Here is a 55525-nt window from a genome sequence, read left to right as displayed (position 1 = left end):
GGCGTGACCGTCCACATCCCGCTCCACGTGCTGAACCAGGTCACGGACGAGGGCTTCGACTGGCAGATCCCGGGCCTGCGCGAGGAGGTCGTCACCGAGCTGATCCGCTCGCTGCCGAAGCCGATCCGCCGGCACTACGTGCCCGCGCCGAACTTCGCGACGCGCTTCCTCGACACGGCGGTGCCCCTGCAGGAGCCGCTGCCCGTCACGCTGGCGCGCGAGCTCCAGCGGATGGTCGGGGTCCCGGTCTCCGCCGAGGACTTCGACCTCGGCAGGATCCCGGACCACCTGAAGATCACATTCCGGATCATCGACGAGCGCCGCAAGAACCTCGCCGAGGACAAGGACCTGGAGACCCTGAGGCTCGCTCTGAAGCCCAAGGCCCGCCAGGCCCTCTCCAAGGCCGCTGCGGCCACCGCCGAGCGGGCGGGCGGGGAGTCGGTGGAGCGGACCGGGCTGACGGACTGGACGATCGGCACGCTGACCAAGGTCTTCGAGACCCGCCGGGCCGGGCAGCCGGTGAAGGCGTACCCGGCGCTGGTGGACGAGGGCGCGACCGTCTCCGTACGGCTCTTCGACACCGAGGCCGAGCAACAGCAGGCGATGTGGCTGGGCACCCGGCGGCTCATCCTGCTGAACATCCCGGTGAACCCGGCGAAGTTCGCCTCGGACCACCTGACCAACCAGCAGAAGCTGGCCCTGTCCAGGAACCCGCACGGCTCCATCCAGGCGCTGTTCGACGACTGCGCCACCGCGGCGACCGACAAGCTGATCGCGGACCGCGGCGGCCCCGCGTGGGACGAGGCGGGCTTCCGCGCGCTCTACGAGGCCGTCCGCGCCGACCTCGTGGACACGACCGTGCGGACGGTGAGCCAGGTCCAGCAGGTACTGGCCGCCTGGCAGGCCTGTGAGCGCCGTCTGAAGGCCACGGGCAGCCTCGCCCTGGTCGCCAACATCCAGGACGTCAAGACGCAGCTGGCGGCCCTCATGCCGGCCGGCTTCGTCACGCTCACCGGGCTGCGCCGGCTGCCGGACCTGATGCGCTACCTGGTGGCGGTGGACCGGCGGCTCCAGCAGATGCCCACGGGCGTCCAGCGCGACACCACGCGCATGGAGAAGGTCCACGAGATGCAGGACGAGTACGCCTGGCTGCTGGAGCAGCTGCCGAAGGGGAGGCCGGTGCCGGCGACGGTCACCGACATCCGCTGGATGATCGAGGAACTGCGGGTCAGTTACTTCGCGCACGCCCTCGGAACGGCGTATCCGATCTCCGACAAGAGGATCGTGAAGGCGGTGGACGCGGCGGCCCCGCCGTCGGCCCGGTGATCCGGTTCGACTGCACCCCCTGAGCTGCGGTACAGTCTGATTCGCAGCCGCCGAGCGGCCGCAAATCAAGGACCTGTGGAGCAGTTGGTTAGCTCGCCACCCTGTCAAGGTGGAGGTCGCGGGTTCAAGTCCCGTCAGGTTCGCAGAAACGTCAGGGCCCGTATCCCCCAGGGGATGCGGGCCCTGACGCGTTGGCGGGCCAACACCCGGGCACCCAGGGGCTTCGAGGGCCCGGGAGCCGGCCCGAGGCCTCCGGAGGCCGCCCGCCTCACCCGCCGGAGCCCCTGCCGCGCCGCTGAGGCATTCCCGGGGCATCCCTGCGGCGCCTGCGGACCTCCGGTGGACGTCCCGCGGGTCGCCCGCCGGTGCCCGCCGCCCGGAATCCCCCGTTCGCGTGATGCGCCCTGCGAGGCACATCCCCTTTACGGGGTGCATTACCGGATATACAAGAGTGATCATCTGTGACGGGTGTCACCGCACGAGTTTTTGAGACTCCTACTTTTATCGCATCCCTACGCCCGCTCGATTTAATATGTGCAATGGCACCCACCCCCGTCGAGCCCCGCGCAGCGATCCGCACCGCCCTGACCTGGGCATAAAAAAAGATCGCGCTGGACCCGGCGGAGTCCAGCGCGATCGAACGACAGGGCCTGTTGGGGCAGGCTCCGTCGTATGAAGCCATGTGGGTTTCATCGGATTGGGGGACCCGATATAGACCCGTTAAAGCGGGGTGTTTACGCGACCTCAGGCCTCGCTGCGCTGCTGCGGAATTCCCGCGAGCAGTGCGCGAACCTCGGCCTCGCGGTATCGGCGGTGTCCACCCAGGGTGCGGATGGACGTGAGCTTGCCAGCCTTGGCCCAGCGGGTGACCGTCTTCGGGTCCACGCGGAACATCGTGGCAACCTCAGCCGGGGTCAGCAGCGGCTCGGCATCAGGGGTGCGAGCGGTCATGAGCGGCCTCCTCGGGAGAACCGAACCATCTCGGTTCTTTCCTCTAAATTCTGCACCTTGGCCCGCGTTGCCCGAAATGGACATACGCGGGCCGAGTCGGTTATAGGACGAACGGCTTGTCCTCGGCACTACAACTACACCATCCGTCCAGCCTCGACGGCCAAACCGACGGAATTGCCCTCCGAGGTGTTCATCAGCGGCGGAAGCCGATGGACCGTCCCATAACGGACAGTCACCCCACTGTGACGATCAGTCACAGAGCGATCAGGAGTCGTCAGACCCCCCGTAGAGCGCAATGCCGAGCATTCCGCCCTTAGTTGGGCGGAAGGAACCCTCCCCGGACTCCTTGTCCTATTTTGGCACGAGGGTAGGGGAAGGGCGCAAGGGTGTAGTTAGTGCGGTCCGTCACGCTTGGGCCAATGGCCCGTATCGGGACGTAGGTCCTGGCACTACGTCCCAAATCTTACGATCAGGGCTCTGATCAGCCATTATTGGCCGAACGACCGATACGCCACAGTACGTACGCGGGCCATGGGGGAGAAAAAAGCCACACAGGCCACTTTCGGCCTAATTCGCGAAAAGTCGCTCCCGGACCGCCCGCCACCGCTCCGCCAGCTCCCCGTAGACCTCGGACGCCCCCTCCCCGTCCCCGGCCCGCAGCGCCGCGATCCCCGCCGCCAGGTCCCCGGCCGAGCGGTCGGCCGCCAGCCGGTCCGCCGGCAGTGCGTGCAGCAGCCCCCCGTAGTCCAGCTCGACCATCGACCTCGGGTGGAACTCCTCCAGCCAGCTCCCGACCTCCACCAGCCCCTCGGCGAGCATCCCGTACCCCTCCGCGGCGCGCAGGGTCCGCAGGGCCCGGGCGAGCCGCCGGCGGGCCTGCACCATCGGCGTCCGGTAGCGCAGCCGCTCGCCCGGCACGTACTCCCGCTCCTCGTCGGCCACCAGGACGAACCAGCGCAGCGGGATCTGCCACACGCCCGTCCGGATCCAGGGGCGCGCGTCCGGGTTCCGCTCGCGCCAGCGCTCGTACTCCTCGGCCGCCCGCCGCCGCGTCCCCGGCGGGAGCGCGGCGTCCAGTACGGGCAGCGGGAACGACGCGACCAGCTCCTCCAGCGCCAGCCAGCCGCGGAGCCGGGTGCGCCACGGGCAGACCAGCAGCACCCCGTCCACCTCCGCCGTGAAGGCGTCCGCGCTCTCGTGCGCCGGCACCCCCACCACGGGGACCCGAACCAAGTCCGCGAGCGACTTGCGCAGTTCGTCCTGGGCGGTCGGGATCACCCCGCGCCGGGCGTACGCGGCCCAGTGCGTGCGCTCCGGCTCCGCGAAGGCGACCAGCGGCTCGTAGACGCGCAGGTAGGAGGCGTACGGGACGGTCGGCGCCGAGCGCGCGGACGGCAGCAGGGGTTCGGAGGATTCGCTCACGCTCTCGTACTCCCCTCTTTGAGGGCCCGGTTCACCTCCGGGTGCTCCCGGCCCGGTCCGGGGGGCCTCGTGCTCCGAGTGTGTTCCGATCCCCGGACAGGTCGCCTACGCGGGGCCCGCAGGTCTTACTCTGCTCCCAGCACGCCCTCCCCCACCCGCAGGGCGGGCGTCTTTCCGCCGCATCTCTTCCATGGGAGTCACCACCGTGACCGAAATGACCGACGGCGTCCTGCACACCCTGTTCCGTACGGAGCAGGGCGGCCACGAGCAAGTCGTGCTGTGCCAGGACCGAGCCTCCGGCCTGAAGGCCGTCATCGCGATCCACTCCACCGCCCTGGGCCCGGCCCTCGGCGGTACGCGCTTCCACGCGTACGCCTCGGACGAGGAGGCCGTCCTCGACGCGCTGAACCTCTCGCGCGGCATGTCGTACAAGAACGCCCTCGCCGGTCTCGACCTCGGCGGCGGCAAGGCCGTCATCATCGGCGACCCGGACGTGATCAAGAGCGAGGAACTGCTCCAGGCCTACGGCCGGTTCGTGGAGTCCCTAGGCGGCCGCTACGTGACCGCCTGTGACGTCGGCACCTACGTGGCCGACATGGACGTCGTGGCCCGAGAGACCCGCTGGGCGACCGGCCGCTCCCCCGAGAACGGCGGCGCGGGTGACTCCTCGGTCCTCACCGCCTTCGGCGTCTTCCAGGGCATGCGCGCCAGCGCCCAGCACCAGTGGGGCGACCCGACGCTGCGCGACCGCAAGGTCGCCGTGGCCGGTGTCGGCAAGGTCGGCCACTACCTGGTCGAGCACCTGCTGGCGGACGGCGCCCAGGTCGTGATCACGGACGTGCGCGAGGAGTCGGTGCGCCGGATCCTCGACAAGCACCCGGGCAAGGTCACCGCGGTCGCCGACACGGCCGCGCTGATCCGCGTCGAGGGCCTCGACATCTACGCCCCCTGCGCGCTCGGCGGCGCCCTGGACGACGACACGGTCCCCGCCCTCACCGCCAAGATCGTCTGCGGTGCGGCGAACAACCAGCTCGCGCACCCGGGCATCGAGAAGGACCTCGCGGACCGCGGCATCCTCTACGCGCCCGACTACGTGGTCAACGCCGGCGGCGTCATCCAGGTCGCCGACGAGCTGCACGGCTTCGACTTCGACCGCTGCAAGGCCAAGGCCACCAAGATCTTCGACACCACGCTGGAGATCTTTGCTCGCGCGAAGGCGGATGGCATCCCGCCGGCCGCCGCGGCCGACCGGATCGCCGAGCAGCGGATGGCGGACGCCCGCGCCGCCCGCGCGCTCTAGGCCCCTACCGGGCCCCCCGGGTGCGCCCGCCGGGGTGCGGCGAGACGGAACTCACTGCACTTCGGCGGGTCGCCCGCCAGGAAAAGGTTAAAATCGCAGCTGACCAGCGAGGACGGGGCGCCTCGTTGGTTCTGCACCGGGGCGCGTCATGCGGGCGGCGTACCGTATGGCCGCGGAAGCAGGTACCGTTAAACCCCTACGGACGGTCTCTCCACGGAGAGCCCGCTCCGAACCATGAACGCGTGTCAGACTCTGGGGCCGTCGAGCCCCGTCACCGAGGGGGTCGAGCCATGGGGCGCGGCCGGGCAAAGGCCAAGCAGACGAAGGTCGCCCGCCAGCTGAAGTACAGCAGCGGCGGGACTGACTTGTCGCGTCTGGCCAACGAGCTGGGCGCATCGACCGCGGAACCGCTGCCAGTCAGCGAGCCGGTCGAGGTAGACGACGACGAGCTGGACGAGGACGACCCGTACGCTCGGTACGCGGAGCTCTACAACCGCGATGACGACGACGAGGACGAAGAGTCCGGTCCGTCGGCTCACCGCCGTGGGGCTTGACGCGCGGATCCTTCTGCACGGCAGCATCTGCGTCTGACAAAACATCGAAACCCGGTCCAGGGCCTCCGCCCCGGACCGGGTTTCCGTGCTGCTCAGCCCTCGTAGGACCCGGTCAGGGTCGCGCCCTCGGCGTGGTCGCCACGGTCCAGGATCTCGCCGGCGACCCAGGCGTCGACGCCCCGGTCGGCCAGCGCGGTCAGGGCCACGTCCACCGACTCCTGCGGGACCACGGCCATCATGCCGACGCCCATGTTCAGGGTCTTCTCCAGCTCCAGCTGCTCCACCTGCCCGGCCTTGCCGACCAGGTCGAAGATCGCGCCGGGGGTCCAGGTCGAACGGTCGACCGTGGCGTGCAGGTGGTCCGGGATGACCCGGGCCAGGTTGGCCGCGAGGCCGCCGCCGGTGATGTGCGAGTAGGCGTGCACCTCGGCCGTACGGGTGAGCGCCATGCAGTCCAGCGAGTAGATCTTGGTGGGCTCCAGGAGCTCCTCGCCGAGGGTGCGGCCGAGCTCCTCGACGTGCTGGTCCAGGGACATCCCGGCCCGGTCGAAGAGGACGTGCCGGACGAGCGAGTACCCGTTCGAGTGAAGGCCGGACGATGCCATCGCGATGACGGCGTCACCCGTACGGATGCGATCCGGGCCGAGCAGGCGGTCGTACTCGACGACACCGGTGCCGGCGCCCGCCACGTCGAAGTCGTCCGGGCCCAGAAGGCCGGGGTGTTCGGCGGTCTCGCCGCCCACCAGGGCGCAGCCGGCGAGGACACAGCCCTCGGCGATGCCCTTCACGATCTGCGCGACGCGCTCGGGGTGGACCTTGCCCACGCAGATGTAGTCGGTCATGAAGAGCGGCTCGGCGCCGCAGACGACGATGTCGTCCATGACCATCGCGACCAGGTCGTGGCCGATGGTGTCGTACACGCCGAGCTGACGGGCGATGTCCACCTTGGTGCCGACGCCGTCGGTGGCCGAGGCGAGCAGGGGGCGCTCGTAGCGCTTGAGGGCGGAGGCGTCGAAGAGGCCGGCGAAGCCGCCGAGGCCGCCGAGGACCTCGGGGCGCTGCGTCTTCTTCACCCACTCCTTCATCAGTTCGACGGCGCGGTCGCCCGCTTCGATGTCCACGCCTGCGGCTGCGTAGCTGGCACCGGTGGTCTTCTCTGTCATGACAGGAGAGAGCTTTCGTGTCGTTACTGCGTGTGGTGCTGGGCCCCCGGAGAAGCCTCAAAGAGAGGGCCCAGCGCAGGTTGAGCAGGGCGAACCGAGAATCGCCTACGGACGGCGGAGCGCGTCGGCGGCGTCGGTACCGCCCGCGAGCTCGCTCTCCAGGAGCTGCTTGCCCAGGAGCTGCGGGTCGGGCAGCTCCATCGGGTACTCGCCGTCGAAGCAGGCACGGCAGAGGTTGGGCTTCTGGATGGTGGTCGCCTCGATCATCGCGTCGAGCGAGATGTACGAGAGCGAGTCCGCGCCGAGCGACGTGGCGATCTCGTCGACCGACATGCCGTTGGCGATCAGCTCGGCCCGCGTGGCGAAGTCGATGCCGAAGAAGCACGGCCACTTCACCGGCGGCGAGGAGATCCGGATGTGGACCTCCGCCGCGCCGGCCTCGCGGAGCATCTTGACCAGCGCGCGCTGGGTGTTGCCGCGGACGATCGAGTCGTCGACGACCACGAGGCGCTTGCCGCGGATGACTTCCTTGAGCGGGTTGAGCTTCAGGCGGATGCCGAGCTGGCGGATCGTCTGCGAGGGCTGGATGAAGGTCCGGCCCACGTAGGCGTTCTTGACCAGGCCGGAGCCGTACGGGATCCCGCTGGCCTCGGCGTATCCGACGGCGGCCGGCGTACCGGACTCCGGCGTCGCTATCACCAGATCGGCGTCGACCGGGGCTTCCTTGGCCAGGCGCCGGCCCATCTCGACACGCGAGAGGTAGACGTTCCGGCCGGCGATGTCGGTGTCCGGGCGCGCCAGGTAGACGTACTCGAAGACACAGCCCTTGGGCTTCGCTTCCGCGAATCGCGAGGTGCGCAGGCCGTTCTCGTCGATCGCGATGAGCTCGCCCGGCTCGACCTCGCGGACGAAGCTGGCGCCGCAGATGTCGAGGGCGGCGGTCTCGCTCGCGACCACCCAGCCGCGCTCCAGGCGGCCGAGGACCAGCGGGCGGATGCCCTGCGGGTCACGGGCGGTGTAGAGGGTCCCCTCGTCCATGAAGACGAGGGAGAAGGCGCCCTTGACCTTCGGGAGGACCTTGGTGGCCGACTCCTCGATCGTCAGGGGTTTGCCGTCCTCGTCGGTCTGCCCCGCGAGCAGGGCGGTGACCAGGTCGGTGTCATTGGTGGCGGCCACCTGAGTGGCACGCCCGTCCTGACGGGGGAGGTCGGCGACCATCTCGGCGAGCTCGGCGGTGTTCACCAGGTTGCCGTTGTGACCCAGGGCGATCGAGCCGTGGGCGGTCGCGCGGAAAGTGGGCTGCGCGTTCTCCCAGACGGAGGCCCCGGTGGTCGAATAGCGGGCGTGACCGACCGCGATATGACCTTGGAGCGAGCCGAGAGAGGTTTCGTCGAAGACTTGGGAAACGAGGCCCATGTCCTTGAAGACGAGGATCTGGGAACCGTTGCTCACAGCGATTCCCGCGGACTCTTGTCCGCGGTGCTGTAGTGCATACAGTCCGAAGTAGGTGAGCTTGGCGACCTCTTCACCCGGAGCCCAGACACCGAAGACGCCGCAAGCGTCCTGGGGGCCCTTTTCGCCGGGGAGCAGGTCGTGGTTGAGTCGTCCATCACCACGAGGCACGCTTCCGAGTGTAGGCGAGATCGACCACTGGTCCGAATTGGGGATGGCCGGGAAATGTCACAGCACAGAGGGTGACCGGACGCCTCCGTCTCGGTATTCGGATCACCTTGTTGACATGCACGAAGGCATTCGTACAGGCTCTCGGTCCATGCAGCCTCTCGGTGACCGCACCGTCACCCTCGTCGAGCGCCGGCACGTGGACCTGGTCCGTGTCGCGAGCGCCATCTGTCGCTGTTCCGCGTAGCCGCAACTCGTCCTCCCCCTTTCTCATTTCCGCTCCGCCCCGCCCTGCTCCGCCCTGCCGCGCGCCGTCCCGCGCCCCGCCCGGAGCCGGCCGGCGGACCGTGCCTTGGAGTACCTGTGTCTTCGTACGAGAACAAGCTGTCCCGTCGTGCCTTCGGAGGCGCCGTCGGAGTGAGCGCGGCCGCCGCCGCCGTGGGGCTGGGCGCCGCCCCCGCCGAGGCCGCCGAAGGCCCTGATGCCCGGGCCGCCGGCCCCCAGGAGCGGGAGTTCCGGGCCGACCGCGGCCGGCGCGCCCGCAGGCCCAACATCCTGTTCATCCTGGGTGACGACCTGGGCTGGGCCGACCTCTCCGCGTACGGCTCCCCGCACATCAAGACCCCGAACCTGGACCGCCTCGCCCGCCAGGGCGTCCGGTTCACCGACGCCTACTCGGGCTCCGCGACCTGCTCGCCGACCCGGTTCAGCCTGTACACCGGGCGCTACCCGGGCCGTACCAAGGGCGGGCTGGCCGAGCCGATCGCCGACAAGTCCGTGGGGCTCGACCCCACGCACCCGACGCTGGCCTCCCTGCTGAAGGGGGCCGGCTACGCCACCGCGCTGATCGGCAAGTGGCACGCGGGCTACCTGCCCGACTACAGCCCGACCCGGTCCGGCTGGGACGAGTTCTTCGGCAACTTCGGCGGGGCCCTGGAGTACTACTCCAAGCTGGGCCTGGCCGGCGAGTACGACCTCTACGAGGGCGACGCCGAGTACAAGGACCTGCGGTACTACACGCGGATCATCACGGAGCGGGCGAGCGAGTACGTCTCCCGCGACCACCACGGCAAGCCGTGGCTGCTGAACCTCAACTTCACCACCCCGCACTGGCCTTGGATCGCCGACGGGGACACCGAGGAGAGCGCCGAGATCGTCCGGCGGATCAAGGCGGGCGACGGCCGCGCCCTGTGGCACCAGGACGGCGGCTCCGTCGAGAAGTACAAGGAGATGGTCGAGGACCTCGACCGCTCGGTCGGCGAGGTGCTGAAGGCGCTGAAGCGCTCCGGCCAGGAGGAGGACACCCTGGTCGTCTTCTCCAGCGACAACGGCGGCGAGCGCTTCTCGTTCAACTGGCCGCTGTCCGGCAACAAGGCCTCCCTCCAGGAGGGCGGGATCCGGGTGCCGAACATCGCGCGCTGGCCCGCCCGGCTGGACGGCGGCCAGGTCAGCCACGTCCCGGTGTTCAGCCCGGACTGGACGGCGACGCTCCTGGAGATCGCCGGGGCCCGCCCGCACCCCGCCTACCCGCTCGACGGGGTGAGCCTGGCCGGCTACCTGCTGCGCGGCGAGAAGGTCGCCGAGCGGGACCTGTTCTGGCGGGTGCGGGGCGAGCGGGCGCTGCGCCGCGGCGACTGGAAGTACTACCGCGGCAAGGCGGGCAAGGACCAGCTGTTCAACCTGGCCGGGGACGTCCGCGAGCAGGCCGACAAGGCCGCCGTGGACCCGGCCCGGCTGGCACAGCTCCGTGCGGCCTGGGAGCGCGTGGACGCGGGCCTGCTGCCGTACCCGGGCTGATCACCGGCCGCGCCGCGGCGCCCGTACGGGTCACTCGGCGGCGGAGGCCGCCTTCGCGGTCAGGCCCTTGCCGTCGGCGGCGGTGAGGGTCAGGGTCCGGCCGTCGATCTTCGTGGTGAGCGGGCCGCTGCCGAACAGCGCGGTCAGCATCCGCTCGACCTCGCCCGCCGGGCCCTCGCAGGCCATCCGCGTCGTGGTGAGCGGGCCGAAGGTGACCGTGGAGCCGTCCACGGTCGCCTTGGCGCTGAACCGGTTGCAGCCGAGGGTGCCGCCCGCCGTGCCGTCCGCGGCTAGGGAGAACCGGGCCTTGCCGGCGGCCTCGGCGGGTACGGAGGACACGGTCTCCCCGCTGATCAGCGAGTCGACGGTCCAGTCGGTGACGAGGAGCGGGGCGTCCGGGTCACGGGGCTGGGAGGTCATGGCGATGGTGCTCCCGTCGGCGCTCTTCAGGGTGAGCCGATCGGGGCCCCGGTCGATCGTCAGCCGGCCCGAGAACAGCTTGGCGAAGGCCGTCTCGAATTCCATGTCCGGGCAGGCCATGGTGGTCGACATGCCGGGGGTGACGGTCATCGCGGTGGTGCCGTCGAGGACGACCGCCGCCTGGAAGCCGTTGCAGCCGTAGCTGCCCTTGGCCTTGTCCTGCGCGAAGTCGACGCGGGCGGACTCGGGAGCGTGCAGGGTGCGGCCGCCGGTGGTCAGGGACTCGACGGCCCAGGAGCCCACGACGGCGGGCAGCGGAGCGCTCCCGCTCTCCTCGGCCTCGGCGCAGCCGGTCAGGCCGAGGGCGAGTACGAGTACGAGGGCCGGCCCCGCGGGGATGTGGACGTGCCGGAAGGTACGCATGCCCCTGGGACGGACGGCGCGGCGGGACGGTTCCGTCACGGCCGCGCTCAGCTCATCAGCGGCAGCAGCGCGGACAGGTCGGCCCGCTCGCCGCTGGCGCTGACCCGCGCCCCGTCGAGTGCCCCGGCCCATCCCGTACGGCCGGTCGCGAGCCGGATCCAGGTCAGCGGGTCGGTCTCCACCACGTTCGGCGGGGTGCCGCGGGTGTGGCGGGGCCCCTCGACGCACTGGACCACCGCGAAGGGCGGGATCCGCACCTCGACCGCACCGCCCGGGGCCTTGAGCGCGAGGGCGTCGGCGAGCAGCCGGGTGCAGGCGGCCAGCGCCTGCCGCTCGATCGGGATGTCCAGTCCGGCGGCCCGGTTCAGGTCGTCGGTGTGGACCACCAGCTCGACGGTCCGGGTGACCAGGAAGTCGGCCAGGGTCATGTCCCCGATCCACAGGTCCAGCACGCGGGCGTCCGGGTTCGCCGCGAGCGCCTCGGCCATGCGGGCGGCCGCCCGCTCGTACAGCTCGGGCAGCGGGGCGCCGGCGAGGGTCTCCCGGGCGGCTTCGGAGATCTTCCCGGCGAGGGAGGCGGTGGCGAAGGGCCACTCGACGGCGGACAGTTCGGCGATGGCGGCGGGCGGCCGGGCGAGACCGGCGGCCAGCGAGTCCGCGATCCAGGCGATGTGCGCGGCGAGGTCGGCGACGGTCCAGTCCCCGAGCCCGCTGGGCCGTGCCAGCTGTTCGGGCCCCAACTCCCCGACGGCTTCGCCGACATGCGCGAACTGCGCGGTGACGGCCGTACGGATCCTGACGGGATCGAAGGTGCGCGGCTTCTTCCTGGCGGGCGGCATGCGGTGACCCTATCCGGGCGGCGCCGGCTCCGTGCGGCCGCGCCGCGCGGCGGGAGGAACACCGAGGCCCCGCCCACGGGGGTGGGCGGGGCCTCGTACGAGCTGCGGCGGGATCAGGCCAGCAGGGCCGGGATCGTCGCCTCGTGGGCCTCGCGGAGCTCGGCCAGCGGGAGGGTGAACTCGCCCTGGACCTCGATCTCCTCGCCGTCCACCACGCCGATGCGGGCGACCGGCAGGCCCCGCGCACCGCACATGTCGGTGAAGCGGAGCTCCTCGCTGCGCGGGACGGCCACGATGGCGCGGCCCGCGGACTCGGAGAACAGGAAGGTGAAGGCGTCCAGGCCCTCGGGCACCACGATCCGCGCACCGTTGCCGCCGCGCAGGCAGGACTCGGTGAGTGCCTGGATGACGCCGCCGTCGGACAGGTCGTGCGCGGCGTCGATCATGCCGTCGCGGGACGCCGAGATCAGGATCTCGGCGAGCAGCTTCTCGCGGCCCAGGTCCACCTTCGGCGGCATGCCGCCGAGGTGGTCGTGGACGACCTGGGACCAGGCCGAGCCGCCGAACTCCTCGGCCGTGTCGCCCAGCAGGTACAGCAGCTGGCCGGCCTCCGCGAACGCCATCGGCGTACGGCGGTTGACGTCGTCGATCACACCGAGGACCGCCACGACCGGGGTCGGGTGGATCGCGATGTCACCGGTCTGGTTGTACAGCGAGACGTTGCCGCCGGTCACCGGGGTGCCCAGCTCGAAGCAGCCGTCCGCGAGACCGCGGGTGGCCTCGGCGAACTGCCACATGACGCCCGGGTCCTCGGGGGAGCCGAAGTTCAGGCAGTCGGAGATGGCGAGCGGCTTGGCACCGGTCGCGGCGACGTTGCGGTACGCCTCCGCCAGCGCGAGCTGCGCGCCCGTGTACGGGTCGAGCTTGGCGAAGCGGCCGTTGCCGTCGGTGGCCATGGCCACGCCGAGGTTCGACTCCTCGTCGATGCGGACCATGCCCGCGTCCTCGGGCTGCGACAGGACGGTGTTGCCCTGCACGAAGCGGTCGTACTGGTCGGTGACCCAGGACTTGGAGGCCTGGTTCGGGGAGGAGACCAGCGCGAGGACCTGCGCACGCAGCTCCTCGGAGGTCTGCGGCCGCGGCAGCTTGCCCGCGTCGTCGGCCTGGAGCGCGTCCTGCCACTCGGGGCGGGCGTACGGGCGGTGGTAGACCGGGCCCTCGTGGGCGACCGTGCCCGGGGGCACGTCCACGATCTGCTCGCCGTGCCAGAAGATCTCCAGGCGCTCGCCGTCGGTCACCTCACCGATGACGGTGGCGATGACGTCCCACTTCTCGCAGATCTCCATGAAGCGGTCCACGTACTGCGGCTCGACGATCGCGCACATGCGCTCCTGCGACTCGCTCATGAGGATTTCCTCGGGCGAGAGCGTCGCGTCGCGCAGCGGCACGGTGTCCAGCTCGACGCGCATGCCGCCGGAGCCGGCGGAGGCGAGCTCGGAGGTCGCGCAGGAGAGCCCGGCGCCGCCGAGGTCCTGGATGCCCGCGACCAGCTTCTCCTTGAAGATCTCCAGGGTGCACTCGATGAGGAGCTTCTCCTGGAAGGGGTCGCCGACCTGCACGGCGGGGCGCTTGGTGGGCTTGGTGTCGTCGAAGGTCTCGGACGCGAGGACCGAGACGCCGCCGATGCCGTCGCCGCCGGTGCGGGCGCCGTAGAGGATGACCTTGTTGCCGGGGCCGGAGGCCTTGGCCAGGTGGATGTCCTCGTGCTTCATCACGCCGATGCAGCCGGCGTTGACGAGCGGGTTGCCCTGGTAGCAGGCGTCGAAGACGACCTCGCCGCCGATGTTCGGCAGGCCCAGGCAGTTGCCGTAGCCGCCGATGCCCGCGACGACGCCCGGCAGGACGCGCTTGGTGTCGGGGTGGTCGGCCGCGCCGAAGCGCAGCGGGTCCACGACGGCGATCGGGCGGGCGCCCATGGCGAGGATGTCGCGGACGATGCCGCCGATGCCGGTGGCCGCGCCCTGGTAGGGCTCGATGTACGAGGGGTGGTTGTGCGACTCGACCTTGAAGGTGACCGCGTAGCCCTGGCCCACGTCGACGACGCCGGCGTTCTCGCCGATGCCGACGAGCATGGCGTCGTTCTGCGGGACCTTCTCGCCGAACTGCTTCAGGTGGACCTTGCTGCTCTTGTACGAGCAGTGCTCGGACCACATGACCGAGTACATGGCGAGCTCGGCGCCGGTGGGGCGGCGGCCGAGGATCTCCCGGATGCGGGCGTACTCGTCCTCCTTGAGGCCGAGTTCCTTCCACGGCTGGGAGGCGTCCGGGGTTTCGGTGGCGTTCTTGACGGTGTCGAGGCTCATGCGCTGACCAGCTTCTTCAGGACCGAGGTGAAGAACGGGAGGCCGTCGGTGCGGCCGGTCCCGATCAGCGGCTCGACCGCGTGCTCGGGGTGCGGCATGAGGCCGACGACGTTGCCCGCGGCGTTGGTGATGCCGGCGATGTCGCGCAGCGACCCGTTCGGGTTCACGTCGACGTACCGGAAGGCCACGCGGCCCTCGGCCTCGAGCTCGTCGAGGACGCGCTCGTCGGCGACGTACCGGCCGTCCATGTTCTTCAGCGGTACGGAGATCTCCTGGCCGGCGGTGTAGTCGCCGGTCCACGCGGTCTCCGCGTTCTCCACCCGCAGCTTCTGGTCGCGGCAGATGAAGTGCAGGTGGTTGTTCCGGAGCATCGCCCCCGGCAGCAGGTGGGCCTCGGTGAGGACCTGGAAGCCGTTGCAGATGCCCAGGACGGGCATGCCGCCCTTGGCCTGCTCGATGATGGTCTCCATCACCGGCGAGAAGCGGGAGATGGCCCCGGCGCGCAGGTAGTCCCCGTAGGAGAAGCCGCCCGCGAGGACGACCGCGTCGACCTGGTGCAGGTCCTTGTCGCGGTGCCACAGCGAGACGGGCTCGGCCCCGGCGAGGCGGACGGCGCGCAGCGAGTCACGGTCGTCGAGCGTTCCGGGGAACGTGACGACTCCGATGCGAGTGGTCACCGTCAGGCCTCGACCTTCACGGTGAAGTCTTCGATGACGGTGTTGGCGAGGAACGTTTCGGCCATCTTGTGGATGCGGTCGAGGGCGGCCTGGTCGACCGGTCCCTCCACCTCCAGTTCGAAGCGCTTCCCCTGGCGGACGTCGGCGATCCCTTCGAAGCCCAGGCGCGGCAGTGCACGCTGCACCGCCTGGCCCTGGGGGTCGAGGATCTCCGGCTTGAGCATGACGTCGACTACGACGCGTGCCATCGGGCACTCCCGTGTGGTGGTTGGTGCGAAGGCGGTTCCATCAGCGTACCCGGCCAAAATTTCTACGCGGGTAGATATCCGAAGGGCGCGATCACCGCGCCGTTTCGGCTTCACCAACGCTTCGCAAAATCCGCCGGAAAACCGCGTACCCGGCATTGCGGCGGGACACGCGGAGAGAATTAACTGGGCTTCGCAATGCAATGGGAATCGGGGTACAAAGGAATCACTCCGGGCGAGTGACTTTTGCCGCTTCGCAACGGGGGATGAATGATGCATTGCCCCGAAACATCCACACAGGTGACATCGCCCCACGTCAGCAGGTGGCGGCGTCGCACGAAGGGACCGATATCCGTGGCGCAGCGCGTAGTAGTCACGCTCTCCGACGACATCGATGGCGGAGAAGCGGCGGAAACGGTCGTGTTCGCTCTGGACGGTAAGTCGTACGAGATCGACCTCAATGTGGCCAACGCAAAGAAACTGCGGAAGGGCCTGGCCCCCTTCGTCGCCGCCGGCCGGCGCCAGTCGCGCTCGGGGAAGGCCTTCAAGCACACCTCCGTCGCCCCCGACCCGGCGGTGGTCCGGGCCTGGGCCCGGTCCAACCAGTACGAGGTGCCCCCGCGCGGCCGCATCCCGAAGAAGATCTACGAGGCCTACAACGCGGCCCACTGAGGGCCGATTTGCCATCCACCCCCATCCGTCGGCTAGTGTGTGGATCACGCCAAGGGGCCAGGCCGCAGGTCAGAGCCTCCGAGGTCGTGCGGGTGTAGTTCAGTAGCAGAACATCCCTCTTCCAGAGGGAAGGCGCAGTGTGCGATTCCTGTCACCCGCTCTGCATGACTTTCCGACCACCACGGTGGATCGGGTAGAGTGATGCACGCACCGCCCAGGCGGTGCACTGCTTGCGGACGTAGCTCAGTTGGTAGAGCACCACCTTGCCAAGGTGGATGTCGCGCGTTCGAGTCGCGTCGTCCGCTCTGTATGAAGAAGGCCCCGATCATTGCGATCGGGGCCTTCTTCATGCGTTCTTCGTGCCTTCTTCGCATTCCGCCCTTTCTCCTCTTCGTCCCCCAACGGGCCAGGGCGGACACCCCTGACAAATGTCATCGCCGGTCATGACAGCGCGCACTGCCGACCCCGTCCGGCCGCCCCGAGGCTTGAGTCATGACTGACACCGTGATCGAAGCCCAGGGCCTGCGCCGCGGCTACGCCGGCGGCTTCGAGGCCGTCCGGGGCGTCTCCTTCTCCGTGGCGCGGGGCGAGGTCTTCGCCCTCCTCGGGACCAACGGCGCGGGCAAGACCTCCACCGTCGAGCTGCTGGAGGGGCTGGCCGCGCCGAGCGAGGGCCGGGTGCGCGTCTTCGGGCTCGATCCGTACACGCGCCGGTCCCAGGTCCGCCCGCGCACCGGGGTCATGCTCCAGGAGGGCGGATTCCCCTCCGACCTGTCGGTCGCCGAGACCGTCCGGATGTGGGCCGGGCTCACCACGGGCGCCCGCCCGGCGGCGGAGGTGCTGGAACTGGTCGGCCTCGGCGCGCGGTCCTCCGTACGGGTCAAGCAGCTGTCCGGTGGTGAGCGCCGCCGGCTCGACCTGGCGCTGGCCCTGCTCGGCCGGCCCGAGGTGCTGTTCCTCGACGAGCCGACCACCGGCATGGATCCCGAAGGCCGCCGGGACACCTGGGCGCTCGTACGGGAGCTGCGCGCCCAGGGCACCACGGTGCTGCTGACCACGCACTACCTGGAGGAGGCCGAGGAGCTCGCGGACCGCCTCGCGATCCTCCACGAGGGCGAGCTCGTCCTGTCGGGCACCCCGGCCGAGGTCACCGCCACCCGGCCGGCCCGGATCCGCTTCACCCTGCCGGACGGGGTGCCCGCGGCCCGGCTGCCGCTGGCACTGCGCGCGGCGGCCTTCGGGCAGCGCGTGGAGATCCGTACCGAACGGCTCCAGGCGGACCTGACCGAACTGCTGGGCTGGGCCCGGGAGAGCGGAGTCGTACTGGACGGGCTCGACGCCCGGTCCGCCTCCCTGGAGGAGGCCTTCCTGGAGATCGCGGAGAACCGCCGCAGCGCCGGCGGACGCACCGAGGACACGATGGCGGGGACCCGATGAACACACTGACCCTGAACTCCGGCCGGCTCGTCGCGCTCGGCCGCTCCGAGATCACCCTGCTGGTGCGCAACCGGGCCGCGCTCGGCGTGGCCTTCCTGATGCCCCTGCTGATGGTGTTCGTCCTGCGCTCCTCCCTCGGCGGGGTCGAGGGCGCGCAGGCCGTCGGCGAGGCCACCGTGACCGGCGGGATCGGCATGGTGCTGATCCTCGTCGTCTACATGAACCTGGTCTCGGCCTACGTCGCCCGGCGCGAGGAACTGGTCCTCAAGCGGCTGCGCACCGGCGAGGCCAACGACCTGGAGATCCTCGCCGGGACCGCGCTGCCCTCCGCCGTCCTGGCGCTCGGCCAGATCGCGGTGCTCGCGGTGGCCGGAGCCGCCGTGTTGGACGTGCGCATGCCCCGCAACCCGCTGCTGCTCGTGGCGGCCGTCCTCGCCGGCGTCCTGCTGCTGGCCGGACTGTCCGCGCTGACCAGCGCCTTCACCCGCACCGTGGAGACCGCCGGCTTCACCACGCTGCCGCTGTTCCTGATGACCGTGCTCGGCTCGGGGCTGTTCATGCCGGTGGACTCGCTGCCGGACCTGGCGGCCTCCCTGTGCGAACTGCTTCCGTTGAGCGGGGTGATGACCCTCGTGCGGGCCGGCTGGACCGGCGGAGTCGACAGCGGGGACCTGCTGGGGGCCGGGCTGGGTGCGCTGGCCTGGATCGTGATCACCGTGTTTGCTGTCCAGCGGTGGTTCCGCTGGGAACCGCGCAGGTAGGGCGAGTCGGGGGACGGGGAGACGCGGAGATGCCGAAGCTGACGGGGTGGTGGAAGAACCGCAGCAGTGCGGGGAAGCTCGAGCTCTACACCCGGTGGTCGTTCCACCTCTTCGTGCTCCTCGAGATCTTCTCCTTCGCGCTGGCTCCGGTGGCGGGCGCGGCCGGGACCTCCTCGGTGCTGGTGTCCGGCACGCTCTTCGTGGTGGTGTTCAGCCACGCGGTGCTGTGCGGAGTGCTCAATTCCAGGGCGCTGGACTGGGTGGTGGGGCGGCGCGAACGTCCGGTCCGGCTCGCGGTGTTCATGGTCGTCCTGTCGGCCGTCGCCACCCTTGCCGTCCTCGCCCTGGAGGCCGCGGGAAGGCTCGGGGAGCCCTCGATGGCGCCGGCGCTGGTGTCGGGGCTGACCTGCTTCGGCTCCGGCTCGCTGGTGATGTGCCTGCGGTCGGTGCGCAGGATGCGGTACGTGCCCCCGGCCACGGCCGCCGGGACGAGCCTGGCCGCACTCGCCCTGGGGCTGCCCGCCGGAGAGGTCCTGGGGTATCTCGTCGGGATCCTGCTGGGCAGCCTGTTCTTCAGCTTCACCTGCGGTTTCTCCGCGTGGCTGCTGAACACGGTCTACGAGCTGGACCGCTCGCGCGAGGTCCAGGCGCGCCTCGCAGTGGCGGAGGAGCGGCTGCGCTTCGGCCGCGACCTGCACGACGTGATGGGCCGCAATCTGGCGGTGATCGCGCTCAAGAGCGAGCTGGCCGTACAGCTGGCGCGGCGCGAACGGCCGGAGGCGGTGGAGCAGATGATCGAGGTGCAGCGGATAGCCCAGGAGTCCCAGCGGGAGGTACGGGACGTGGTGCGGGGTTACCGGGAGGCCGATCTCGCGGTGGAGCTGGAGGGCGCGCGCGGGGTACTGAGCGCCGCCGGCATGGACTGCCGGGTCGACTTCCGGGCCGGCCGGGAGCTGCCCTCCGAGGTCCAGTCGGCCCTCGGCTGGGTGGTCCGCGAGGCGACGACGAACGTACTGCGGCACGGGGACGCGCACCGCTGCCTGATCCGGCTGTCCGCCCCGGAGACGGGCCCCGTGACGCTGGTGGTGGAGAACGACGGGGCGCCCGACACCCCGGCCGGGCCGCCGGGCTCGGGGCTGGCCGGGCTGCGGGAGCGGCTCGCGGCACTGGACGGGACCCTGCAGGCGGGCCTGGTGGGCGACGGCCGGTTCCGGCTGCTCGCGGAGATCCCGGACCGGGAAACACAACGACTGGAGGTGCGGGCGTGAGCCCCGTACGCGTACTGCTGGCCGACGACGAGCACCTGATCCGCGGGGCGCTGGCGGCCCTGCTCGCCCTGGAGGACGACCTGCTCGTCGTCGCGGAGGCGGCCTCGGGCCCCGAGGCGCTCGCGATGGCGCGGGCGCACCGGCCGGACGTGGCGGTGCTGGACCTCCAGATGCCGGGAGCCGACGGTGTGAGTGTCGCCACATCACTGCGGGCCGAGCTCCCCGACTGCAAGATCATGATCGTGACCAGTCACGGCCGCCCCGGGCACCTGAAGCGGGCGCTGGCCGCGGGGGTGCGGGCCTTCGCGCCGAAGACGGTCTCGGCTCAGCGGCTGGCCGAACTGATCCGGACCGTGCACACGGGCGGCCGTTACGTGGACCCGGAGTTGGCGGCCGACGCCATCAGCGCGGGGGACTCGCCGCTGACCGCTCGGGAGGCCGAGGTGCTCGAACTGGCGGCGGACGGGGCACCGGTCGCGGAGATCGCCGAGCGGGCGGCGCTGTCGCAGGGGACCGTACGGAACTACCTGTCCTCGGCGGCGACGAAGCTGGGCGCCGAGAACCGTCACACGGCAGTGCGTCTCGCCCGCGAGCGAGGTTGGGTATAGTGGTTCTCGCGCTACGGCGCACCTGCGGACATAGCTCAGTTGGTAGAGCACCACCTTGCCAAGGTGGATGTCGCGCGTTCGAGTCGCGTTGTCCGCTCTGTAGTGAAGAAGCCCCCGGTCCTCGGACCGGGGGCTTCTTCGTGTCTCAGGACCAGGTCAGGCCGGTGAGCCGCTCGTACGCCTCGATGTACTTGGCGCGGGTCTGCGCGACGACCTGCGAGGGCAGGGCCGGCGGCGGGAGCTCGCCCTTCGGGTCCCAGCCGGAGGCCGGGGAGGCCAGCCAGTCGCGGACGTACTGCTTGTCGAAGGAGGGCTGCGAGCGGCCCGGCTCCCACTGGTCGGCCGGCCAGAAGCGGGAGGAGTCCGGGGTCAGGACCTCGTCGGCGGCGACGAGGGTGCCGTCCTTCGGGTCGAAACCGAACTCGAACTTGGTGTCGGCCAGGATGATGCCGCGCTCGCGCGCGATGTCCCGGGCGCGGCTGTAGACGGCGAGGGTGGTCTGGCGCAGCAGGGCGGCCGTCTCGGCGCCGGCGGTGCGCGCGACCTCCTCGTAGGAGACGTTCTCGTCGTGCTCGCCGACCTCGGCCTTGGCGGCCGGCGTGAAGATCGGGCCGGGCAGCTCGGAGCCGTCCACGAGCCCCTCGGGCAGGCCGAGCCCGCACACCGTACGGGTCTTCTTGTACTCGGCGAGGCCGGAGCCGGCGAGGTAGCCGCGGGCCACGCACTCGACCGGGACCATGTCGAGGTTGCGGCAGATCAGCGTGCGGCCGGCCCAGTCGGCGGGGGCGCCGGCGGGCAGGTCGGTGGAGATGACGTGGTTCGGGACGAGGTCCGCGAGCTGGTCGAACCACCACAGGGAGAGCTGGGTCAGGACGCGGCCCTTGTCCGGGATCTCGGTGGGCAGCACCCAGTCGAAGGCGGACATGCGGTCGCTGGCGACCATGACGAGGCGGTCGTCCTCGTCGCGGTAGAGGTCGCGCACCTTGCCGGTGTGGAGGTGGACGAGGCCCGGAACCTGAACCGGCTCGGGCTTTTCGACGAATCCGGACACGGGGTCTCCCTGTGGTTCTGTATGAAGCGCACCCCGATTCTCGCGCACCTTCGTCCACTCCTGTGGACAGGGGTGGGTCGGCAGTGGGTCATCCGCAGGTCTGCGGTGGGTCATGCGCAGGTCTGCGGTGGGTCGACCGCTGGTCGGTCGCGGGTCAGTCGTGCTTGCAGATCCGGTCGAGGAGGTTGGCGGTGGCCCGCTGCACCCGCTCGTCCACGTGGCCCGGGCGGTCGAGCGCCGGGGACCAGGCGAAGGTGCCGGAGGCGAAGACCAGGGCCCCGCTGGGCGCCCGGTAGAGGGAGGTCTCCTGGTGGCGCCGGTGGCCCTCGCTGTCGAGGTACGGGGAGTGCGCCAGCAGGATCCGGTCCTGGTGCTCGGGGAGCTGGGTGCGCGGGAAGTAGCGGTCGGCCTCGCCCGCGACCAGGCCGGGCAGCTCGTCGTTCTCGCCGGCGCCGGTGGAGTCCCAGAGCCAGTGCGTGGCGTTGCGCACGATCAGCGGCGCGGGCTCGGGGACCCGGCCTGCGTACTGGATGCCGAGCAGCTGCTGCTCCGGGCGGTCGACCTCGCGCCACAGGCTGGGGCGGCCCGGACCGCGCCGTTTTCGACAGGTGAGGAGCCGGTCCTCGACCCCTGAGGGGGAGGGGGAGAGCTCGACCTGCCAGTACATGGTGTTGGCGGAGAGGAAGACGAGCGAGGTGCCGTGCAGGCGGGCGCGCTCGACGGTGCGCCGCATGGGGGCCGACCAGTACTCGTCGTGGCCGGGGAAGACCAGGCCGCGGTAGCGGGTGGGGTCGACGCGGCCGGCGTGCAGGTCGCGGGTGTCGGCGTAGGCGATGTCGTAGCCGTAGCGCTCGGCCCAGCGGATGAAGTCGTAGGCGTGGCCGACGTGCAGGGGCAGGCCGGCGCCCGCGTAGGGGCGGTCGAAGGAGACGGTGTGGGCCGCGTCCTGCTCGCCGAGCAGCCGGCCGTCCTCGTCCCAGGCGTGGTAGAGGCTGGCGCCGGTGTGGCCGTCCTCCGGGTAGAGGTTGTAGGCCTGCCAGGTGATGTCCGGGAGCAGGAGCAGGAGGTCGGCGGGGTGGTCGTCGCGGACCGTGAAGGGGATGTGGGAGCGGTAGCCGTCGGCGGTGGTCAGGACGGCGACGTACGCGCCGACGCTCCAGTAGGAGGGGACCTGCAGGCGCCAGGACAGCCACCAGTGGTGGCAGGAGACCGTGCGGTCGGCCGCCAGGGGGGCCGGCTGGACGATGCCGGACAGCCGCGGGCTCGTGGTGATCTTGGAGGCCCCGTCGCCGCCGTAGTGGCCGATCCGGTAGACGTCGACGGAGAACTGCTGGGGCGGGTCGACGGTGATGTGGAAATCGATGGCCTCGCCGGGGGTGACGGCGCCGGTGGAGGCGAAGCCCTTGATCTGGCGGTGGACGTCGTCGGCGGTGCGGGGACCGCCGTTGCCCCGGGCGCGGGGGATCTGGCCGGTGCCGGCGGCCGCGGCGGCCGGGTCCACGTACCAGGGGACGACCTGGCCGGTGTCGTCGAAGTAGAGCTCGCTCCCCCGGAACCAGGGCAGGGGGCCCTGTCCGAAGGGGTCGGTCACCGCGTGCGCGAGCGCACCTGACTCCCAACGCCGGATCTGGTCCGCACCCATGACCGCTCCCCTCCCTCGCTCCCCCGAACGGACGTACATCGTCTCGGTGCGCGGCAGACTCCCTGCTGAGACGGCAGTTCTCGGACACCCCGGTTCAGGACATCCAGCCGCGACCGGTCCCAGCACATCACATAACGCACTCAGTCCGTCACCGTTCGTCGCGAATTGACGGGACCGGAACATTCGCATCCGCTTGTTCGTGCGAGCCGTAGCCCATCCGGGGCGGCTGTCGGGGCCCGCCGCAGACCGGTCCCGGCCCGGCTCAGACCAGGCGGACCGGCTTCTCCGGGCGGACACCGAGGTCGGCGAGCCAGTCCCGCAGCGGTTCCGGGTTCCCGTCCTCGACCAGGCACAGCACGCGCGCGGCCAGGTCGGAGCGGCGGTCGCCGCCGACCAGCAGGACCGGCCCGTCGAGCCAGTCCATCCCGGGGGCCGCCCCGGCCGAGTCCACGGCCGCGCAGCACACCATCGCCGTCACGTGGTCGGCCAGCAGGTCCCGGCCGCTGCGCGGCGGCTGGAGCGGGAACAGCGGCACGGCGTCCGCGCCGCGCGCCTTCCCGGCGCCGGCGGCCGGACCGGCGGCCCGCTCCTCGCGGGCCACGTCCCCGCTGAGCCGGCCGGCCAGGGCCTCCGAGGCCGCGCCCGCGCCGGCGGGGTCCGTGAGGAAGCCCAGCACCCGCTCCAGCGTGGGTCCGGCGAAGCCGTCCACGGCGGGCCGGGCGGAGCCGGTGGCCTCGATCGTGACCGGTCCCGCCGTCGCGGACGGAGCGGGTGAGGCCGACGAGGCCGGTGAGGCGGGTGACACCGACGTGCCGGGCAGGACTCCGGGTCCGGCAGACCCGGCGGGGCCGGTGGGAGCGACGGCCGGTCCGGCGGGGCCGGCGGGCCGTCCCGTCGGGACGGCCAAGGCGTCCAGCGCCGCGTGCAGCCGGGCCGCCTCCGCACGCCACTTGCGGTCCACGACCTCCTCCGGATACGCCGCCCAGTCCACCGGGGACCAGTCCGGCCCGGGCTCGGCCGGCCCGCCGTGGAAGAGACGCGCGGCCAGCAGCGACGTCGCCTCGTCGACCAGCCCGGGCTGCTCCAGCAGGTCACAGGCGGGGCGCTCGCCGAGCCGCGAGGTGAACCCCTCGGCCAGCCGGTCCCGCCGCGACAGCTCGGTCAGTGCGGAGACCACTCCGGCGTCGAGGTGCGCGGGCCAGCGGCCCATCCGCCAGGCGGGCAGCGCGACCCGGGTCAGCAGCCGGTCCCAGCCCGCGTAGGCGAGGCCGACCTGTTCCTGGGCGACGATCCGCAGCCCGTAGTCCACACCCTGTGCGCGCTCCGAGGCGGCCGCGGCCACCCCGCGCTCCATTTCGGTGGCGTCCGTCCGGCACAGCCGCAGCAGCAGCCGGGCCGGGGCGCCGATCCAGCCGAGCCCGCGCCGGTTGCCCACGTCCACGGCCGCGTCCAGGCCCCGTACGAAGCCGCGCGCGTCGGCTATGTCCGGGTGCGCGGAAGGACCCGTACCGGCGACGACCGGCGCGAGGACGGCCCGTAGCTCCGCTACCCGCATCCACCACAGGAACGGCGAACCGATCACCAGCACGGGGGCGGCGCCCTGCTCGGACTCCGGGCCGGCGGATATGGCGCTCCGGCGGTGGGCCGCGTGGGTGCGGTCCTCCAGCCAGCTGTCGCAGTCCGGCGTCAGGGCTATCGCGGAGGGCGGCGGCACGTCCATGCGGTCCGCCAGGTCCCGCACCAGCCGGTAGAGATCGGGCGCGGCGGCCTCCGACAGCGGCACCGTCGGCGTGACGGCGGGACTCGCCCGCAGCACCACCGCCGCGAAGGCGCCGCCGACGAGCAGCACCACCGCCGCGACCAGGCACACGACGAGGGTCACCACGGGCCAGGGGTCACCGGCCAGCCGGTCCGTCATCCGGGCGGCCACCAGCACCACCGCGAGGGCGGCGGGCAGCAGCCCGACGGCCAGGGCCCTGCTGCGTACGCGCAGCACGGCGAGAGCGCGGGAACGTGCGGACGGCACGCCCGCTTCCATGATCGAACCGGTTCCGGACACGGCCGGACCTCACCCCCTCTGCCCTGCGGCGACGTTGCTCACTCCCCCACTGTGACACCCGCCACTGACATCGCAATGCCGGTGGGCCAAGTGCCGGAATGCTTGGCATCGCACCCTAGTTGGGGCACGCCCGGCCGTCAGGCAGACGGGGTGACGATCACCCGATGGAATGGCTTTGGGTAAAGCTGGGTGCGTTCGAACGCGGCCGGATGCACTCGCACGCGAACACGCCCGCGGGCCCGGGCGCAGGATCTGCGCACCGGGCCCGCGGGTCTGCGGAGCCGCTGGTCAGCCGAGCCCGGCCGCCTTCGCCGCGATGTCCGTACGGTGCTGCGAACCGTCCAGCCGGATGCGCGCCACCGCCTTATACGCCTTCTCGCGGGCCTGTGCCAGATCGGAACCGGTCGCCGTCACCGACAGCACGCGGCCACCCGCGCTGACGATCGCGTCGCCCTCGCGCCGGGTCCCGGCGTGCAGCACGTACGCGTCGGGCGCGTCCTCGGCGGCCACCTCGGCCAGGCCCTCGATCGGGTCCCCGGTACGGGGGGTCTCGGGGTAGTTGTGGGAGGCGATGACCACCGTGACGGCCGCGTCCTCGCGCCAGACGAGCGGCTCCTCGGCCTCCAGGGTGCCGTTGGCGGCGTTCAGCAGCACGCTCGCGAGCGGGGTGCGCAGCCGGGCCAGGACCACCTGGGTCTCGGGGTCGCCGAAGCGGGCGTTGAACTCGATGACCCGCGTACCGCGGCTGGTGATCGCGAGGCCGGCGTAGAGCAGCCCCGAGAAGGGGGTGCCGCGGCGACGGAGCTCGTCGACGGTGGGCTGGAGGACCAGCTCCATGACCTCGTCGACCAGCTTCGGGTCCGCCCAGGGCAGCGGGGAGTACGCGCCCATGCCGCCGGTGTTCGGGCCCTCGTCGCCGTCCAGGGCGCGCTTGAAGTCCTGAGCGGGCTGGAGCGGGACCACGGTGACGCCGTCGGTGATGGCGAAGAGGGAGACCTCGGGGCCGTCGAGGTACTCCTCGATGACCACGCGGTCGCAGCCGAGCGCATGGGCGCGGGCGGCGGCCAGGTCCTCGGTGACCACGACGCCCTTGCCGGCCGCGAGTCCGTCGTCCTTGACGACGTACGGGGCGCCGAAGGCGTCGAGGGCTTCGTCCACCTCTTCCGGGGTGGTGCAGACGTAGCTGCGCGCGGTCGGGACCCCGGCCGCGGCCATCACGTCCTTGGCGAATGCCTTGGAGCCTTCGAGCTGCGCCGCCTCGGCGGACGGGCCGAAGACGGGGATGCCCGCGGCGCGCACGGCGTCGGCGACCCCGGCGACCAGCGGGGCCTCCGGGCCGACGACGACCAGGCCGGCGCCGAGTTCGGTGGCGAGGGCGGCGACGGCATCGCCGTCGAGGGCGTCGACCGGGCGGAGCTCGGCCACCTCGGCGATGCCGGCGTTGCCGGGAGCGCAGTACAGCGCGGAGACGTCGGGGTCGAGGGACAGAGAGCGGCACAGGGCATGTTCGCGGGCGCCGCCGCCGATGACGAGGACCTTCACGCCGCCCAGGGTAGCCCGGCCGCGGTGGCGCGTTTCGTGCGGCCACCCAATCGGGAGGCCCTACTCATTCGTGTATTCCTCCACAACGGTGGCTCCCAGCTCGCGCACGATCAGGTCGTGTCCGGTCAGGGCGCTCTCCACGAGGTCGGGATCGTCCTCCTCCGCGAAGTCGTCCTCGGGGGCGACCGGCGGGGGCGCCTGCTGTACGGGGGGCTGCGGGGCGGGAGCCGACTGCTGGGGCGGCTGCTGCTGCGGGTACTGGGGCGCGGGGGCCCCCTGCGGCGCGGGCTGCGCCGGCGGCGGGTTGTAGGCGGGGGCCGGCGGGCCGGCGTAGGAGGAGGAGGCCTGGGCCATGGGGGCCGGGCCGCCGCCGCCCACCACGGCTTCGATCTTCCAGTTGACCTGGAACTGCTCGGCCAGGACCGCCTTGAGCACGTCCTCACTGCCGCTGCTGGCGAAGTTGTCGCGGGCTCCGGCATTGGGGAAGCCGAGCTGGAGGGTGGTGCCGTCGAAGCCGGTGACCTGGGCGTTCTGGCTGAGCAGGATCCAGGTGAAGCGGCGGCGGTTCTTCACGGCCTCCAGGACGCCGGGCCACATCGCCTGGATCTGCCCCGCACCGGCGGCCATGCCGGGGGAGGGGGCGGGGGCCGCGGCGGCCGGGGCCGGTGCGGACGCCGCGGGCTGGGCGACGGGCGCGGGCGCGCCCTGACCCGGGGCGGACGCGCTGGGCCAGGCACCGGCGGCCGGAGCGGCGGGGGCGGCCGGGGTCGCGGGGGCGGCCGCTCCGGGCCAGGCACCGGGGGCGCCGCTGCCGGGCTGCGCGGCTCCGGGCCAGGCCCCGGGCGCGGCGGGGGCGGCGGGGGCAGGTGCGGCCGCGGCGGGGGCAGGTGCGGCCGCGGCGGGGGCCTGAGCGGCGGGCGCCGCCTGAACCGGAGCCTCCGGCTGCGCGGGAGCCCGTACCGGCGCGGGAGCCGGCACCTGGGCGGGCGGCTGGACGGCAGCGGCGGCGGCGCGCGCGGCGGCGACACCCCCACCGGGACCGGCGGGCGCCATGGCGTGCGCCTCGGGCCCGGGCACGTAACCCATGGCGGGCGCGGCCGCGAAGGCGGCGGCGCCGCTGCGCTCCAGCCGGTCGAGCCGGGCCTGGAAGGACCGCTCGTCGTCGAAGGCGGCGGGCAGCAGCACGCGGGCGCAGATCAGCTCCAGCTGCAGCCGCGGCGAGGTCGCGCCGCGCATCTCGGTGAGCCCGGTGTTGACCAGATCGGCGGCGCGCGACAGCTCGGCGGCCCCGAACACGGACGCCTGGGCCTGCATCCGCTCCACCACATCGGCGGGGGCGTCGATCAGCCCCTTCTCCCCGGCCTCGGGCACGGCGGCCAGGATGACGAGGTCGCGCAGCCGCTCCAGCAGGTCGGCGACGAACCGGCGCGGGTCGTTCCCGCCTTCCACGACGCGGTCGACGACCTCGAAGGCCGCCGCCCCGTCCCCGGCGGCGAAGGCGTCGATGACGGAGTCGAGCAGGGACCCCTCGGTGTACCCGAGCAGGGAGGTCGCCATGGCATACGTCACACCGTCCTCACCCGCGCCGGCGAGGAGCTGGTCCATGACGGACATCGAGTCACGCACGGACCCGGCGCCGGCGCGCACGACGAGCGGCAGCACGCCGTCCTCGACCGTGGCGCCCTCCCGCCCGCAGACCTCGCCCAGGTAGTCCCGCAGGGTGCCGGGCGGCACCAGCCGGAAGGGGTAGTGGTGCGTCCGGGACCGGATGGTCCCGATCACCTTCTCCGGCTCGGTGGTGGCGAAGATGAACTTGAGGTGCTCCGGCGGCTCCTCGACCACCTTCAGCAGGGCGTTGAAGCCCGCCGAGGTGACCATGTGCGCCTCGTCGATGATGTAGATCTTGTAGCGGCTGGACGCCGGCCCGAAGAAGGCCTTCTCGCGCAGGTCACGGGCATCGTCCACACCACCGTGCGAGGCGGCGTCGATCTCGATGACATCGAGGGACCCCGGCCCGTTCCTGGCGAGGTCCCGGCAGGACTGGCACTCCCCGCAGGGGGTCGGAGTGGGACCCTGCTCACAGTTCAGGCACCGGGCGAGGATGCGCGCGCTGGTGGTCTTTCCACACCCGCGCGGCCCGCTGAACAGGTACGCGTGATTGACCCGGTTGTTCCGCAGGGCCTGCATCAGCGGTGCAGTGACATGCTCCTGCCCGATGACCTCGGCGAACGACTCGGGGCGATAGCGGCGGTACAGCGCAAGGGACGACACGTCTACGAGGTTATCCGGGCCCACCGACAACAGCGGCCCGCCGACGCCACGAAGGCCCCCGGGAACGCAAAGCGCCCCCCACGCACCCGCCAGAGCCCACTTACCCTTGCTGCCTTCCGGCCCTGGGGGAGTTGGGTGAGATAGCGCCACGTGAGGGGCTGGCCCCACCCTAGCGGATGGATGCCCCCGGAATCGAGCCGGACCCCGGCCCGTCCTCCCGCCGACGATCACGTTCGCGAGCACCCCTCAACGTCTTGTATTGTTTGCGGCGGAGGATTCGCCTAGTGGCCTAGGGCGCACGCTTGGAAAGCGTGTTGGGGGCAACCCCTCACGAGTTCGAATCTCGTATCCTCCGCCAGTGCCTCACCGGGCACTTGAAGGCCCCGACCGGGAAACCGGCCGGGGCCTTCTGCGTTCCCCCTCTCCGTACGCCGGTCAGTGCGCGACGGGCTGCGCCGGTTCGGGGGCTGCGGTGCGCGTGCGGTCCCGCATCAGGATCAGGGCCAGGGCCGCGGCCGCCAGGACTCCGGCCGCCGCTGCCGTGAAGGTCGCCGACATCGCCGAGGTGAAGGCTTCGCGGGCGGCGGACGCCAGGGCCGGGTCGGTCAGCGCCGCGGCGACGGAGTGGCGGGCGGCGTCCGGGGCCGAGCCGGGCAGCCCGGCGGCGTAGGTGGTGGAGAGCACGGCTCCCAGTACGGCCACGCCCAGGGCGGCTCCGGCCTGCTGGACGGTGTCGTTGAGGGCGGAGCCGACGCCGGCGTGCTCCTCGGGGACGGCGCCCATCAGGGCCGCGGTGGCGGCCGGCATGGCCAGCCCGCTGCCGATGCCCATCAGCACCATGGCGGTGGCCAGCGGCGCGAAGCCGTCGCCCGCTTCCAGGCCGGCCAGGACGCCGAAGCCGGAGGCGATGACCGCGAGGCCGACGGCGGTCATGACGCGGTTGCCGATCTTCCTGCCGAGGGTGGCGCCGAGGCCGTTGAAGAGGAGCGTGGCGACGGCCAGCGGGGTGAAGGCGAGGCCGGTCTCGGTCGGGGTGTAGCCGCCGACGAACTGCAGGTACTGGGTCAGGACCAGCATCAGGCCGCCGTTGGCGAAGGTCAGCAGGACGAGGGAGAAGCTGGCGCCGCTGAACATCCGGTCGCGGAAGAGGGCGAGCGGGACCATCGGGGAGTCGGTGCGGACCTCGTGGATGACGAAGGAGGTCAGGGCGGCCACGGCGATGCCGAGCGAGGTGAGGCTGGACGCGGCGGTGAGGCCGTCCTTCGGGAGGGCGATGATCGTCCAGATCAGGGCGGTCATACCGGTGACGGACAGGGCCATGCCGGCGAAGTCGGGCCGCCGCCAGGGACCCTTGGACTCCGGCATGAGGATCAGCGCGGCTGCGATGGCGAGCAGCGCGATCGGCACGTTCATCAGGAAGACCGCGCCCCACCAGAAGTGGGCGATGAGCACGCCGCCCAGCCCCGGGCCGCCGACGAGGCCGAGCACGGCCACCGCGCCCCAGGCGGAGATGGCCTTGCGGCGCTCCTCCTCGTCGAAGACGGTGATGAGGATGGAGAGGGTGCTCGGCATCACGAGGGCGCCGCCGATGCCCATCACCACGCGGCCGGCGATGAGCTGGGCGGGGGAGTCGGCGTAGGCCGCGAGGAGCGAGGCGACCCCGAAGAGGGCCAGCCCGATGATCATCACGCGGCGGCGGCCGAACCGGTCGGACAGGCTGCCCGCCGTGAGCAGCAGTCCGGCGAAGACCAGGATGTACGACTCGATGATCCACTGGATGGCCTCGGCGCCGGCGCCGAGGTCCTCCGCGATCGGCGGGATCGACACGGTCAGCACCATGTTGTCGACGACCAGCACCAGGGTGCTGAGGCAGAGCACGATCAGGATGAGCCAGCGTCGCGGATTGCGGGCCCCACCCACGGCTCCGCCCACGCCCCCGTCCACGTCCTCGTACACGTCCATGGCGATCCCTTCCCCTTTTCCTCGCGTCGCTGCGTACAGCGTTCGCTTGCGTGAGAACAACGTACGCCGATGCGTACAGTGTTCGCAAGCGGCAGTTCTGATCCGCCCGACGGCCCTCGGCCCGATCACATGGAGGCCGCCGGGACCCTGCCGAACAGCCGGCCGGCCAGGGCGATCCCGACGACCGCCCCGCCGGCGTCGCGGGTGAAGAAGCCGCGCTGGCCCTTCAGACCGCCGCCGGTGACGATGTACTCCTCCCCGTCGCCCGGCAGCAGCCCCACGGACTCCGCCGGATGGTCCGCGGGCATCTCGCTCTCCGAGGCCGGGATCTCCGGCTTGATCCCGACCTCCAGCGTCAGACCGGCCCCGTCGGCGGCGATCACGAGCGTCATGGCGTCGTTCTCGTACCTCCCGGCCAGCTCCGGGGCGCGCGCCGGGTCGTACGGCAGCGGCTCCGGATCCCGGTCGACCACGCCGAGGCAGTGCTCCAGCGCCCACCGGACGACGGCCCGGTTGAAGAGGTATCCGTTCGCGTGGTGGCCAGCGAGACCACCGCGAAGTCGCGCCCGGGCTGACAGCCCGCTGACAGCGGTGGCGGCGGGGGGAGGCGGGGGAGGCGGGGAGGAGAGGCGGGCGCCTTCGGCTAGCCGACGTAGGCGTCGAGCGCCGGGAAGCAGACGGCGTTGTCCGTACTGCAGATGTCGGGGCCGCCGCGCGGCGCGAGATCCGCGGAGGGGCGCTCGTACGTCAGCAGGCTCAGCGTCCGGCCCGAGGCGAAGACGGCCGTGGCGTCGCGGACCGGCCCGGCGTCGGGGCCGGGCGACGCGGATCCGGCGTACCGGTACGGGCCGTGGCCGCCGTCCACGACGGCGAAGAAGACCGTACGGGTGCCGCTCGCGGCGGGATCGCCGGACTCGCCGGGGTACAGCCCGCCCTTGGTCACCAGCCGGATCCCGATCCGCGCCCAGAACGCGGGCAGCGGCCTGCAGGTGAGGTCCGTCCGCTCGCCGCGGACCACGACGAGGCAGTAGTGGCGGTCGTCCGGCATCCAGACGAACTCGCCCGCGCCGGCCGCGGGCTCACGGTGGATCACGATGATCGAGTCGTCGGCCTGAGCCCTGGCCCCCGGGTGGTGCCGGCGGACCGCTTCCAGCAGCGGGGCATCGGCGGGGGTGACCTGCCCCTCCCCGACGGGGGAGGCCGGCCCGGACGTCGAGGGCGCCTCGGGCGCCGCCGGCACGGCCGAGGGCGACGCAGGCGAAGGCGACGCGGGCGAAGGCGGCACGGACTGCGTCGACGGCACCGGCGAGGGCGGGAGCAGCAGCGAAGGCGCGGCCGAGATCAGTGCCTCCGGCGACAACGGCGGAGCCGGGGGCGGCGCGCACGAGGCCGCCGCCAGCACCGTCAGCCCGCATCCCGCCGCGGCCACCGCCGCCAAGACCGTTCCACGTCTCATCAGATCCGCCCCCGCACCGCTCGAACGTACGTGTAGGGGCGAAGTCTGCCGGGTGGTGCGGAGCCACGGTCCGGCGGGCCGCGCGCTCCGCGACCCGCCACACCTACGTCACGCGCCCACACGCGCCCGGCTCAGCCGAAGGAGGGCATCTCCCCGACCGTCGTCGACATGTCGATTACCGCGAAGGCGGCCCCCTGCGGGTCGGTGACCGCCGCGAACCGGCCGAACGGGCTGTCCATCGGCCCGAAGTGCAGCTTCCCGCCGTGCTTCTTCGTCTTCGCGACCGCCTCGTCGCAGTCCGGGACCCCGAAGTAGATCTGGATGTACGGCGGGACCTCCGGCGGGAAGTCCTCGTCCATCTTCATCCGGCCGAGCACCGGGTTCCCGCCGCCGCCGACACTGAAGATCTTGAAGTCCATGTTCGCCATCTCGGGGTCGTCGCCCGGGTCCATCTGCTGGGCGCCGTACGGGAACACCTTCGGAAGGAACGCGTCCGGCTTGGCCGGCTCCCGGGTGAAGACCTCCGCCCAGGCGTACGACCCGGCCTCGCCCATCTTCTCGAAGCCCTTGTGCTCGCCCGGCTGCCAGACGCCGAAGACGGCGCCGCTCGGCTCCTTGGCGATCACCATCGTGCCGAAGGCGCCCACCTGCATCGGGCCCATCAGCACCTCACCGCCGGACGAGGTGATCTTCTCGGCCGTGGCCGCCGCGTCGGGCGAGGCGAAGTACAGACACCACTGCGAGGGGGCGTCGACCCCCGGCATCGGCGGCACGACGGCCGCCACGGCCTTCCCGTCGGAATAGGCCTGCGTGTAGTTGCCGTACTCGCTGCTGGCTTCGCCGAAGGTCCAGCCCAGCACGTCGGCGTAGAAGGTCTTGGCACCTTCCACATCGGTGAACATCGCGTCCACCCAGCACGGCGCGCCCTCGGAGAACTCAGGCATGATCGATCGACTCCTCGGCTCGTCACTGTCGTCCCGTACCTGTCGTCGTACTCACGCTAGGCGCGCGGTGTGCCGACCGCGCGGGGAGCGCGCCCACGCGGGACGCTGGTGCCATGGACAAGGACATCACCATCCGGCTGGCGCAGCAGCCGGAGGCCGACGCACTGCTCGGCCGGAGCCCGCTCGCCGCGCTCGTCGGGATGCTGCTGGACCAGCAAGTACCCATGGAGTGGGCGTTCTCGGGGCCCTGGACGATCGCGCAGCGGATGGGCGCCGACGATCTGGACGCGCACGCCATCGCCGCGTACGACCCGGAGGCCTTCGCCGCCCTGCTCTCCGAGAAGCCCGCCGTGCACCGGTATCCGGGTTCGATGGCGACGCGGATCCAGCAGCTGTGCGCGTACCTGGTCGAGCACTACGGCGGGAGCGCTGAGGCGGTCTGGGCCGACGCCGCGACGGGCCAGGAGCTGCTGAAGCGGCTCAAGGCGCTGCCGGGCTTCGGGGAGCAGAAGGCGCAGATCTTCCTCGCCCTGCTGGGCAAGCGGCTCGGCGTGCGCCCCACGGGGTGGCGGGAGGCCGCGGGCGGCTACGGCCAGGCGAACGTCTACCGATCGGCGGCCGACATCACGGGCCCGGAGTCACTGGCCAAGGTGCGGGCGCACAAGCAGGAGATGAAGGCCGCCGCGAAGGCCGCGAAGGCCGCGGGCGGGTCCTGACGGGGCCTGGCGGGGCCTTGACGGGGCCTGACGGGGCCGGGAAAAGGAAGATCCAATTCCCCCATCGTGACCGTAGATTGGCGCACATGACAGAGAATCCGACCCGCGCCGCCGCTGCCGAAGCCATCTACGACGCACCCGGCAGCCTCATCACCCTGCTCACCGACACCGCCGAACTCACCTGCAACACCGCCACCTTCGAGGAGGGCGCGGCCGGGGCCCCGGTGCACTTCCACACCAAGGCCACCGAGTTCTTCCACGTCACCGCCGGGCAGCTCGACGTCCTCGTCGACGACGAGATCCACACCCTGGGCGCCGGCGACTTCATAGCGGTCCCGCCGGGCGTCAAGCACGCCTTCGCCCCCGCCGCGGGCCACACGGCCAGCGTCTTCGTCGGCTTCACCCCCGGCATGGCCCGCTTCGACTACTACCGGCTCCTCGGCCGGGTCAACGCGGGCGAGGCCACCGTGCAGGACATCAAGGACAGCTCGGCGACCTACGACAACCACTACGCGGAGAGCCCCGTCTGGAGCGGCCGCCGGCGCAGCGCGGAGCCGTAGACCACGTCCGCGTCGAGGCGGCGCAGTTCCTCCGAGATCAGTTCGGCGTTGCTGCGGATCTTCAGGGCCACCTTGCGGTCGACGCTCCCCGGCAGGACCAGGGTGGCCAGCGCGCCCGCGGGCCGGTCCACCCGGATCTCGCCGCCCGTGGTCCGCAGGCTGACCCGGGTGATCACCGGGCCGGGGCTCGCCTCCCGGTCGACCGGCACCCCGAGCCGGTCCTCCAGCCAGCGCGCCAGCAGCTCGGCGCTCACGTTGCCGGCCTCGCTCTCGACCGTCGCTCCCGTCACGGGCAGCGGCTTCTGGTCGAGGGCGGCGGCCAGCAGCGCCCGCCAGTGCGTCAGCCGGGTCCAGGCCAGGTCGGTGTCGCCGGGCTGGTAGCCCGCGGCCCGCTCGTCGAGCACGGCGACCGGGTCCGCGGCGGCGGACGCGTCGGTGATCCGGCGCTGCGCGAGCGCGCCCAGCGGGTCCCCCGCCAGGTCGGCGGGGGCGTCGGCCGGCCACCACGCCACCACGGGCGCGTCCGGCACGAGCAGCGGCAGTACGACCGAGGCGGTGTGCTCGGTCAGCGCCCCGTGCAGGCGCAGCAGCACGATCTCCCCGGTCCCGGCGTCGGTGCCGACCCGCAGCTCGGCGTCCATCCGGGTGGCGCGGAGGGTGAGCGGGCCGCGCGAGACCCGCTTGATCACCGCGATGATGCGGCACGGGTGCTCGCGCGAGGCCTCGGAGGCCGCGCGCACGGCGTCGTAGGCGTTCTCCTCGTCGGTGACGACGACGAGGGTCAGGACCAGCCCCATGGCGGGGCTGCCTATGGCTCGGCGGGCTTCGAGCAGGGCCCGGTTGACCTTGCTGGACGTGGTGTCGGTGAGTTCGGTCCGCATACGGCGAGTCTGTCAGCGCGCACCCGGGTTGCGGCAATCGGTTCGCTCGACTCCGCCTCGAAGGGCCGCCCCGCCCAGGGGTGTCACCGCCGTTTGCGGGCCGTCCCGAAGATGGAACGCGAGATCTCCCGGCCCAGCTGGGTCCCGATCGACCGCGCCAGCGAGCGGAACAACCCGCTCCCCACCACCTGTTCGGCCAGTGAGGGATCCGGCTTCGGAGCGCCGCGCGCGACCTTCGCCGCCTCCTTCTCCGCCTCCTTGGCCTGCTTCTCCGCCTCGGCGGCGGCCGCGGCGGCCTCCGCCTGCGCCTCGGCCGCGGCCTGCTCGGCGCTGATCTTCTCGTACGCCGACTCGCGGTCGACCGGCTCCGCGTAGCGCGACCAGAGCAGCGAGGACTTCACCGCCCGGTCCAGGGCGGCGGGTTCGATCGGCCCCATCAGCGACTGCGGGGCGCGCAGCCGGGTCGCCGCGACCGGGGTCGGGGCGCCCTTCTCGCTGAGCACGGTGATGACCGCCTCGCCGGTCCCCAGCCCGGTGAGCAGCTCCTCCAGGTCGTACGCGGAGTTCGGGAAGGTCTTCACGGTCGCCTTCAGCGCCTTGGCGTCGTCGGGGGTGAAGGCCCGCAGTGCGTGCTGCACCCGGTTGCCGAGCTGGGCGAGCACGTCCGCCGGTACGTCCTTGGGGGTCTGCGTCACGAAGAAGACGCCGACGCCCTTGGAACGGATGAGGCGCACGGTCTGGGTGATGGAGGTGAGGAAGGCCTTCGAGGCCCCGCTGAACAGCAGGTGCGCCTCGTCGAAGAAGAAGACGAGCTTGGGCTGCTCCAGGTCGCCGACCTCCGGCAGGTCGTTGTAGAGGTCGGCCAGCAGCCACATCAGGAAGGTGGAGAAGAGCTGGGGCTTTTCCTGGACCGCCGGGAGTTCCAGTACGGAGACCAGCCCGCGGCCGTCCGGGGCCGTGCGCAGGAATTCGCTCGTGTCGAACTCCGGCTCCCCGAAGAACTCCGCGGCGCCCTGCTGCTCGAAGGCGGTCAGCGCCCGCAGGATGACCCCGGCCGTCACCGTGGACAGTCCGCCGATGCCCTTGAGTTCGGGTTTCCCCTGGTCGGAGACGAGGAAGGCGACGACCGCGCGCAGGTCCTTGAGGTCGATCAGCTCCAGGCCCTTGGTGTCGGCGTAGTGGAAGATCAGGCCGAGGGACTGCTCCTGCGTCTGGTTGAGCTGGAGCACCTTGGACATCAGGACCGGGCCGAAGCTGGTGACGGTGGAGCGGACCGGGATCCCGGGGCCGATCCCGCCGAGGGAGTAGAACTCGCTCGGGTAGGCGGTCGGCTCCCACTTCTGGGCCACCTCCCGGGCCCGTTCGTCGATCCTCGGGTCGGCCGTGCCGGGCACCGAGATCCCCGAGACGTCCCCTTTGACGTCCGCGAGGAAGACGGGCACGCCGTTGGCCGACAGCTGCTCGGCGATGAGCTGGAGCGTCTTGGTCTTGCCGGTGCCGGTGGCGCCGGCGACCAGCCCGTGGCGGTTGAGCATCGACAGCGGGATGCGGATCTGACGGTCGGGCAGGCAGCCGCCGTCCCAGAGCAGGGCCCCGAGATCGAGCGCGGGTCCGGTGAAGGCGTACCCGGCGGCGATCTTGTCGGCCGGGCCCGTCTGGTCCGCCGGGACGGCGGGGTCGGTGCTCTCGCTCATGGATCACTCCCGAAATAGCGCTGTTCGCCACTTTTGCACCACCGCTTCGAGGCTGCGCCCGCAGGCGCGGGCCCGGTAGGCTTTCCGTGTGATCTTCAAGCGCATCGGAAGCGGGCGGCCGTACCCCGACCACGGCAGGGAAACCACCCGGCAGTGGGCGGACGTCGCGCCGCGCCCGGTCCGGCTCGACCAGCTCGTGACGACCAAGGGACAGCTGGACCTCGAAACGCTGCTCGCCGAGGACTCCACCTTCTACGGCGACCTGTTCGCCCATGTCGTGAAGTGGCGGGGCGACCTCTACCTGGAGGACGGGCTGCACCGCGCCGTGCGCGCCGCCCTGCAGCAGCGCCAGGTCCTGCACGCCCGCGTCCTCGAGATGGACTGACGTGTTCGCGTAGATTGCGCCTTTCGGGTCACCATTGACCTATCAGCAGATCATTTAGTAGGCATCGCCACCGGGCCGCACTACGCTGCGCCCATGAGCATGCTCACTCCCCCCGGCATGGGCGGAAAGTACCGCGTCACGGGAGCCGCCTACCCCCGTATGAGCCGCAAGCGGAGCCGTCCTCGGATCGTCCTCGCCATCCTCGGCTCGGTCCTCGCACTTGCCCTGGTCGGCTACGGGGCACTGCAGCTCATCGACGTGTTCCGCGGCGACAGCCCCAAGCGGAATACGGCTGCGGGTGCCAAGGACTGCCCGACGACGCCCCCCAAGGACGCTGCCAAGGGCGGCCCCGGCGCCGCCCCGGCCGCCTCCCCCGCCTCGGCCGCCGCGAAACCCGCGGTCGTGCTCCCGCCGCCCGGCGAGATCACGGTCAACGTCTACAACGCGACCCCGCGCGCGGGCCTGGCCAAGGCGGTCGGCGACGAACTGGCCAAACGCGGCTTCGTCATCGGCCACGTCGGCAACGCCCCGGCCGACTTCGACAAGAAGGTCCCCGGCACCGGGATACTGCTGGGCTCCCCCACGACGGACAAGGCCGCCTTCTCCGTCCTGGGCACCCAGCTCGCCGGCACCACCCAGCAGACCGACACCCGCGAGGGCGCGGACATCGACCTGATCCTGGGCGACGCCTTCAAGGAGCTCAGTACGAAGGAGGACGCGGACAAGGCGCTGGCCGTCCTGGCCAACCCCGCGCCCGCGCCCGCCAAATGCTGAACGCCTGAACCGCGTACCGGCGCACCGGCGCACCGGCCTGCCGCTCCACCGCTCCGCCTCCGGCGCGCGGTGACGGCAGGCCGCCGGACCGCTATTCGGCCGAGCCGTACATGCGGTCGCCCGCGTCGCCCAGCCCCGGCACGATGTAGCCGTGCTCGTTGAGCCGCTCGTCCACCGCGGCGGTCACCACGGTCACCGGCGTGCCCGCCAGCTCGCGCTCCATGATCTCGACGCCCTCGGGCGCCGCCAGCAGCACCACGGCGGTGACGTCGTCGGCGCCGCGCTTGATCAGCTCCTGGATCGCCGCGACGAGCGTGCCGCCCGTGGCGAGCATCGGGTCGACGACGTAGACCTGGCGTCCGGAGAGGTCCTCCGGCATGCGCGTCGCGTACGTGGAGGCCTCCAGGGTCTCCTCGTTGCGGACCATGCCCAGGAAGCCCACCTCGGCGGTCGGCAGCAGGCGCACCATGCCGTCGAGCATGCCGAGGCCGGCCCGCAGGATCGGCACGACCAGCGGACGCGGGTGGGACAGCTTCACGCCGGTGGTCGGGGCGACCGGCGTCTCGATGTCGGCCTGCTCGGTGCGCACGTCGCGGGTGGCCTCGTACGCGAGCAGGGTGACCAGCTCGTCGGCGAGCCGCCGGAAGGTGGCGGAGTCGGTGCGCTTGTCGCGCAGGGTGGTGAGTTTGTGCGCCACCAAGGGGTGATCGACGACCTGCAAACGCACAACATCCTCCAAAACTGAGCCTGCGACCAGCAAAAACGGCCGCACGACGCGACCTGCACCCAAAAGGCTACGCGGTGACGCGGCCCCTTCGCGTCCGAAGCGGCGGCCACGCCCACAGCAGCCTGCGGATGCGACCCGCGCGGACGCCCAGCACGCTGGACGGATGAGCAACGCACCGGTGATCGCAGCCGTCGACGGGTCCGAACACAGCCTCAAGGCCCTGGAGTGGGCGAGGGCCGCAGCCGTCCGGCACGGTACGGAGCTGATGATCGCCCATGTTCTGCCCGACCACGCCCAGTTGTATGCGGGCCGCCGGGCGGCCCTGCACGACGCCTCGCAGCCGAAGGAGTTCGCCGACCCCGTGAAGGACTGGGTACGGGCCCTGCTCGGCGGCGGCTCCGAGCTGCCCGAGGGGGTCCGGTACGAGGCCCTGGAGGGCTCCGTGCCCGAGGCCCTGCGGGTGATCGGTGCGGGGGCCCTGATGCTGGTGATGGGCTCCCGGGGGCGCGGCGGCTTCGCCAGCCTGCTGCTCGGCTCCAGCAGCCGGGCGGTGGCGTCGACGGCCCCGTGCCCGGTGGTGGTGGTCCCGCACGCCGAGCGCAACGCCGGGGCGGCCGCCTCCGAGGAGTCCGCCGGGCGCGTGGTGCTCGGGCTGCACGCCGCCGAGACGCCCGACGACGTCCTGTCCTTCGCCTTCGCGGAGGCGGCCGTGCGGGGGACCACCGTCCAGGTGGTCTCCGCGTACGCCGTCCCGCCCGCACCGACCCTGATGATCGACAAGCCCTTCGAGGTGATCCCGCCGGAGGGCCTCGCCGACGAGGGGGACGGCGTACCGGCCGAGCGGGAGATGCTGCGCTCCCAGACGGCGCGGCTGGCGCCCCTGCGCACGCGCTACCCGGACGTCCCCGTCGAGCAGGCCGCGGTCCCCGGCGACCCGGCGGGCCGACTGGTCGACGCCTCCCGGTCGGCGGCCCTGGTGGTGGTCGGCCGCCACCACCCGCGGCGCACCGCCATGTCCCTGCAGATCGGCTCGGTGGCCCATGCGGTACTGCACCACGCGCACGGCCCGGTGGCGATCGTGCCGACCCTCAAGGACGACGTCTGACCTGCACAGGGGTGGCATCAAACGCCCCGTCCGGGGGAAGGTGGGTGCAGGGGGAAACGACCGACCAGCCCAGGGTGGTGGCCGATGCCCGACACGCAGCCGAGCGATGATGCGCCGGAGACCGCGGCCCAGCGCCGAGCCCGCCGCGCGCAGTTCCTGCGCGACCTCATGGAGGCCCGCGCCCTGCGCGACCGCGTCCAGCCCCGCCGCGCCCGCGCAGCCCGCATGCGCCAACAGATGCGCATGCGCACCTTCCGCTGGTAGCCACCACTCCGGCCCACTCCAGCCCCGCCGGCGTTTGAGGCGCGGGGTCCGGGGCGGAGCCCCGGGAGCGGACCCGCACCGGTGCGACACGAGCGACCCGCAGGCCAACCGACACGGCCCTGCCAAACCCCATCCAACCCGGCCCCCACAACCCCGCAAGCCCCCGGCAGGGACACGGCACGGCACGACGCAAGCGCCGAAGACCTCTCGCAAAGCCGCTGTTTCTGCCACGATGCCGATTGGGCGGGGCACGAACGGCGAGCACGCGGCCGTCGCGGCCCCAACCTCCGGCCGGGGGGACCTCCAACCGGCACGCCTAAGACCAGTGGGAGAGTCACGGTGTATTTCGCCGCACTGCTCGCGCGCACCGAAGACGGGTGGGAAGCGAGCGACATGGAACTCGACAACGTCGAGTCCCTCAGTGATCTGATCGATCTCGCCCGTTCCGCCGCTGTCGACGACGACACGGTGGTCGCCCTCATCGAGCAGGAGGACGCCTGGTTCGGCGTCGTCCGCGTGGACGGCGAGGAGGACCCGCGGTACTTCGTATCGAACGCCTCCGTGGCCGCCCGCAGCTCCTACGGCTCGATGCTGACCAAAGAGCTGCTGGGCAGCGACGAGGAGGACGACGAACTCGACGAGCTGGACCTGGACGGCACCGAAGACGGCGAGGAGGATGCCATCGCCGCCTACACGGACGAGGACGCCGACGAGGAAGGGGCGGGCGGGACCGGAGCGGAGCCGGTACCGTCCGGACCGCTCGGCGACCCCCTGCTGCTGGACGACCTCGGGGTGACCAACAAACAACTGATGACCCTGGACGGGGACGCCCTCTCGGAGATCGCCGAGTCCCTCGGCGCCACCGAGGTCCTGGAGGCCGTCCGCTAGTGATCCGCACGCACGACACGCACACCACCGATCCCGTACGGGACCCGTGGCGGGACTCCATGCGCCTGGCGCTCCAGGAGGCCGCCCGGGCGGTGCCGGCCGGCGATGTGCCGGTCGGCGCCGTCGTGCTGGGCCCGGACGGGGAACTCCTCGCCACCGGGCACAACGAACGCGAGGCGACCGGCGACCCCACGGCGCACGCCGAGGTCGTGGCGCTGCGCCGGGCGGCCGCCGCGCGCGGCGAATGGCGGCTTCCGGGGTGCACCCTCGTGGTGACCCTGGAGCCGTGCGTGATGTGCGCGGGCGCGCTCGTGCAGTCACGCGTCGCCCGCGTCGTCTACGGCGCGGACGACGAGAAGGCGGGCGCGGCCGGGTCCCTGTGGGACCTCGTACGGGACCGCCGGCTCAACCACCGCCCCGAGGTGGTCCGCGGCGTGCTCGCCGAAGAGTGCGCCCGGCAGCTGACGGACTTCTTCCGTGAGCTGTGACGGCGGGCCCGCGGATACGGATTTCGGCGCACGGGCCACCTTGGGCTAAGCTCTCTCTCGGTAGCGTGTCCGAGCGGCCGAAGGAGCACGCCTCGAAAGCGTGTGATGGTGCAAGCTATCCGTGGGTTCAAATCCCACCGCTACCGCTCTGAACGAGAGCCCCGCCCCGCAAGGGTCGGGGCTCTCGGCGTTCGTGGCGCTCCCGTCCGGCGGACAGCCGCGTGACCGCCCGCCCCTTCGGCCGTTGTCACGGCATGACCAAGACCCAGCGCATCCTCGCCGCCATCGCCCTCGCGGGGGCCGCCGCGGGCCTCGCCGCACCCGCCGCCTCGGCCGCCCCGATCGCCCCCCTCGCCCTCCCGGACCTGCCGACGGCCGCGCCCGGGATGCCGGCGGGGGCCCAGCCCACGTCCGTCTCGGAGATCGGGTCGAAGCTCAGCGAGGGCGCGAACCAGCTCAACGCGCTCATGGAGGTGCCGAACCAGCTGTACCCCGTGATCGCCCCCGTGGAGCCCGTGCTGGGCCTGGCCGGCGGCCTCCAGTAGTCCCGTACGACGCGAAGAAGGCCCCGACCGGGGGTCGGGGCCTTCGACGTGTGGGACGGGGGAAGTGGCATCGGGGGGACAAGCCACTTCCCCCGACGAGGACGGACCTGCCAGTCCGGGCCGCAGTCAGGGGGAAGCTCGCGGCTCGGACCCCGCAGTGAGGCCCTGTCCCTCGCCCACCGATTTCCTGCCAGAACCGGTGGGCTCACACCCATCCTGCGCCCGCCGCAACCCCCGACCCAGCGGCAAAGGACCCGGAGCGCCGGGTCATTGGTCCTTAAAGGACACGTCAGTGTCCAATCTTGACCGGTTAGACTCACCCGACTTGCAAGGACCGGTTGGGGAGGCCGCCCGCTCGTGGACACCAGGAAACTCATCACGGGTGCCCTCACCGTGTTCGTCCTCTTCGTGATCATCACCCAGCCGAAGAGAGCGGCCGAGATGGTGGAAATAGGCTTCCAGGGGATATCGGATGCCGCATCCGGCATCGGCGAGTTCATGACCGAACTGGTGCGCTGACCCCGTACGCTGAAGCGGTTCCCGGAATTCCGGCCCCCCACTCCGACGGGTGGGGGGTTTTTTGCATACCCATGACTGAACATATTGCCCTGATATGCCCAACTTGCCCTCAACACGGCGTTATACGGTGCTTGCACACAGTGCACATCTCTTGTGATGCTATGACCGCTTTTGACGGATGAGTTGACTGAAGGGGTGGCGTGACCGTGCCGGCCAGTACTGCGCCTCAGGTGCCACCCCAACAGGACCCCCAGGTGCCGACCCAGCAAGAGCCCCGCCAGGAATCCGGCCAGGGGCCCGGTCGGGAGTCCCGTCCGGGGTCCGGGCAGGGGTCCGGGCAGGGGTCCGGTCAAGGATCCGGTCAGGAAGCCCGCCCGGAAGCCCTGCTCGAAGCCCCTCGGGAGTCCCGCCCGGAGCCCCTGCTGGAGCCCCACCCTGAGCCGCCCGAGGAGCCCCCGGCCGCACCGAGACCCCCGAGCCGGGGCGCGGACACCCGGGCCCTCACCCAGGTCCTCTTCGGCCAGCTGAAGGGCCTGGAGCCGGGCACCAGCGAGCACACCCGGGTGCGCGGGGCCCTCATCGAGGCCAACCTCCCGCTCGTCCGGTACGCGGCAGCCCGCTTCCGCAGCCGCAACGAGCCGATGGAGGACGTGGTCCAGGTCGGCACCATCGGCCTGATCAACGCCATCGACCGCTTCGACCCGGACCGCGGCGTGCAGTTCCCGACCTTCGCGATGCCGACCGTCGTGGGCGAGATCAAACGGTACTTCCGCGACAACGTCCGCACCGTCCACGTACCGCGCCGCCTCCACGAGCTGTGGGTCCAGGTCAACGCCGCCACCGAGGACCTCACCACGCTCCACGGGCGCACCCCGACCACCTCGGAGATCGCCGAACGCCTGCGCATCACCGAGGACGAGGTGCTGTCCTGCATCGAGGCCGGGCGCAGCTACCACGCGACCTCGCTGGAGGCCGCCCAGGAGGGCGACGGCATGCCCGGGCTGCTGGACCGGCTCGGCTACGAGGACCCGGAGCTGGCCGGGGTCGAGCACCGCGACCTCGTCCGCCACCTCCTCGTACAACTGCCCGAGCGCGAACAGCGGATCCTGCTCCTGCGGTACTACAACAACCTGACGCAGTCACAGATCAGCGCCGAGCTCGGGGTCTCCCAGATGCACGTCTCACGGCTGCTCGCCCGGAGCTTCGCCCGACTGAGATCCGCAAACAGGATCGAGGCGTAACCGTAACGAGTGGAGATCATCCGCACGTTTCCCGACAGATCGGGCCGATCGACTTCCGAGCGCTCCTGTCGCTGGAGATATATGTCGACTTGGCGCTACAGCGTGTTGCCGACATGTGACATTCTGCTTGAACCGCGTTTGCCGCAGCCCCGCCTCCGGTATTCAGGTGGAGGCTGCGTTCCTCCGACGGGCGCGCCGTACGCGACCGTCCGCGACCTCAAGGGGGTGGCATGTCCGTAGACCAGGGCAGCTCCAAGGTGCTCACACTCGTCAAGAGCGTGACGCCGCCGGCAGCGTCCGACCGCTCGGAAGCCATCGACACCCGCACCCTCTCCCGCTCCCTCTTCCAGCGACTCGCCGCCCTGGACGCGGACAGCCCCGACCGGGCGTACGTACGCGACACCCTGATCGAGCTGAACCTGCCCCTTGTGCGGTACGCCGCGGCCCGCTTCCGCAGCCGCAACGAGCCGATGGAAGACATCGTCCAGGTCGGCACCATCGGCCTGATCAAGGCGATCGACCGGTTCGACTGCGAACGCGGCGTGGAGTTCCCGACGTTCGCGATGCCGACCGTCGTGGGCGAGATCAAACGATTCTTTAGGGACACCTCCTGGTCCGTCCGCGTCCCGCGGCGGCTCCAGGAGCTGCGCCTGGCGCTGACCAAGGCCAGCGACGAGCTCGCCCAGAAGCTGGACCGCTCGCCGACCGTGCCGGAGCTCGCCGCCGTGCTCGGGGTCTCGGAGGAGGACGTGGTCGACGGTCTCGCCGTCGGCAACGCCTACACCGCCTCCTCGCTCGACTCGCCCTCCCCGGAGGACGAGGGCGGCGAGGGCTCGCTCGCGGACCGCCTCGGTTACGAGGACACCGCGCTCGAAGGCGTCGAGTACCGCGAGTCCCTGAAGCCGCTGCTCGCCAAACTCCCGCCCCGGGAACGGCAGATCATCATGCTGCGCTTCTTCGCGAACATGACGCAGTCGCAGATCGGCGAGGAGGTCGGCATCTCCCAGATGCACGTCTCCCGGCTGCTCACCCGCACCCTCGCACAGCTGCGCGCAGGCCTCATCGGAGAGTGACCGGGCGCCGCCCGCTTCCCAATTGACGATCCGTCAGGAAAACTGGCGCGATGCGAAAGGGATCGCGAGCGGCCACCGCCCTCCTCGCCCTGTGCTGCACGGCCGTCGCTGGCCTCACCGGCTGCGGCGGCCCGGCGCGGGACGGCTACGTCGCCGTGGGCGCCGCGGCCCCGGGCCCCGAACGGGGCGCGGGGGACAACGTGGCGCCGCGGGGAGACGTGGAGTTCCAGCAGCTCGGCGGCCCGTCCGAGGCGGGCGGATCCGCCGCGTCCTCCGGTACGTCGTCCGGCATGCCCTCCGGCACGTCGGACCGGACTCCGGGATCCGGGCTCCCGGGCGGCTCCACCCCGGGCGGAGCCGCGACCACCGCCTCCGGCGGCCCCGCGGGCACTCCCGGCGCCCCGGCCGGCCCCGGGCGGACCCCACCGGCGGCGGGCACGCCGAACGCTCCGGGCACCCCGTCGACCCCGCCCACGAGCCCGGGCGGCCCGTCCACCAAGCCCGGCAGCACGCCCCCGGCCCCGCCCGCGACCCCGGCGAAGCTGACGCTGTCCACGCCGACCAGGTCGGCCGCGGCCGACCGCTGGTGCGAGCGGGTCACGGTGACCTTCACGAACACCGGCACGACGGCGGCCCGTGCGGGCACGGTCAGCTTCGCGACGCACATCATCGGCGCGCTCGGCATCGACTGGGCCACGATCACCACGACCCAGCCGCTGCCGGCGCCCCTCGCGGGCGGAGCGTCGAAGACGCAGACCTACACGGTGTGCGTGGAGGCCTGGCGGGTGCCGCTGGGCATGCACGTGGACACCCGGAACGTCACCGCCACCTGGAACTGAGGCCGGCGGACCCGGCTCCCGCCGGAGGCCGCCGGAGCCGTCAGTGCAGGACCACCCAGGCAGCCGCGCCGAGGATGAGGACGAGCCCGATGATCAGGGCCACCTTCGCGGTCGAGCCCGAGGACCCGGACCGCTCCTGCTCCGCGGCGCGGCGCTGCTGGCGGGAGCCCGGTGCCGCCTGGCGGGCCGGGGCGGCCTCCTCGACGAACGCCCGGAACATCTGCGTGCTGCCCGCGGGGTCGTAGTTGCCCTCGGGGACCTGTGAGTTGTGGTTCTCAGCCATGGAGCAGGACCCTAGCCGGTTTTCCGATTCTTTTACCGCCCCACCCCCCAGATTCGTTTGCCTGTAGCAACCATTCGCTTCTATGGTTGCCTGAAGCAACAAGATGGGGGGACCCGGTGACGATGACCGCGCGGACGACTGCGACCGCCCCGACCACTTCGGTCACTCCGCTCACTCCGCACGGTGAGCTGGCCCGCCAGCTCACCGGGATCGGTGCGGTCAAGCGCGAGCTCGCCCGCAGCCTGCCCCCGGACTGTCCGCCCGGCGCAGCCGCCGTCCTCACCGTGCTCGACCGGCACGGGGAGATGCGGCTGAGCCGGCTGGCCGAGTTCATGGCGGTGGACATCTCGGTGACCAGCCGGCACGTCACGCACGTCGCCGACCGCGGCTGGATCGAGCGCGAGACCGACCCCGGCGACGGACGCTGCCGGATCCTGCGGCTCACGCCGACCGGCCGGGCGCTGCTCGCCGAGCTCGGCGCCCGTCACACGGCCGCGCTGGAAAGAGCCCTGCACGGCTGGTCCGCCCAGGACATCGACGTACTCAACACCCTGCTGGCCCGACTCCGATCGAGCTTCTAGACGTAAGGAAAGACATGGCCCAGTCGGAGACGACGACCGACAACACACCCAAGGCCACGGCCGCGGGGGCATCCGCTTCCGCGGCCGTGACCATGACCCACCCGCAGATCATGAAGGCGCTGTCCGGGCTGATGCTCGGCATGTTCGTGGCGATCCTGTCCTCCACGATCGTCTCCAACGCCCTGCCCCAGATCATCAGCGACCTCGGCGGCACCCAGTCCTCGTACACCTGGGTGGTCACGGCGGCCCTGCTGTCGATGACGGCGGCCACCCCGCTGTGGGGCAAGCTGTCCGACCTCTTCAGCAAGAAGCTGCTGGTCCAGATCTCCCTCGTGATCTACGTCCTCGGCTCCGTGGTCGCGGGCCTGTCCCAGAACACCGGCACGCTCATCGCCTGCCGCGTGGTCCAGGGCATAGGCGTCGGCGGTCTGTCGGCCCTCGCCCAGATCGTCATGGCCGCGATGATCTCCCCGCGCGAGCGCGGCCGGTACAGCGGCTACCTCGGCGCGGTCTTCGCCGTCGCCACCGTCGGCGGCCCGCTGCTGGGCGGTGTCATCACCGACACCGAGTGGCTGGGCTGGCGCTGGTGCTTCTACGTCGGCGTGCCCTTCGCGATCATCGCCCTGATCGTGCTCCAGCGGACCCTGCACCTCCCGGTCGTCCGCCGTGACGTCAAGGTCGACTGGCTGGGCGCCTTCCTGATCAGCGGGGCCGTCTCGCTGCTGCTGATCTGGGTCACGCAGGCCGGCGACTCCTACGAGTGGATCTCCTGGCAGACCTGGACCATGACGGGCGGCGCGGTGCTGCTCGGCCTGCTCTTCGTCCTCGTCGAGTCCCGCGCGAGCGACCCGATCATCCCGCTGCGGCTCTTCCGCAACAAGACGATCACCCTGGCGTCGGCGGCCTCCCTGTTCGTGGGCATCGCGATGTTCTCGGGGACCGTGTTTTTCAGCCAGTTCTTCCAGTTGGCCCGCGGTGAGTCCCCCACGATGTCCGGAATCCTCACGATTCCGATGATCGCCGGCCTCTTCGTCTCCTCCACCCTTTCCGGTCAGGTGATCACCAAGACCGGCAAGTGGAAGGCCTGGCTCGTCTCCGGCGGCGTGCTGCTGACCGTCGGTCTGGGCCTGCTGGGCACCCTGCGGTACGACACCCCGTACTGGCACATCGCGATCTACATGGCGCTGACCGGCCTCGGTCTCGGCATGATGATGCAGAACCTGGTCCTCGCCACCCAGAACCAGGTGGCCCCCGAGGACCTGGGCGCGGCCAGCTCGGTCGTCACCTTCTTCCGCTCGCTCGGCGGCGCCATGGGCGTCTCCGCGCTCGGCGCGGTCATGGCCAACCGGGTCACGCACTACGTCCAGGACGGTCTGGCCGCACTCGGGCCGAAGGCCGCGGCCGCGGGCCGGGGCGGCACCGCCGGGGGCGGGATCCCCGACCTCGACAAGCTGCCCGCGCCCATCCGCGAGGTCATCGAGTCCGCGTACGGGCACGGCGTCGGCGACGTCTTCCTCTACGCCGCCCCGTTCGCGCTCCTCGGCCTGGTGCTGGTGGTGTTCATCAAGGAGGTCGCGCTGAAGTCGAAGCCGGCGGCCCACTCCCCGTCGGCGGCTTCGTCCGAGCCGGCGGCCGTCGCCGAGACCACCGGGACCGCCGTCAAGGCCTGAGCGGTGTCAGGGCCCTGGCTGTGTCAGGGCACTGACGGTGTCAGGGCCCTGAGCCGCGGCCTGGGCCCTGGTCTCAGGCCGTGGCCTTGGCCCCGGTCCGAGCCTTGGCCTCAGGCCCTGCCTTGGCCTCGATGCCCGCGATCAGGACGTCGAGCGCGAGGCAGAAGTCGGCCTCGGGCGCCCGCCGGACCGCGCCCCCGCAGCCCTGCAGGAACTGCGACACGGCCAGGTGGGCACCGGTCCGGGCGGCGTCCGCCAGGCCGGTGGCGTCCAGCAGTCGCTGGAGGGCGGCGTCGAAGGCCCGTGCGTGCGGGCCGATGTTCGGATAGGCGGCGGTGAGCGGAGCCACCCACGGATGGTCCGCCAGCACCCGCCGGTAGCCCCGGGCCAGCGTCTGCAACCGGGCCGGCCAGCCCGCCTCGCCGGCCCCCGGCGGCGCGGCCGGCGGCCTGAACTCGCCCAGGGCACGGTCCAGGGCGAGTTCGAGCAGATCGTGCTTGGTGTCCACGTACCAGTACAGGGACATCGCGGTGACCCCGAGCCCGGCGGCGAGCCGCCGCATCGAGAAGCGGGCCAGCCCGTCGGCGTCGAGCAGCCGTACGGTCGCGGCGGTGATCCGCTCCCGGTCGAGCCCGGAGGGTGCCTCGGTGCGGCGTCTGGCGGGGGCGGCGGGCCTGGCGGTCAGCCACACACTGGTCCGGGTCTCGCCCGGATCGGCCGCGGTCACCATGGAGGCACCCTCCTCACGACAGGTGGATCAGCCCGGAATGCCCGGTCCGCCCTCTTGATGCTAGGGGGTGTCCTGTCGATCGAGCCGGATGAGACCCGATCGGACCGGATCCGACCGGGTCATGACGTCGGGGCGGTCAGGTCGTAGAAGGTGGCCCCGCCGACCGTGGTCTCCTTGAAGCCGGCCTTGACCCAGCTCTCGATCTCGCTGCTGGTGCCGCCGCCCGGCCCGCCGCCCATCCGCGCGCCGCCCTCGGTGGCGCCGCCGGGCCCGCCGGTGGTGCCCGGTCCGCCGGTGGTGCCGCCCTGGCCGATGAACCAGTGGATCTTCCCTTCCCGCACGTACGCCTTGAACTGCTCCAGGGTCGGCGAGGGGTCGCTGCCGTTGAAGCCGCCGATCGCCATGACGGGCGCGCCCGAGGCCAGCTGGTAACTGGCCGCGTTCTGCGAGCCGATGGCGGCCGCCGCCCACGTGTACTCGTCGGCGTCGGTGGTGAGGGCCGCCTTGGCCTCCGCGCCGACCTGCGCCCCGTTCAGCAGACCGCCCGCACCGCCCGGCCCGCCGCCCGTGCGGGCGCCGCCACGTCCGCCGTCGCGTCCGCCCGCGGTGCCCTGGCCCGGCGGCATACCGCCCTGCGGCAGCCCGCCGCCCGGCAGCGCGGCACCCGGCTGACCGGCACCCGGCTGGCCGCCGCCGGGCCCGCCCGTGCCCGGCTGCCCGCCCTGGGCACCCTGGCCGCCTCCCGGCCCGCCCCGCGGCACCTCGCCGGCAACGCCCCGGAAGCCGCCCATCATGCCGCCGGGGCCGCCCCGGCCGCCCGCCACCGCCGGTCCGGCGGTCACGATGGAACCGGTGTGCCCGGTGCTCACCGTGGTCAGGCAGTACGCCAGCGGCCCGGCCAAGGACGCCGCCACTCCCAGCGCCGCCACGGCCGGCAGCATCCGGCGGCCCGCCCGCGCGGCGAACGGCAGTGCGGCCGCGGCGAGCAGCCCGCCCACCAGCACCGCCCAGCGCAGCCACGGCAGATAGCCGGTGGCGCGGCCCAGCAGCACGTACGACCAGACGGCCGTGAGGGCCAGCGTGCCGGAGAGGGTGATCGCGGCGGCCGCGCTGCCCCGCTCCTCCCACAGGACGGCGACGCCCATGCCGATCAGCGCGGCCACGAACGGCGCCAGGGCCACGGTGTAGTACTCGTGGAAGATGCCCTGCATGTAGCTGAAGACGATCGCGGTGATCAGCAGCGAGCCGCCCCAGGCCAGGAAGGCCGCCCGGGCCATGCCGTCCAGCGAGTCGGTGGCCCGGCGGGCCCGCCAGGTCACCACCAGCCCGGCCACCAGCAGCACCAGGGCCGCGGGGAGCAGCCAGGAGATCTGTCCGCCGATGTTGCCCGAGAACAGCCGGTCGAAGCCGGTCTCCCCCCAGCCGCCTCCCCCGGCCCTGCCGCCCGGTCCGCCCATACCGCCCTCGGGCAGGCCGTAGGCCGCGGCCGCGCCGGTCCGGGTGCCGCCTCCGACGCTGCCGGTCTCGTTGCCGTTGATCCGGCCCAGGCCGTTGTAGCCGAGGGTCAGTTCCAGGAAGGAGTTGTTCTGCGAGCCGCCGATGTACGGGCGCGAGGACGCGGGCCACAGCTCAACGATCGCCACCCACCAGCCGCCGGCCGCCACCATCGCGAGCCCGGCCAGCAGCAGCTGGCCCAGGCGCCTGCGCAGCCGGGTCGGCGCGCAGACCGCGTACAGCAGCGCGAGCGGCGGCAGGATGACGAAGGCCTGCAGGGTCTTGGTGAGGAAGGCGAAGCCGACGGCGACACCGGCCCAGACCAGCCACTGGGTGCGGGCTCCGTCGAGGGCCCGCAGCACGCAGTACACGGTGACGGTCAGCAGCAGCGTCAGCAGGGCGTCGGGGTTGTTGAACCGGAACATCAGCGCGGCGACGGGCGTGAGCGCGAAGGCCGCCCCGCTCAGCAGCGCCGCACCGGGCCCGAACTGGCGGCGTACGGCGGCGTACAGCACGGCCGTCGTGCCGACGCCCATCAGGGCCTGCGGGACGAGGATCTGCCAGGAGCCGAGCCCGAACAGCCGGACCGACAGCATCATCGGCCACAGGGCGGCCGGGGGCTTGTCGACGGTGATGGAGTTCCCGGCGTCGGAGGAGCCGAAGAAGAAGGCCTTCCAGCTCTCGCTGCCCGCCTGCGCGGCGGCGGAGTAGAAGGAGTTGGCGTAACCGGAGGAGCCCAGGTCCCACAGCAGCAGGGCGGCGGTGGCGATCAGCAGTCCGGCGAGGGCGGGCCGTTCCCAGCGGGGCCGTTCGACGGCGCGCCGGCCGGTACGGGCCCGGGTCTCGGGGACCGGGAAGAGCGGAGTTGCCGCGGTGGTCATCGAATGTCGTCCTTCGCAGGAGTGTCGCGCCGGTCGGGGAAGACCCAGGCGCGGAAGAGCAGGAACCGCAGCACGGTGGCGGCGAGGTTGGCAGTGATCAGGACGGCCAGTTCGGTGCCGTGCGCGGGATCGGCGGTGGCCGCTCCGAGCGCCGCCAGGGAGCCGCTCGTCAGGGCCAGCCCGATGCCGAACACCACCAGCCCCTGGGCCTGGTGGCGCACGGCCCGGTCCCGGCCGCGGACACCGAAGGTGAGCCGGCGGTTGGCCGCGGTGTTGGCGACGGCGGAGAGCAGCAGGGCGGCGCCGTTGGCCGTCTGCGGGCCGGTCCCGCCGCGGAAGGCGGAGTAGAGGAGCAGGTAGAGCAGGGTGGACAGGGCTCCGACGGCGCAGAAGCCGAGGAGCTGGCGGGCCAGGCCGCCGTCCACCCCGGGCAGCGCGGTGCGGTCGCGCGGATCGTCGCCGAAGGGGCGGGCGAGCCGGTCGAGCGGGAGAGCTCCGACGGCCAGCGCCCGGCCCACGCGCCAGACCCCCTTCAGGTCCTCGGTGGCGGTCCTGACGATGTGGACGGTGGAGTCGGGGTCGTCGACCCAGTCCACCGGCACCTCGTGGATCCGCAGCCCGGCCCGCTCGGCGAGGACGAGCAGTTCGGTGTCGAAGAACCAGCCCGTGTCCTCCACCAGCGGCAGCAGCCGCTCGGCGACCTCGCGCCGGATGGCCTTGAACCCGCACTGGGCATCACTGAACCGGGCGGCGAGCGAGGACCGCAGCAGAAGGTTGTAGGCCCGGGAGACGAACTCCCGCTTGGCTCCCCGCACCACCCGTGAGGATCGGGCCAGCCGGGTGCCGATGGCCAGGTCGGAATGACCGGAGATCAGCGGTGCGACCAGCGGCAGCAGGGCGTTCAGGTCCGTGGAGAGGTCCACGTCCATGTAGGCGAGGACGGGGGCTTCGGAGTCGGACCACACGGTGCGCAGCGCCCTGCCCCGGCCCTTCTCCTCCAGCCGGGTGCTGCGTACGCCGTCCAGTGCGGCGGCGAGTCCGGCCGCGACCTCGGGGGTGCGGTCGGTGCTCGCGTTGTCCGCGACCGTGATCCGGAAGGGGTAGGGGAAGGTCCTGGTGAGGTGCTCGTGCAGCCGGCGGACGCACGGGCCGAGGTCCTTCTCCTCGTTGAAGACCGGGATCACCACGTCGAGGACGGGCTCACCCGGCACGAGCGCGAGGGGCGCCCGTGCCGGAAGGGCCCCGGGAGAGGTGTCGGTTGGCATGCTCCGACCCTCGTGGAGCGGCCTGTCACCGCTGTGTGGTGAGCCTGTGCCCCGTCTGTGAGTCCGGCTCCGCCGTGCCCGCGGGCCGGGCGAGCGGCAGTACGACCTCGAAGCGGGTCCGCCCGGGCTCGCTCTGTACGCCGACCCGCCCGCCGTGCGCCGCGACCACGGCCTGGACGATGGCGAGCCCGAGTCCGGTGGAGCCGGCCGTGCGGGAGCGGGAGGCGTCACCGCGGGCGAAGCGCTCGAAGACGTGGGGGAGCAGCTCCGGCGGAATGCCGGGCCCGTCGTCCTCGATGCACAGCCGGATGGCCGATGTTTCACGTGAAACATCGGCGATGACGGTGGTGCCGGGCGGGGTGTGCGTGCGCGCGTTGGCCAGCAGGTTCACCAGGACCTGCTGGATCCGGGCCGGGTCGGCCCGTACGGTCGCGGGCTCCTCGGGCAGGTTCAGGCGCCAGTGGTGCCCTGGTCCTGCGGCGCGGGCGTCGCTGACGGCGTCGACGACGAGCGGGGCCAGGTCGGTTTCGGCGTCGGCGGTGGAGAGCGGGCGGCCCGCGTCGAGCCGGGCCAGCAGCAGCAGGTCCTCGACGAGGCCGGTCATCCGGGTGGCCTCGGATTCGATCCGACCCAGGGCGTGCCGGGTGTCGGGGCCGGGCTCCTCCCGCCCCCGGCGGGTCAGTTCGGCGTACCCGCGGATGGAGGCCAGCGGGGTGCGCAGCTCGTGGCTGGCGTCGGCGACGAACTGCCGGACCCGCATCTCGCTCTGCTGGCGGGCCGTGAGGGCGGAGGAAACGTGGCCCAGCATCCGGTTGATGGCCGCACCGACCTGGCCCACTTCGGTCCGCGGGTCGGCCTCGGCGTCGGGGACCCGCTCGTGGAGGGCGGGCTCGCCCTTGTGCAGGGGAAGCTCGGAGACCCGGGTGGCGGTGGCGGCCACCCGGCGCAGCGGGCGCAGCGCGACCCCGACCAGGGCCTGCCCGGCGAGGGAGGCCGCGATCAGCCCGGCCAGGGTGACGCAGACCTCCACCCCGACCAGGGTGCGCACGATGGAGTCGACCTCGCGCAGCGGGAAGGCGAGGGCGAGGCTCCCGTCGGGCGCGGCCAGTACCCGGTAGGAACCCAGGCCCGGAAGGTCGGTGTCCACCGGCCCGGACCCGGCGCGCGCGCCCTGCCCGCCCTGCCCGCTCTGCCCGCCCTGTGCGGCCTGTGCGGCCTTCCGGGCGGTCGCGGCGAGGACCCTGCTCTGGGCCTCGGTGAGGACCGGCGCCTCGTCGGGCACGCCCTCGACGCGGACGTTGCGGGCGGACCCGAGCACCGTGCCGGCGGGGTCCAGACGTACCCCGGTAGCGTTCAGCGGGCTGCCGGGGGCCGTGACGAAGCCGGTGCTGCTCTGCCGGGCCGGCTTCCCCGCGGGCATCCGGACGGCCATCCCGACGGAGGTGATCAGCTGCTCGTCGAGCTGATTGACCAGGTAAGAGCGCAGGGCGAGGGTGGTGACGGTCCCGATGGCCGCGCCCACGACGGCGATCAGCGCCACGGCCGAGACGACGAGCCGGGTCCGCAGCGACCAGGGCCGGCGGGCACCCGGCCGCCGCCTCCCGCGGGAAGGGAAGCGGAAGCGCACTACTCGGCCGGCTTGATCAGGTATCCGGCGCCGCGCCGGGTGTGGATCATCGGAGCCAGGCCGGGGCCGCTCTCCAGTTTCCTGCGCAGGTAGGAGATGTACAGCTCGACCACATTGGCCTGGCCGCCGAAGTCGTACGACCACACCCGGTCCAGGATCTGCGCCTTGCTCAGCACCCGACGCGGGTTGCGCATGAGGTAGCGCAGCAGCTCGAACTCGGTGGCGGTCAGGTGGATCTCCCGGCCGCCCCGCACCACCTCGTGGCTGTCCTCGTCGAGCCGCAGGTCGCCGACGGCCAGGACCGAGCCGCCGCGTGCCGCCTGCGCCGCGCCCGAGCGCCGGACCAGGCCGCGCAGCCGGGCCACGACCTCCTCCAGGCTGAAGGGCTTGGTGACGTAGTCGTCGCCGCCCGCCGTGAGGCCGGCGATCCGGTCCTCCACGGAGTCCCGGGCGGTCAGGAACAGGACGGGGACCTGGGGGATCTCCCGGCGCAGCCGCCCGAGGACCGCGAGACCGTCCATGTCGGGAAGCATGATGTCGAGGACCACCACGTCCGGCCGGAACTCCCGCGCCGCCCGCACCGCACCGGCACCGTCGCCGGCGCTGCGGACCTCGCAGCCCTCGTACCGCAGGGCCATGGACAGCAGCTCGGAGAGCGAGGCCTCGTCGTCGACGACGAGCACCCGGCAGGGCCCGCCGTCGGGCCGTACGAGGGCCGCGTGGTTGCTGGTGGACGTGGACGCGTGGGAGGTGGTCGTCGCAGTCATACCGACCACGCTGTCCGGGACCTCTGAGAGCGTTCTTGTCCCAGCCTGTGAATTTCCTGAGAAACGGAACGGTGCCTCAGGCGTCGAGCCGGAACAGCCGGGCGCCGTTGTCGTGGCAGACCGCCCGGAGCCAGTCGTCGCCGAGGCCGAGCCGTTCGAGGGCCGCCAGCTGGTGCTCATAGGGGTAGGGAATGTTCGGGAAGTCGGTGCCGAGCAGGATCCGGTCGCCGAGATCGGCGAGCCGGCCCAGGTCACCGAGCGGGAAGGCGCTGATCCGCTCGGAGAAGTCGGTGAAGGCCATGGTGGTGTCCAGGCGCACCTCGGGGTACCTGTCGGCGAGGTCCAGGAAGTCGGCGTACTCGGGCATGCCCATGTGGGCGATCACCAGCGGCAGCCGCGGGTGGCGGGCCAGCAGCCGGCCGACCGGCTCGGGTCCGGTGTACTTGGCCGGCACGGGACCCGACCCACAGTGGATCACGGTCGGGATGCCGGCCTCGGCGAGCAGCCCCCACACCGGATCCAGCCGGTCGTCGTTGGGGTCGTAGCCGCCGACCTGGAGGTGTGCCTTGAAGATCCGGGCCCCGGAGTCGACGGCCCGGCGGACGTACGCCGCTGCGTCCTCCTCCGGGAAGAAGGTCGCGGTGTGCAGGCAGTCGGGGGTGCGGGCGGCGAAATCGGCGGACCAGGCGTTGAGCCAGGCAGCCATCTCCGGCTTGTGCGGGTAGAGCATGGCCGTGAAGGCACGGACCCCGAAC

At 72.0% G+C, this 55525-nt stretch carries 53 protein-coding genes, 6 tRNA genes and 1 other RNA gene (2 of these 60 only partly in view); 31 read left to right on the top strand and 29 right to left on the bottom strand.

From position 1 onward, the window contains the following. Together hrpA and AB0D29_RS22550 are read left to right on the top strand one after the other, a co-directional pair. Nucleotides 1-1326, top strand: partial view of an ATP-dependent RNA helicase HrpA gene (gene hrpA, locus AB0D29_RS22555; protein ID WP_362856545.1) — the final stretch only. The gene continues 2610 nt to the left of window position 1, outside the view; 1326 of the gene's 3936 nt are visible here — the last part of the coding sequence; its start codon lies beyond the left edge, outside the window; it ends in the stop codon at nucleotides 1324-1326. Between the two features lie 69 nt (nucleotides 1327-1395). Next, nucleotides 1396-1469, top strand: a tRNA-Asp gene (locus AB0D29_RS22550). 601 nt (nucleotides 1470-2070) lie between these two features. Here AB0D29_RS22550 and bldC read toward each other — a convergent pair. Together bldC and AB0D29_RS22540 are read right to left on the bottom strand one after the other, a co-directional pair. Continuing rightward, entirely contained in the window at nucleotides 2071-2277 is a 207-nt protein-coding gene (gene bldC / locus AB0D29_RS22545) for a developmental transcriptional regulator BldC (protein ID WP_003949541.1), read from the bottom strand. Between the two features lie 567 nt (nucleotides 2278-2844). Beyond that, a complete protein-coding gene (locus AB0D29_RS22540; RefSeq protein ID WP_362856543.1) occupies nucleotides 2845-3699 on the bottom strand; it encodes a hypothetical protein in 855 nt (284 codons plus the stop codon). Nucleotides 3700-3904: 205 nt separating this feature from the next. On the opposite strand from AB0D29_RS22540, the gene AB0D29_RS22535 reads away from it, so the two are divergent. Together AB0D29_RS22535 and AB0D29_RS22530 are read left to right on the top strand one after the other, a co-directional pair. Next, complete coding sequence (locus AB0D29_RS22535; RefSeq protein WP_362856542.1) at nucleotides 3905-4999, top strand: Glu/Leu/Phe/Val dehydrogenase dimerization domain-containing protein; 1095 nt, start codon at nucleotides 3905-3907, stop codon at nucleotides 4997-4999. A 290-nt stretch (nucleotides 5000-5289) separates the two neighbouring features. Continuing rightward, on the top strand, nucleotides 5290-5553 hold the full coding sequence (locus tag AB0D29_RS22530; protein WP_319723731.1) for a DUF3073 domain-containing protein: 264 nt from the start codon (nucleotides 5290-5292) through the stop codon (nucleotides 5551-5553). A 92-nt stretch (nucleotides 5554-5645) separates the two neighbouring features. On the opposite strand, the gene purM is transcribed toward AB0D29_RS22530, so the two are convergent. Then, nucleotides 5646-6716 (bottom strand): phosphoribosylformylglycinamidine cyclo-ligase, encoded by a 1071-nt coding sequence (purM, locus tag AB0D29_RS22525; protein ID WP_362856541.1) that lies wholly within the window; start codon nucleotides 6714-6716, stop codon nucleotides 5646-5648. A 105-nt stretch (nucleotides 6717-6821) separates the two neighbouring features. Continuing rightward, entirely contained in the window at nucleotides 6822-8339 is a 1518-nt protein-coding gene (gene purF / locus AB0D29_RS22520; RefSeq protein ID WP_362856539.1) for an amidophosphoribosyltransferase, read from the bottom strand. A gap of 148 nt (nucleotides 8340-8487) precedes the next feature. On the opposite strand from purF, the gene AB0D29_RS22515 reads away from it, so the two are divergent. Both AB0D29_RS22515 and AB0D29_RS22510 read left to right on the top strand, forming a co-directional pair. After that, nucleotides 8488-8583: a putative leader peptide gene (locus AB0D29_RS22515; protein ID WP_324617183.1), complete on the top strand. Its 96-nt coding sequence runs from the start codon at nucleotides 8488-8490 to the stop codon at nucleotides 8581-8583. Between the two features lie 116 nt (nucleotides 8584-8699). Next, nucleotides 8700-10133, top strand: a complete 1434-nt coding sequence (locus tag AB0D29_RS22510; RefSeq protein WP_362856538.1) for a sulfatase-like hydrolase/transferase — start codon at nucleotides 8700-8702, stop codon at nucleotides 10131-10133. 30 nt (nucleotides 10134-10163) lie between these two features. On the opposite strand, the gene AB0D29_RS22505 is transcribed toward AB0D29_RS22510, so the two are convergent. The 5 genes from AB0D29_RS22505 to purS all read right to left on the bottom strand — a co-directional run bounded on the left by AB0D29_RS22505 (nucleotide 10164) and on the right by purS (nucleotide 15103). Then, entirely contained in the window at nucleotides 10164-10976 is an 813-nt protein-coding gene (locus tag AB0D29_RS22505) for an META domain-containing protein (protein ID WP_362856537.1), read from the bottom strand. Between the two features lie 47 nt (nucleotides 10977-11023). Beyond that, the gene (locus AB0D29_RS22500; protein ID WP_362856536.1) at nucleotides 11024-11815 is read right to left on the bottom strand and encodes a sterol carrier family protein; all 792 of its coding nucleotides are present in this window, start codon (nucleotides 11813-11815) and stop codon (nucleotides 11024-11026) included. Nucleotides 11816-11928: 113 nt separating this feature from the next. Further along, the gene (gene purL, locus AB0D29_RS22495; protein ID WP_362856534.1) at nucleotides 11929-14178 is read right to left on the bottom strand and encodes a phosphoribosylformylglycinamidine synthase subunit PurL; all 2250 of its coding nucleotides are present in this window, start codon (nucleotides 14176-14178) and stop codon (nucleotides 11929-11931) included. Beyond that, nucleotides 14175-14855, bottom strand: coding sequence for a phosphoribosylformylglycinamidine synthase subunit PurQ (gene purQ / locus AB0D29_RS22490; protein WP_362802551.1), 681 nt, complete (start codon nucleotides 14853-14855; stop codon nucleotides 14175-14177). The genes purL and purQ overlap by 4 nt, the downstream gene beginning before the upstream one ends. Before the next feature lie 2 nt (nucleotides 14856-14857). After that, nucleotides 14858-15103, bottom strand: a complete 246-nt coding sequence (gene purS, locus AB0D29_RS22485; protein WP_030009438.1) for a phosphoribosylformylglycinamidine synthase subunit PurS — start codon at nucleotides 15101-15103, stop codon at nucleotides 14858-14860. Between the two features lie 351 nt (nucleotides 15104-15454). On the opposite strand from purS, the gene AB0D29_RS22480 reads away from it, so the two are divergent. The 8 genes from AB0D29_RS22480 (at nucleotide 15455) to AB0D29_RS22445 (ending at nucleotide 19943) form a co-directional block, all read left to right on the top strand. Continuing rightward, nucleotides 15455-15772 (top strand): Lsr2 family protein, encoded by a 318-nt coding sequence (locus tag AB0D29_RS22480; protein ID WP_362802554.1) that lies wholly within the window; start codon nucleotides 15455-15457, stop codon nucleotides 15770-15772. Nucleotides 15773-15860: 88 nt separating this feature from the next. Beyond that, a tRNA-Gly gene (locus AB0D29_RS22475) sits at nucleotides 15861-15932 on the top strand. 72 nt (nucleotides 15933-16004) lie between these two features. Beyond that, nucleotides 16005-16077, top strand: a tRNA-Gly gene (locus tag AB0D29_RS22470). Nucleotides 16078-16264: 187 nt separating this feature from the next. Next, entirely contained in the window at nucleotides 16265-17209 is a 945-nt protein-coding gene (locus AB0D29_RS22465; protein WP_362856532.1) for an ABC transporter ATP-binding protein, read from the top strand. Then, entirely contained in the window at nucleotides 17206-17970 is a 765-nt protein-coding gene (locus tag AB0D29_RS22460) for an ABC transporter permease (protein ID WP_362856530.1), read from the top strand. Before AB0D29_RS22465 ends, AB0D29_RS22460 begins: the two co-directional genes overlap by 4 nt. 29 nt (nucleotides 17971-17999) lie before the next feature. Then, nucleotides 18000-19238: a histidine kinase gene (locus tag AB0D29_RS22455; RefSeq protein ID WP_362856529.1), complete on the top strand. Its 1239-nt coding sequence runs from the start codon at nucleotides 18000-18002 to the stop codon at nucleotides 19236-19238. After that, nucleotides 19235-19846, top strand: coding sequence for a response regulator transcription factor (locus tag AB0D29_RS22450; RefSeq protein WP_351289984.1), 612 nt, complete (start codon nucleotides 19235-19237; stop codon nucleotides 19844-19846). Before AB0D29_RS22455 ends, AB0D29_RS22450 begins: the two co-directional genes overlap by 4 nt. A gap of 24 nt (nucleotides 19847-19870) precedes the next feature. Then, nucleotides 19871-19943 (top strand) — tRNA-Gly (locus AB0D29_RS22445). A gap of 48 nt (nucleotides 19944-19991) precedes the next feature. Here AB0D29_RS22445 and AB0D29_RS22440 read toward each other — a convergent pair. From AB0D29_RS22440 to ffs, 6 genes are all read right to left on the bottom strand, one after another. After that, nucleotides 19992-20897, bottom strand: coding sequence for a phosphoribosylaminoimidazolesuccinocarboxamide synthase (locus AB0D29_RS22440; RefSeq protein ID WP_362856528.1), 906 nt, complete (start codon nucleotides 20895-20897; stop codon nucleotides 19992-19994). Between the two features lie 154 nt (nucleotides 20898-21051). Beyond that, nucleotides 21052-22539 carry a N,N-dimethylformamidase beta subunit family domain-containing protein gene (locus tag AB0D29_RS22435; protein ID WP_362856526.1) on the bottom strand — a complete coding sequence of 496 codons (1488 nt, stop codon included), beginning with the start codon at nucleotides 22537-22539 and terminating at the stop codon, nucleotides 21052-21054. A gap of 262 nt (nucleotides 22540-22801) precedes the next feature. After that, complete coding sequence (locus AB0D29_RS22430) at nucleotides 22802-24577, bottom strand: hypothetical protein (RefSeq protein ID WP_362856591.1); 1776 nt, start codon at nucleotides 24575-24577, stop codon at nucleotides 22802-22804. A 309-nt stretch (nucleotides 24578-24886) separates the two neighbouring features. Further along, nucleotides 24887-26140 (bottom strand): phosphoribosylamine--glycine ligase, encoded by a 1254-nt coding sequence (purD, locus tag AB0D29_RS22425; RefSeq protein ID WP_362856525.1) that lies wholly within the window; start codon nucleotides 26138-26140, stop codon nucleotides 24887-24889. A 60-nt stretch (nucleotides 26141-26200) separates the two neighbouring features. After that, nucleotides 26201-28411 carry a DNA polymerase III subunit gamma and tau gene (locus AB0D29_RS22420; protein ID WP_362856523.1) on the bottom strand — a complete coding sequence of 737 codons (2211 nt, stop codon included), beginning with the start codon at nucleotides 28409-28411 and terminating at the stop codon, nucleotides 26201-26203. A 64-nt stretch (nucleotides 28412-28475) separates the two neighbouring features. Continuing rightward, nucleotides 28476-28574, bottom strand: an RNA gene (gene ffs, locus AB0D29_RS22415) — signal recognition particle sRNA small type. Between the two features lie 107 nt (nucleotides 28575-28681). Between ffs and AB0D29_RS22410 the strand changes: the two genes are divergently transcribed. Continuing rightward, nucleotides 28682-28769 (top strand) — tRNA-Ser (locus AB0D29_RS22410). Between the two features lie 77 nt (nucleotides 28770-28846). Here AB0D29_RS22410 and AB0D29_RS22405 read toward each other — a convergent pair. From AB0D29_RS22405 to AB0D29_RS22390, 4 genes are all read right to left on the bottom strand, one after another. Then, nucleotides 28847-30373 carry an MFS transporter gene (locus tag AB0D29_RS22405; protein WP_362856522.1) on the bottom strand — a complete coding sequence of 509 codons (1527 nt, stop codon included), beginning with the start codon at nucleotides 30371-30373 and terminating at the stop codon, nucleotides 28847-28849. Between the two features lie 125 nt (nucleotides 30374-30498). Further along, nucleotides 30499-30846, bottom strand: coding sequence for a hypothetical protein (locus AB0D29_RS22400; protein ID WP_362856521.1), 348 nt, complete (start codon nucleotides 30844-30846; stop codon nucleotides 30499-30501). 170 nt (nucleotides 30847-31016) lie between these two features. After that, on the bottom strand, nucleotides 31017-31829 hold the full coding sequence (locus tag AB0D29_RS22395; RefSeq protein WP_362856519.1) for a hypothetical protein: 813 nt from the start codon (nucleotides 31827-31829) through the stop codon (nucleotides 31017-31019). Between the two features lie 131 nt (nucleotides 31830-31960). Next, nucleotides 31961-32773, bottom strand: a complete 813-nt coding sequence (locus tag AB0D29_RS22390) for a VOC family protein (protein WP_362856518.1) — start codon at nucleotides 32771-32773, stop codon at nucleotides 31961-31963. A 113-nt stretch (nucleotides 32774-32886) separates the two neighbouring features. Here AB0D29_RS22390 and AB0D29_RS22385 point away from each other — a divergent pair, with 113 nt between their 5' ends. Then, nucleotides 32887-33489: an HhH-GPD-type base excision DNA repair protein gene (locus AB0D29_RS22385; protein WP_362856517.1), complete on the top strand. Its 603-nt coding sequence runs from the start codon at nucleotides 32887-32889 to the stop codon at nucleotides 33487-33489. Nucleotides 33490-33575: 86 nt separating this feature from the next. After that, nucleotides 33576-34049: a cupin domain-containing protein gene (locus AB0D29_RS22380; RefSeq protein WP_362856515.1), complete on the top strand. Its 474-nt coding sequence runs from the start codon at nucleotides 33576-33578 to the stop codon at nucleotides 34047-34049. Here the strand turns inward: AB0D29_RS22380 and opcA are convergent. Both opcA and AB0D29_RS22370 read right to left on the bottom strand, forming a co-directional pair. Further along, entirely contained in the window at nucleotides 33998-34930 is a 933-nt protein-coding gene (gene opcA, locus AB0D29_RS22375) for a glucose-6-phosphate dehydrogenase assembly protein OpcA (protein ID WP_362856513.1), read from the bottom strand. The two genes, AB0D29_RS22380 and opcA, sit on opposite strands and share 52 nt — an antisense overlap. An 83-nt stretch (nucleotides 34931-35013) precedes the next feature. Beyond that, nucleotides 35014-36624, bottom strand: coding sequence for a helicase HerA-like domain-containing protein (locus tag AB0D29_RS22370; protein ID WP_362856512.1), 1611 nt, complete (start codon nucleotides 36622-36624; stop codon nucleotides 35014-35016). A gap of 88 nt (nucleotides 36625-36712) precedes the next feature. Here AB0D29_RS22370 and AB0D29_RS22365 point away from each other — a divergent pair, with 88 nt between their 5' ends. Continuing rightward, nucleotides 36713-37009, top strand: coding sequence for a type II toxin-antitoxin system VapB family antitoxin (locus AB0D29_RS22365; RefSeq protein ID WP_030010424.1), 297 nt, complete (start codon nucleotides 36713-36715; stop codon nucleotides 37007-37009). A 93-nt stretch (nucleotides 37010-37102) separates the two neighbouring features. Then, complete coding sequence (locus tag AB0D29_RS22360; RefSeq protein ID WP_362856510.1) at nucleotides 37103-37783, top strand: LytR C-terminal domain-containing protein; 681 nt, start codon at nucleotides 37103-37105, stop codon at nucleotides 37781-37783. Between the two features lie 91 nt (nucleotides 37784-37874). Here AB0D29_RS22360 and upp read toward each other — a convergent pair whose 3' ends face one another. Continuing rightward, entirely contained in the window at nucleotides 37875-38510 is a 636-nt protein-coding gene (upp, locus tag AB0D29_RS22355; protein WP_030010426.1) for a uracil phosphoribosyltransferase, read from the bottom strand. A gap of 163 nt (nucleotides 38511-38673) precedes the next feature. On the opposite strand from upp, the gene AB0D29_RS22350 reads away from it, so the two are divergent. From AB0D29_RS22350 to AB0D29_RS22305, 10 genes are all read left to right on the top strand, one after another. Further along, nucleotides 38674-39615, top strand: coding sequence for a universal stress protein (locus AB0D29_RS22350; protein ID WP_362856508.1), 942 nt, complete (start codon nucleotides 38674-38676; stop codon nucleotides 39613-39615). 84 nt (nucleotides 39616-39699) lie between these two features. After that, entirely contained in the window at nucleotides 39700-39879 is a 180-nt protein-coding gene (locus AB0D29_RS22345; RefSeq protein WP_030027564.1) for a hypothetical protein, read from the top strand. A gap of 339 nt (nucleotides 39880-40218) precedes the next feature. Then, entirely contained in the window at nucleotides 40219-40767 is a 549-nt protein-coding gene (locus AB0D29_RS22340) for a hypothetical protein (RefSeq protein WP_362856506.1), read from the top strand. Between the two features lie 59 nt (nucleotides 40768-40826). Next, nucleotides 40827-41255 carry a tRNA adenosine(34) deaminase TadA gene (tadA, locus tag AB0D29_RS22335; RefSeq protein WP_362856590.1) on the top strand — a complete coding sequence of 143 codons (429 nt, stop codon included), beginning with the start codon at nucleotides 40827-40829 and terminating at the stop codon, nucleotides 41253-41255. Nucleotides 41256-41314: 59 nt separating this feature from the next. Then, nucleotides 41315-41401: transfer RNA gene (locus AB0D29_RS22330), tRNA-Ser, on the top strand. 108 nt (nucleotides 41402-41509) lie between these two features. Further along, nucleotides 41510-41800: a hypothetical protein gene (locus AB0D29_RS22325; RefSeq protein WP_362856505.1), complete on the top strand. Its 291-nt coding sequence runs from the start codon at nucleotides 41510-41512 to the stop codon at nucleotides 41798-41800. A 357-nt stretch (nucleotides 41801-42157) separates the two neighbouring features. Then, the gene (locus AB0D29_RS22320; protein WP_199808029.1) at nucleotides 42158-42319 is read left to right on the top strand and encodes a hypothetical protein; all 162 of its coding nucleotides are present in this window, start codon (nucleotides 42158-42160) and stop codon (nucleotides 42317-42319) included. Between the two features lie 419 nt (nucleotides 42320-42738). Continuing rightward, nucleotides 42739-43560, top strand: coding sequence for an RNA polymerase sigma factor SigF (locus AB0D29_RS22315; RefSeq protein WP_362856588.1), 822 nt, complete (start codon nucleotides 42739-42741; stop codon nucleotides 43558-43560). A gap of 230 nt (nucleotides 43561-43790) precedes the next feature. Beyond that, a complete protein-coding gene (locus AB0D29_RS22310) occupies nucleotides 43791-44633 on the top strand; it encodes an RNA polymerase sigma factor SigF (RefSeq protein WP_362856503.1) in 843 nt (280 codons plus the stop codon). Nucleotides 44634-44683: 50 nt separating this feature from the next. Next, nucleotides 44684-45472 (top strand): hypothetical protein, encoded by a 789-nt coding sequence (locus tag AB0D29_RS22305; RefSeq protein WP_362856502.1) that lies wholly within the window; start codon nucleotides 44684-44686, stop codon nucleotides 45470-45472. A gap of 40 nt (nucleotides 45473-45512) precedes the next feature. Here AB0D29_RS22305 and AB0D29_RS22300 read toward each other — a convergent pair whose 3' ends face one another. Further along, entirely contained in the window at nucleotides 45513-45755 is a 243-nt protein-coding gene (locus AB0D29_RS22300; RefSeq protein WP_362856500.1) for a hypothetical protein, read from the bottom strand. Between the two features lie 122 nt (nucleotides 45756-45877). Between AB0D29_RS22300 and AB0D29_RS22295 the strand changes: the two genes are divergently transcribed. Both AB0D29_RS22295 and AB0D29_RS22290 read left to right on the top strand, forming a co-directional pair. Then, on the top strand, nucleotides 45878-46336 hold the full coding sequence (locus AB0D29_RS22295; RefSeq protein WP_362856587.1) for a MarR family transcriptional regulator: 459 nt from the start codon (nucleotides 45878-45880) through the stop codon (nucleotides 46334-46336). Between the two features lie 92 nt (nucleotides 46337-46428). After that, nucleotides 46429-48006 (top strand): MDR family MFS transporter, encoded by a 1578-nt coding sequence (locus AB0D29_RS22290; RefSeq protein ID WP_362856585.1) that lies wholly within the window; start codon nucleotides 46429-46431, stop codon nucleotides 48004-48006. A 73-nt stretch (nucleotides 48007-48079) separates the two neighbouring features. On the opposite strand, the gene AB0D29_RS22285 is transcribed toward AB0D29_RS22290, so the two are convergent. The 6 genes from AB0D29_RS22285 to AB0D29_RS22260 all read right to left on the bottom strand — a co-directional run. After that, on the bottom strand, nucleotides 48080-48736 hold the full coding sequence (locus AB0D29_RS22285) for a TetR/AcrR family transcriptional regulator (protein WP_362856499.1): 657 nt from the start codon (nucleotides 48734-48736) through the stop codon (nucleotides 48080-48082). A gap of 119 nt (nucleotides 48737-48855) precedes the next feature. Then, nucleotides 48856-51111 (bottom strand): glycosyltransferase family 39 protein, encoded by a 2256-nt coding sequence (locus AB0D29_RS22280; RefSeq protein ID WP_362856497.1) that lies wholly within the window; start codon nucleotides 51109-51111, stop codon nucleotides 48856-48858. After that, nucleotides 51108-52376: a bifunctional glycosyltransferase family 2/GtrA family protein gene (locus AB0D29_RS22275; RefSeq protein WP_362856496.1), complete on the bottom strand. Its 1269-nt coding sequence runs from the start codon at nucleotides 52374-52376 to the stop codon at nucleotides 51108-51110. Before AB0D29_RS22275 ends, AB0D29_RS22280 begins: the two co-directional genes overlap by 4 nt. Nucleotides 52377-52401: 25 nt before the next feature. After that, nucleotides 52402-53916, bottom strand: coding sequence for a HAMP domain-containing sensor histidine kinase (locus AB0D29_RS22270; RefSeq protein WP_362856495.1), 1515 nt, complete (start codon nucleotides 53914-53916; stop codon nucleotides 52402-52404). Between the two features lie 86 nt (nucleotides 53917-54002). Further along, nucleotides 54003-54770, bottom strand: coding sequence for a response regulator transcription factor (locus AB0D29_RS22265; protein ID WP_362856493.1), 768 nt, complete (start codon nucleotides 54768-54770; stop codon nucleotides 54003-54005). Between the two features lie 76 nt (nucleotides 54771-54846). Then, a protein-coding gene (locus AB0D29_RS22260) for an amidohydrolase family protein (protein ID WP_362856491.1) crosses the window boundary here: on the bottom strand, nucleotides 54847-55525 show its 3' portion. Its footprint extends 203 nt past the window's final position; only the last 679 of its 882 coding nucleotides appear in the window; its start codon lies off the right edge, out of view; it ends in the stop codon at nucleotides 54847-54849.

This window comes from Streptomyces sp. NPDC048424, assembly GCF_040651555.1.
Lineage (GTDB): Bacteria > Actinomycetota > Actinomycetes > Streptomycetales > Streptomycetaceae > Streptomyces.
Note: the sequence above shows the minus strand (reverse complement) of the source record. Positions and strands in the feature narration are given on the sequence as shown.

Coding starts and splice junctions, on each gene's coding strand:
- bldC (WP_003949541.1), bottom strand. CDS start 2,277: ATGACCGCTCGCACCCCTGATGCCGAGCCGCTGCTGACCCCGGCTGAG.
- AB0D29_RS22530 (WP_319723731.1), top strand. CDS start 5,290: ATGGGGCGCGGCCGGGCAAAGGCCAAGCAGACGAAGGTCGCCCGCCAG.
- purM (WP_362856541.1), bottom strand. CDS start 6,716: ATGACAGAGAAGACCACCGGTGCCAGCTACGCAGCCGCAGGCGTGGAC.
- AB0D29_RS22515 (WP_324617183.1), top strand. CDS start 8,488: ATGCAGCCTCTCGGTGACCGCACCGTCACCCTCGTCGAGCGCCGGCAC.
- AB0D29_RS22505 (WP_362856537.1), bottom strand. CDS start 10,976: ATGCGTACCTTCCGGCACGTCCACATCCCCGCGGGGCCGGCCCTCGTA.
- AB0D29_RS22500 (WP_362856536.1), bottom strand. CDS start 11,815: ATGCCGCCCGCCAGGAAGAAGCCGCGCACCTTCGATCCCGTCAGGATC.
- purL (WP_362856534.1), bottom strand. CDS start 14,178: ATGAGCCTCGACACCGTCAAGAACGCCACCGAAACCCCGGACGCCTCC.
- purS (WP_030009438.1), bottom strand. CDS start 15,103: ATGGCACGCGTCGTAGTCGACGTCATGCTCAAGCCGGAGATCCTCGAC.
- AB0D29_RS22465 (WP_362856532.1), top strand. CDS start 16,265: ATGACTGACACCGTGATCGAAGCCCAGGGCCTGCGCCGCGGCTACGCC.
- AB0D29_RS22460 (WP_362856530.1), top strand. CDS start 17,206: ATGAACACACTGACCCTGAACTCCGGCCGGCTCGTCGCGCTCGGCCGC.
- AB0D29_RS22455 (WP_362856529.1), top strand. CDS start 18,000: ATGCCGAAGCTGACGGGGTGGTGGAAGAACCGCAGCAGTGCGGGGAAG.
- AB0D29_RS22435 (WP_362856526.1), bottom strand. CDS start 22,539: ATGGGTGCGGACCAGATCCGGCGTTGGGAGTCAGGTGCGCTCGCGCAC.
- AB0D29_RS22430 (WP_362856591.1), bottom strand. CDS start 24,577: ATGGAAGCGGGCGTGCCGTCCGCACGTTCCCGCGCTCTCGCCGTGCTG.
- AB0D29_RS22405 (WP_362856522.1), bottom strand. CDS start 30,373: ATGGACGTGTACGAGGACGTGGACGGGGGCGTGGGCGGAGCCGTGGGT.
- AB0D29_RS22395 (WP_362856519.1), bottom strand. CDS start 31,829: ATGAGACGTGGAACGGTCTTGGCGGCGGTGGCCGCGGCGGGATGCGGG.
- AB0D29_RS22390 (WP_362856518.1), bottom strand. CDS start 32,773: ATGCCTGAGTTCTCCGAGGGCGCGCCGTGCTGGGTGGACGCGATGTTC.
- AB0D29_RS22385 (WP_362856517.1), top strand. CDS start 32,887: ATGGACAAGGACATCACCATCCGGCTGGCGCAGCAGCCGGAGGCCGAC.
- AB0D29_RS22380 (WP_362856515.1), top strand. CDS start 33,576: ATGACAGAGAATCCGACCCGCGCCGCCGCTGCCGAAGCCATCTACGAC.
- opcA (WP_362856513.1), bottom strand. CDS start 34,930: ATGCGGACCGAACTCACCGACACCACGTCCAGCAAGGTCAACCGGGCC.
- AB0D29_RS22370 (WP_362856512.1), bottom strand. CDS start 36,624: ATGAGCGAGAGCACCGACCCCGCCGTCCCGGCGGACCAGACGGGCCCG.
- AB0D29_RS22360 (WP_362856510.1), top strand. CDS start 37,103: ATGAGCATGCTCACTCCCCCCGGCATGGGCGGAAAGTACCGCGTCACG.
- AB0D29_RS22350 (WP_362856508.1), top strand. CDS start 38,674: ATGAGCAACGCACCGGTGATCGCAGCCGTCGACGGGTCCGAACACAGC.
- AB0D29_RS22345 (WP_030027564.1), top strand. CDS start 39,700: ATGCCCGACACGCAGCCGAGCGATGATGCGCCGGAGACCGCGGCCCAG.
- tadA (WP_362856590.1), top strand. CDS start 40,827: ATGCGCCTGGCGCTCCAGGAGGCCGCCCGGGCGGTGCCGGCCGGCGAT.
- AB0D29_RS22325 (WP_362856505.1), top strand. CDS start 41,510: ATGACCAAGACCCAGCGCATCCTCGCCGCCATCGCCCTCGCGGGGGCC.
- AB0D29_RS22310 (WP_362856503.1), top strand. CDS start 43,791: ATGTCCGTAGACCAGGGCAGCTCCAAGGTGCTCACACTCGTCAAGAGC.
- AB0D29_RS22305 (WP_362856502.1), top strand. CDS start 44,684: ATGCGAAAGGGATCGCGAGCGGCCACCGCCCTCCTCGCCCTGTGCTGC.
- AB0D29_RS22300 (WP_362856500.1), bottom strand. CDS start 45,755: ATGGCTGAGAACCACAACTCACAGGTCCCCGAGGGCAACTACGACCCC.
- AB0D29_RS22295 (WP_362856587.1), top strand. CDS start 45,878: ATGACCGCGCGGACGACTGCGACCGCCCCGACCACTTCGGTCACTCCG.
- AB0D29_RS22290 (WP_362856585.1), top strand. CDS start 46,429: ATGACCCACCCGCAGATCATGAAGGCGCTGTCCGGGCTGATGCTCGGC.
- AB0D29_RS22285 (WP_362856499.1), bottom strand. CDS start 48,736: ATGGTGACCGCGGCCGATCCGGGCGAGACCCGGACCAGTGTGTGGCTG.
- AB0D29_RS22280 (WP_362856497.1), bottom strand. CDS start 51,111: ATGACCACCGCGGCAACTCCGCTCTTCCCGGTCCCCGAGACCCGGGCC.
- AB0D29_RS22275 (WP_362856496.1), bottom strand. CDS start 52,376: ATGCCAACCGACACCTCTCCCGGGGCCCTTCCGGCACGGGCGCCCCTC.
- AB0D29_RS22265 (WP_362856493.1), bottom strand. CDS start 54,770: ATGACTGCGACGACCACCTCCCACGCGTCCACGTCCACCAGCAACCAC.